General features: G+C 63.1%; 54 protein-coding genes and 1 riboswitch (2 of these 55 running past the window's edge). Of the genes, 32 read left to right on the plus strand and 22 right to left on the minus strand.

Features of this window, described 5'->3' with window-relative positions; translation table 11 throughout:
* On the plus strand, positions 1-188 hold the 3' portion of the coding sequence (locus tag NKJ40_RS08385; RefSeq protein WP_352465679.1) for an Rdx family protein. Its footprint begins 124 nt before the window's first position; 188 of the gene's 312 nt are visible here — the last part of the coding sequence; the start codon falls outside the window, past its left edge; the stop codon is at positions 186-188.
* A 26-nt stretch (positions 189-214) separates the two neighbouring features.
* Here the strand turns inward: NKJ40_RS08385 and NKJ40_RS08390 are convergent, their stop codons facing one another.
* Both NKJ40_RS08390 and NKJ40_RS08395 read right to left on the minus strand, forming a co-directional pair.
* On the minus strand, positions 215-694 hold the full coding sequence (locus NKJ40_RS08390) for an anthrone oxygenase family protein (protein WP_352465680.1): 480 nt from the start codon (positions 692-694) through the stop codon (positions 215-217).
* Between the two features lies 1 nt (position 695).
* Complete coding sequence (locus NKJ40_RS08395; RefSeq protein WP_352465681.1) at positions 696-1,529, minus strand: NAD(P)H-binding protein; 834 nt, start codon at positions 1,527-1,529, stop codon at positions 696-698.
* A 112-nt stretch (positions 1,530-1,641) separates the two neighbouring features.
* Between NKJ40_RS08395 and NKJ40_RS08400 the strand changes: the two genes are divergently transcribed.
* The gene (locus tag NKJ40_RS08400; RefSeq protein WP_352465682.1) at positions 1,642-2,283 is read left to right on the plus strand and encodes a TetR/AcrR family transcriptional regulator; all 642 of its coding nucleotides are present in this window, start codon (positions 1,642-1,644) and stop codon (positions 2,281-2,283) included.
* A gap of 4 nt (positions 2,284-2,287) precedes the next feature.
* Here NKJ40_RS08400 and NKJ40_RS08405 read toward each other — a convergent pair whose 3' ends face one another.
* Together NKJ40_RS08405 and rpmE are read right to left on the minus strand one after the other, a co-directional pair.
* Entirely contained in the window at positions 2,288-2,803 is a 516-nt protein-coding gene (locus tag NKJ40_RS08405; protein ID WP_352465683.1) for a hypothetical protein, read from the minus strand.
* A gap of 88 nt (positions 2,804-2,891) precedes the next feature.
* Positions 2,892-3,113, minus strand: a complete 222-nt coding sequence (gene rpmE, locus NKJ40_RS08410; protein WP_006327661.1) for a 50S ribosomal protein L31 — start codon at positions 3,111-3,113, stop codon at positions 2,892-2,894.
* Between the two features lie 203 nt (positions 3,114-3,316).
* On the opposite strand from rpmE, the gene NKJ40_RS08415 reads away from it, so the two are divergent.
* On the plus strand, positions 3,317-5,119 hold the full coding sequence (locus NKJ40_RS08415; protein WP_352465684.1) for an ABC transporter transmembrane domain-containing protein: 1,803 nt from the start codon (positions 3,317-3,319) through the stop codon (positions 5,117-5,119).
* Between the two features lie 25 nt (positions 5,120-5,144).
* On the opposite strand, the gene NKJ40_RS08420 is transcribed toward NKJ40_RS08415, so the two are convergent.
* From NKJ40_RS08420 to NKJ40_RS08455, 8 genes are all read right to left on the minus strand, one after another.
* Positions 5,145-7,172, minus strand: a complete 2,028-nt coding sequence (locus tag NKJ40_RS08420; RefSeq protein ID WP_352465685.1) for a DUF3857 domain-containing protein — start codon at positions 7,170-7,172, stop codon at positions 5,145-5,147.
* Between the two features lie 206 nt (positions 7,173-7,378).
* Complete coding sequence (locus tag NKJ40_RS08425; RefSeq protein ID WP_352465686.1) at positions 7,379-8,863, minus strand: carboxypeptidase M32; 1,485 nt, start codon at positions 8,861-8,863, stop codon at positions 7,379-7,381.
* Positions 8,864-9,282: 419 nt separating this feature from the next.
* Positions 9,283-10,314, minus strand: a complete 1,032-nt coding sequence (locus NKJ40_RS08430; protein WP_352465687.1) for a peptidoglycan -binding protein — start codon at positions 10,312-10,314, stop codon at positions 9,283-9,285.
* A gap of 1 nt (position 10,315) precedes the next feature.
* On the minus strand, positions 10,316-11,341 hold the full coding sequence (locus NKJ40_RS08435) for a MotA/TolQ/ExbB proton channel family protein (RefSeq protein ID WP_352465688.1): 1,026 nt from the start codon (positions 11,339-11,341) through the stop codon (positions 10,316-10,318).
* Between the two features lie 115 nt (positions 11,342-11,456).
* Positions 11,457-12,161: a PAQR family membrane homeostasis protein TrhA gene (gene trhA, locus NKJ40_RS08440; protein ID WP_352465689.1), complete on the minus strand. Its 705-nt coding sequence runs from the start codon at positions 12,159-12,161 to the stop codon at positions 11,457-11,459.
* Positions 12,162-12,260: 99 nt separating this feature from the next.
* On the minus strand, positions 12,261-13,061 hold the full coding sequence (locus tag NKJ40_RS08445; RefSeq protein ID WP_023678017.1) for an inositol monophosphatase family protein: 801 nt from the start codon (positions 13,059-13,061) through the stop codon (positions 12,261-12,263).
* An 81-nt stretch (positions 13,062-13,142) separates the two neighbouring features.
* The gene (efp, locus tag NKJ40_RS08450; protein WP_292664037.1) at positions 13,143-13,709 is read right to left on the minus strand and encodes an elongation factor P; all 567 of its coding nucleotides are present in this window, start codon (positions 13,707-13,709) and stop codon (positions 13,143-13,145) included.
* A 138-nt stretch (positions 13,710-13,847) separates the two neighbouring features.
* Positions 13,848-14,705 (minus strand): LysR family transcriptional regulator, encoded by an 858-nt coding sequence (locus NKJ40_RS08455; RefSeq protein WP_352465690.1) that lies wholly within the window; start codon positions 14,703-14,705, stop codon positions 13,848-13,850.
* A gap of 112 nt (positions 14,706-14,817) precedes the next feature.
* Here NKJ40_RS08455 and NKJ40_RS08460 point away from each other — a divergent pair, with 112 nt between their 5' ends.
* Complete coding sequence (locus tag NKJ40_RS08460; protein ID WP_352465691.1) at positions 14,818-15,834, plus strand: zinc-dependent alcohol dehydrogenase family protein; 1,017 nt, start codon at positions 14,818-14,820, stop codon at positions 15,832-15,834.
* A gap of 43 nt (positions 15,835-15,877) precedes the next feature.
* Here NKJ40_RS08460 and NKJ40_RS08465 read toward each other — a convergent pair whose 3' ends face one another.
* The 3 genes from NKJ40_RS08465 to NKJ40_RS08475 all read right to left on the minus strand — a co-directional run bounded on the left by NKJ40_RS08465 (position 15,878) and on the right by NKJ40_RS08475 (position 18,618).
* On the minus strand, positions 15,878-16,909 hold the full coding sequence (locus tag NKJ40_RS08465; RefSeq protein ID WP_352465692.1) for a tetratricopeptide repeat protein: 1,032 nt from the start codon (positions 16,907-16,909) through the stop codon (positions 15,878-15,880).
* Between the two features lies 1 nt (position 16,910).
* A complete protein-coding gene (locus NKJ40_RS08470; protein WP_352465693.1) occupies positions 16,911-17,558 on the minus strand; it encodes a thiamine phosphate synthase in 648 nt (215 codons plus the stop codon).
* A 175-nt stretch (positions 17,559-17,733) separates the two neighbouring features.
* Positions 17,734-18,618, minus strand: coding sequence for a DMT family transporter (locus NKJ40_RS08475; protein ID WP_352465694.1), 885 nt, complete (start codon positions 18,616-18,618; stop codon positions 17,734-17,736).
* 132 nt (positions 18,619-18,750) lie between these two features.
* Here NKJ40_RS08475 and NKJ40_RS08480 point away from each other — a divergent pair, with 132 nt between their 5' ends.
* Positions 18,751-19,200, plus strand: a complete 450-nt coding sequence (locus tag NKJ40_RS08480; protein WP_023678010.1) for an Lrp/AsnC family transcriptional regulator — start codon at positions 18,751-18,753, stop codon at positions 19,198-19,200.
* Between the two features lie 96 nt (positions 19,201-19,296).
* Positions 19,297-20,067, plus strand: coding sequence for a sulfite exporter TauE/SafE family protein (locus tag NKJ40_RS08485; protein ID WP_352465695.1), 771 nt, complete (start codon positions 19,297-19,299; stop codon positions 20,065-20,067).
* Positions 20,068-20,107: 40 nt separating this feature from the next.
* On the opposite strand, the gene NKJ40_RS08490 is transcribed toward NKJ40_RS08485, so the two are convergent.
* Positions 20,108-20,659: a DUF2269 family protein gene (locus NKJ40_RS08490; protein WP_352465696.1), complete on the minus strand. Its 552-nt coding sequence runs from the start codon at positions 20,657-20,659 to the stop codon at positions 20,108-20,110.
* 577 nt (positions 20,660-21,236) lie between these two features.
* On the opposite strand from NKJ40_RS08490, the gene rcdA reads away from it, so the two are divergent.
* The 15 genes from rcdA to ftsH all read left to right on the plus strand — a co-directional run bounded on the left by rcdA (position 21,237) and on the right by ftsH (position 35,095).
* Positions 21,237-21,764, plus strand: coding sequence for a protease adaptor protein RcdA (gene rcdA, locus NKJ40_RS08495; RefSeq protein ID WP_352465697.1), 528 nt, complete (start codon positions 21,237-21,239; stop codon positions 21,762-21,764).
* A gap of 86 nt (positions 21,765-21,850) precedes the next feature.
* The gene (gene ruvC, locus NKJ40_RS08500) at positions 21,851-22,363 is read left to right on the plus strand and encodes a crossover junction endodeoxyribonuclease RuvC (protein WP_352465698.1); all 513 of its coding nucleotides are present in this window, start codon (positions 21,851-21,853) and stop codon (positions 22,361-22,363) included.
* A gap of 60 nt (positions 22,364-22,423) precedes the next feature.
* A complete protein-coding gene (locus NKJ40_RS08505; protein WP_352465699.1) occupies positions 22,424-22,675 on the plus strand; it encodes an AbrB/MazE/SpoVT family DNA-binding domain-containing protein in 252 nt (83 codons plus the stop codon).
* Positions 22,676-22,677: 2 nt separating this feature from the next.
* Positions 22,678-23,091 carry a type II toxin-antitoxin system VapC family toxin gene (locus tag NKJ40_RS08510; protein WP_352465700.1) on the plus strand — a complete coding sequence of 138 codons (414 nt, stop codon included), beginning with the start codon at positions 22,678-22,680 and terminating at the stop codon, positions 23,089-23,091.
* Positions 23,092-23,102: 11 nt separating this feature from the next.
* On the plus strand, positions 23,103-23,723 hold the full coding sequence (gene ruvA / locus NKJ40_RS08515) for a Holliday junction branch migration protein RuvA (RefSeq protein ID WP_352465701.1): 621 nt from the start codon (positions 23,103-23,105) through the stop codon (positions 23,721-23,723).
* Between the two features lie 43 nt (positions 23,724-23,766).
* Positions 23,767-24,807, plus strand: a complete 1,041-nt coding sequence (gene ruvB, locus NKJ40_RS08520) for a Holliday junction branch migration DNA helicase RuvB (protein ID WP_352465702.1) — start codon at positions 23,767-23,769, stop codon at positions 24,805-24,807.
* 148 nt (positions 24,808-24,955) lie between these two features.
* Positions 24,956-25,426, plus strand: coding sequence for a tol-pal system-associated acyl-CoA thioesterase (ybgC, locus tag NKJ40_RS08525; protein ID WP_352465703.1), 471 nt, complete (start codon positions 24,956-24,958; stop codon positions 25,424-25,426).
* Between the two features lie 297 nt (positions 25,427-25,723).
* Complete coding sequence (gene tolQ / locus NKJ40_RS08530) at positions 25,724-26,434, plus strand: protein TolQ (protein WP_254816465.1); 711 nt, start codon at positions 25,724-25,726, stop codon at positions 26,432-26,434.
* A gap of 9 nt (positions 26,435-26,443) precedes the next feature.
* Entirely contained in the window at positions 26,444-26,902 is a 459-nt protein-coding gene (tolR, locus tag NKJ40_RS08535) for a protein TolR (RefSeq protein WP_352465704.1), read from the plus strand.
* Between the two features lie 7 nt (positions 26,903-26,909).
* The gene (tolA, locus tag NKJ40_RS08540) at positions 26,910-28,067 is read left to right on the plus strand and encodes a cell envelope integrity protein TolA (RefSeq protein ID WP_352465705.1); all 1,158 of its coding nucleotides are present in this window, start codon (positions 26,910-26,912) and stop codon (positions 28,065-28,067) included.
* Between the two features lie 67 nt (positions 28,068-28,134).
* The gene (tolB, locus tag NKJ40_RS08545; RefSeq protein WP_502903695.1) at positions 28,135-29,418 is read left to right on the plus strand and encodes a Tol-Pal system beta propeller repeat protein TolB; all 1,284 of its coding nucleotides are present in this window, start codon (positions 28,135-28,137) and stop codon (positions 29,416-29,418) included.
* 297 nt (positions 29,419-29,715) lie between these two features.
* Entirely contained in the window at positions 29,716-30,222 is a 507-nt protein-coding gene (pal, locus tag NKJ40_RS08550) for a peptidoglycan-associated lipoprotein Pal (RefSeq protein ID WP_352465706.1), read from the plus strand.
* A 187-nt stretch (positions 30,223-30,409) separates the two neighbouring features.
* Positions 30,410-31,516, plus strand: a complete 1,107-nt coding sequence (gene ybgF / locus NKJ40_RS08555) for a tol-pal system protein YbgF (protein ID WP_352465707.1) — start codon at positions 30,410-30,412, stop codon at positions 31,514-31,516.
* Between the two features lie 54 nt (positions 31,517-31,570).
* Complete coding sequence (tilS, locus tag NKJ40_RS08560) at positions 31,571-33,064, plus strand: tRNA lysidine(34) synthetase TilS (protein ID WP_352465708.1); 1,494 nt, start codon at positions 31,571-31,573, stop codon at positions 33,062-33,064.
* Between the two features lie 105 nt (positions 33,065-33,169).
* The gene (gene ftsH / locus NKJ40_RS08565) at positions 33,170-35,095 is read left to right on the plus strand and encodes an ATP-dependent zinc metalloprotease FtsH (protein ID WP_023677989.1); all 1,926 of its coding nucleotides are present in this window, start codon (positions 33,170-33,172) and stop codon (positions 35,093-35,095) included.
* Positions 35,096-35,679: 584 nt separating this feature from the next.
* Here ftsH and NKJ40_RS08570 read toward each other — a convergent pair.
* Positions 35,680-36,342 (minus strand): hypothetical protein, encoded by a 663-nt coding sequence (locus NKJ40_RS08570; protein WP_352621115.1) that lies wholly within the window; start codon positions 36,340-36,342, stop codon positions 35,680-35,682.
* Between the two features lie 874 nt (positions 36,343-37,216).
* On the opposite strand from NKJ40_RS08570, the gene glmM reads away from it, so the two are divergent.
* The 5 genes from glmM (at position 37,217) to serA (ending at position 43,747) form a co-directional block, all read left to right on the plus strand.
* Complete coding sequence (glmM, locus tag NKJ40_RS08575; RefSeq protein ID WP_352454889.1) at positions 37,217-38,569, plus strand: phosphoglucosamine mutase; 1,353 nt, start codon at positions 37,217-37,219, stop codon at positions 38,567-38,569.
* 226 nt (positions 38,570-38,795) lie between these two features.
* Positions 38,796-39,623, plus strand: coding sequence for an outer membrane protein (locus tag NKJ40_RS08580; RefSeq protein ID WP_352465710.1), 828 nt, complete (start codon positions 38,796-38,798; stop codon positions 39,621-39,623).
* A gap of 232 nt (positions 39,624-39,855) precedes the next feature.
* Entirely contained in the window at positions 39,856-40,605 is a 750-nt protein-coding gene (locus NKJ40_RS08585; protein WP_352450819.1) for an outer membrane protein, read from the plus strand.
* Positions 40,606-40,787: 182 nt separating this feature from the next.
* Complete coding sequence (locus NKJ40_RS08590; RefSeq protein ID WP_352465711.1) at positions 40,788-41,963, plus strand: phosphoserine transaminase; 1,176 nt, start codon at positions 40,788-40,790, stop codon at positions 41,961-41,963.
* A 185-nt stretch (positions 41,964-42,148) separates the two neighbouring features.
* Positions 42,149-43,747 (plus strand): phosphoglycerate dehydrogenase, encoded by a 1,599-nt coding sequence (serA, locus tag NKJ40_RS08595; protein WP_352465712.1) that lies wholly within the window; start codon positions 42,149-42,151, stop codon positions 43,745-43,747.
* Positions 43,748-43,806: 59 nt separating this feature from the next.
* Here the strand turns inward: serA and NKJ40_RS08600 are convergent, their stop codons facing one another.
* Complete coding sequence (locus NKJ40_RS08600) at positions 43,807-44,709, minus strand: DMT family transporter (RefSeq protein ID WP_352454884.1); 903 nt, start codon at positions 44,707-44,709, stop codon at positions 43,807-43,809.
* Between the two features lie 321 nt (positions 44,710-45,030).
* On the opposite strand from NKJ40_RS08600, the gene NKJ40_RS08605 reads away from it, so the two are divergent.
* Positions 45,031-46,329: an adenylosuccinate synthase gene (locus NKJ40_RS08605; protein ID WP_023680654.1), complete on the plus strand. Its 1,299-nt coding sequence runs from the start codon at positions 45,031-45,033 to the stop codon at positions 46,327-46,329.
* Between the two features lie 72 nt (positions 46,330-46,401).
* A complete protein-coding gene (locus tag NKJ40_RS08610) occupies positions 46,402-48,096 on the plus strand; it encodes a hypothetical protein (protein ID WP_352465713.1) in 1,695 nt (564 codons plus the stop codon).
* A gap of 31 nt (positions 48,097-48,127) precedes the next feature.
* Here the strand turns inward: NKJ40_RS08610 and NKJ40_RS08615 are convergent, their stop codons facing one another.
* The 4 genes from NKJ40_RS08615 to NKJ40_RS08630 all read right to left on the minus strand — a co-directional run bounded on the left by NKJ40_RS08615 (position 48,128) and on the right by NKJ40_RS08630 (position 51,207).
* Positions 48,128-48,427: a CcdB family protein gene (locus tag NKJ40_RS08615; protein WP_352465714.1), complete on the minus strand. Its 300-nt coding sequence runs from the start codon at positions 48,425-48,427 to the stop codon at positions 48,128-48,130.
* Positions 48,427-48,609 (minus strand): type II toxin-antitoxin system CcdA family antitoxin, encoded by a 183-nt coding sequence (locus NKJ40_RS08620; protein WP_352465715.1) that lies wholly within the window; start codon positions 48,607-48,609, stop codon positions 48,427-48,429. Before NKJ40_RS08620 ends, NKJ40_RS08615 begins: the two co-directional genes overlap by 1 nt.
* A 117-nt stretch (positions 48,610-48,726) precedes the next feature.
* Complete coding sequence (locus NKJ40_RS08625; protein ID WP_352465716.1) at positions 48,727-50,547, minus strand: ABC-F family ATP-binding cassette domain-containing protein; 1,821 nt, start codon at positions 50,545-50,547, stop codon at positions 48,727-48,729.
* 15 nt (positions 50,548-50,562) lie between these two features.
* A complete protein-coding gene (locus NKJ40_RS08630) occupies positions 50,563-51,207 on the minus strand; it encodes a thiamine diphosphokinase (RefSeq protein WP_352465717.1) in 645 nt (214 codons plus the stop codon).
* A 127-nt stretch (positions 51,208-51,334) separates the two neighbouring features.
* Positions 51,335-51,449, plus strand: a riboswitch (TPP riboswitch).
* A gap of 43 nt (positions 51,450-51,492) precedes the next feature.
* Between NKJ40_RS08630 and thiB the strand changes: the two genes are divergently transcribed.
* From thiB to NKJ40_RS08650, 4 genes are all read left to right on the plus strand, one after another.
* Positions 51,493-52,506: a thiamine ABC transporter substrate binding subunit gene (thiB, locus tag NKJ40_RS08635; RefSeq protein WP_352465718.1), complete on the plus strand. Its 1,014-nt coding sequence runs from the start codon at positions 51,493-51,495 to the stop codon at positions 52,504-52,506.
* A 251-nt stretch (positions 52,507-52,757) separates the two neighbouring features.
* Complete coding sequence (thiP, locus tag NKJ40_RS08640; RefSeq protein WP_352465719.1) at positions 52,758-54,377, plus strand: thiamine/thiamine pyrophosphate ABC transporter permease; 1,620 nt, start codon at positions 52,758-52,760, stop codon at positions 54,375-54,377.
* Positions 54,374-55,165 (plus strand): thiamine ABC transporter ATP-binding protein, encoded by a 792-nt coding sequence (thiQ, locus tag NKJ40_RS08645; RefSeq protein ID WP_352465720.1) that lies wholly within the window; start codon positions 54,374-54,376, stop codon positions 55,163-55,165. The genes thiP and thiQ overlap by 4 nt, the downstream gene beginning before the upstream one ends.
* A 254-nt stretch (positions 55,166-55,419) precedes the next feature.
* Positions 55,420-56,237: the 5' portion of a M48 family metalloprotease gene (locus NKJ40_RS08650; protein ID WP_352465721.1), read on the plus strand. 652 nt of this gene lie beyond the right edge of the window; only the first 818 of its 1,470 coding nucleotides appear in the window; its start codon is at positions 55,420-55,422; the stop codon falls past the right edge of the window.

Below are 56,237 nucleotides of genomic sequence, written 5' to 3' on the forward strand. Positions count from 1 at the left end.
CGCTGGTGCCCGGCACCGGCGGCATCTTCACCATTTCCTGCAATGACACGCTGGTCTGGGACCGCAAGCGTGACGGCGGTTTTCCCGACGCCGCAAAACTCAAGCAACTGGTTCGCGACGTCATCGATCCGGATCGCGATCTCGGCCATGCCGATCGCAACGGCCATAAGTCAAAAGACCCTGCCTGAGGCCCTTTTACACTTCCGTCCTGCATTCACCGCCATGCGAAGATGAAGCAGCCCAGCGCCACTATGGCAGTGATGGTGCGGACATGATTCCACATCACCCAATCCCTGAGATAAGTGGCCCATACCGCAGCGCCGTTGGCGCTTGCCGGATCGACTGCAGCCAGGGCGTTGTTGAGCGGCACGTTGAACATCATCGTCACGATCGGGTTGCCGACGAGGTAGATCAGGGCGCCGGCGAGGAGCCAGAATGCACCCGGTTGGCTCCAGCCGATAAGAGCGCCGGCGGCAAGGACAAGACAGACCAGCCCGGTGCCGAAAAGCGCAGTCATGAATGCCGGCGTAATCACGGTGATGTTGATCGAATTCATGGCGGCGATGCCGCCTCCGGCAGGCAAGCGGGCGAGCGCCGGCATGATAAAGTTGGAGAAGGCGAAGAAAACGCCGCCGACAACGCCTGAGCCAATGGCAGCGACGAAGGTGAGGGTGGGAAGCAGTTTCATGATCATGTCAGTTCCTCCAGATGCCTGTGGCGGCGGTTTCGGTTGCGTAGGCGGAAAAGTCTTTTGGGGCGCGGCCGAGCACGCGCTGGACGCCGTCGGTCAGCGACTCGTTGCGGCCGTCCAGCACTTCGGTGAACAGCTCGTTAAGCAGCCAGGCGAACTCGGCCGGCAATCCGTGCTCGGCTATGGCGACGGTGAACTCGGCATGTGAAATCTGCTTGAAGGGAATGTCGCGGCTGGCGGCCCTGCCGATCTCGGCGACCGCGTCGGCGAAGCTCAGCAGCCGCGGCCCGGTCAGTTCATGGAGCTCTCCGACATGGCCTGGCTCGGTCAGCGCGACGAAGGCGGCTTCGGCGATGTCGTCGGCATCGACGAACGGCTCGCCGACATTGCTGACCGGCAAGGCCACCTCGCCTTCCAGCAAGGACTCGACGAGAAAACCTTCGCTGAAATTCTGCGAGAACCAGGCGCAGCGCAGGATCGTCCAGTCAGCGCCCGAGGCTTTCAGCATCTCTTCGGCGCGCTGGGCTTCGGTCTCACCTCGGCCTGACAGCAGCACCAGCCGGGTGACACCGTTGGCCAAGGCGAGCCGGGCGAAGGCGTCGACGACTTCGGCGGCGCCCGGCACGGCAATGTCGGGGTAGTAGCTGATGTAGACGGCACTCACTCCTTGCAAGGCCGGGCCCCAGGTCGCCGGAATTTCCCAGTCGAAGCTTGGGCTGCCGGAGCGCGAACCGATCCGCACCGGCGTGCCATGCGCCGTCAGCCGCTCGGCAAGGCGGCGGCCGGTTTTTCCGGTGCCGCCGAGTATCAGAATTGGTTTCGATGTCGTGTCAGTCATTTCGGTTTCCTCTGTTTTCCAAATGTGAGTAATCCTCACATTTGCAAAACGTGATAAACCCTCGTATTTTGCGAGTCAAGCCAATTTGTTGATTGTTCGTCTGGAGACAGTGATGGAAGGCTCTGCCGTATCGGATTCACAGGACGGCCAGATCGCATCGCCGCGCCGGGCGCCGAGCCAGCAGCGCAGCCGCGAGCGGGTCGAGCGCATGTTGGCCGCTGCCTCGGCGCTGATCGCCGAGCAAGGCAGCGACGCCATGCGCATGGGCGAGGTTGCAGAGAGGGCCGGCGTGTCGATCGGCTCGCTCTACCAGTTCTTCCCGGACAAGCGAGCGATCATCTGGGCGCTGGCCGAACGCTACACTACCGAAAGCCAGGCCTGCATTGCGGCAGCGCTAGCCGGGGTCAATGACGCCGAAGATCTGCGCCGGGCATTTTCGGAACTGGTGGATATCTACTACGGAATGTTCCTGGCGGAGCCGGTGATGCGCGACATCTGGTCGGGCACGCAGGCCGACAAGGCGTTGCGCGAACTTGAGCTCGCCGACAGCCGGGCCAACGCCGAATTCCTCACTGCGGTGCTGAAGCGGTTGCGGCCGTCCGCCGATCCGGAAGCGCTGGAAACGACGACATTTCTCATCTGGCAGATGGGCGAGGCCGCAATGCGGTTGGCGATTTCGGTCGACCGGCAGGAGGGTGACAGGCTGGTTGCGGCCTACAAGCGGATGGCGCTGAGGGAGCTGGGGGACGACTAAGGGACTAGCTGCCCCAATACATCTTCAGCATCTCCTCGCGTTCGTCATCGGGGAACATCACCATCCGGGCCATACTGAGACTGCCATGATGGAATGCGACAACGGCCAATGCGTACGTCGCAGTTGTCTCGTTGGTCGTGGTTGCCAGGTCTCGCAACGCCAGACGTAGAAGTGTCTGCCAAGCCGACCTGTAGTGCGGTTCGATCCAATCCGGGATCGGCGGATTGCGCTCATCCGCCAGCCGAGCCTCTTCGATTACGGCAGCGAGGCCGTAGGTTGCCCAGTCCGCGGGGACGTGTTCAGCCGAGATGCGAACGATCTCCGGGATCGCCGCGTAGGATGCGCTACCGACATCCCCTTGATGGTGCAATTCCTCCCACAGTTCGTCCCAGATCGTTTTGTCGTCGTAGCGAACAGCCAACGCGCGCAAGGCCGGTCTCGGGTCGTAAACGACTTGGTATCCGCCCCGGAGATCAGACCACCGCTCGTCATTAAGTTCTATCACCTGTGTCCCCACCATGATCGGCTCAGCCTCCTATCGATGGGACGACATGGCAACAAAAAACCCGCCTCAAGGGCGGGTTTTTCTGATACGAAAGGCTTGGGGCTTAAAGGCCGAAACCTTCGAAACGCTTCTTGAACTTCGACAGGCGGCCACCGCGGTCGAGCAGGGTCTGCTGGCCGCCGGTCCAGGCCGGATGGGTGGTCGGGTCGATATCGAGGTTCATCGTATCGCCTTCCTTGCCCCAGGTCGAACGGGTCATGTATTCGGTGCCGTCGGTCATGACGACCTTGATGGTGTGATAGTCGGGATGGATGTCGGTCTTCATGGTTCTGTTCCTGGCTTGCCGGGTGCTGCCGACGGGCTGCGCCTGCGTCGATGCGCCCCTTTTTAAAACTCGAAGCCGCAGCTATTGAGGAGCCACGGCTTCTAAAACGGTCGGCGAGCCTATACATCAGCCGGAATTGAATCACAAGGCCGTGGCAAGCGCATATTGATGGCGCAAACCTCAAAGGGCCAAAGGAAACGGTCATGGCGAACATAAGCGGCGATGCAGACGAGCGCAGGCGCTCGCTGAGGCCGCTGCAGCGCCTGTTTCCCTACATCACCCATTACCGCAAAATGATCATCGGCGCGATCGTCTCGCTGGCCGTCGCGGCGGCGACGACGCTGGCGCTGCCGCTGGCGGTGCGGCGGATGATCGACCACGGCTTTTCGGCTTCCGATTCCAGCTTCATTGCCGAATATTTCGCCATGCTGGTGGTGATGGCCGCCGTGCTGGCGGCGGCGTCGGCCAGCCGCTACTATTTCGTCATCACGCTCGGCGAGCGCGTCGTTGCCGATATCCGCCGCGATGTCTTTGCCCACGTCACCAAACTGTCGCCCTCCTTCTTCGACACAGCCCAGTCGGGCGAGATCGTCTCGCGGCTCGCCGCCGACACGACACAGGTCAAATCCGCCGTCGGTGCCACCGCCTCCGTGGCGCTGCGCAACGTCATCCTCGGCCTCGGCGCCGTGGCGATGATGGTCTTCACCAGCCCAAAACTGTCCGGCCTGGTCATCGCGGCCATTCCGTTAATCGTGCTGCCGCTGGTCGCCTTCGGCCGCTCGGTGCGACGCAAGTCACGGCTGGCGCAGGATACGCTGGCCAATGCCACCGCCTATGCCAGCGAGCAGATCGGCGCGGTGCGCACGCTGCAGGCCTTCACCAACGAGAAGCTTGTAACCGGGTATTTTTCATCCGCCGTGGAAGCAGCGTTCGAAGCGGCGCGGGCCTCGATCTTTGCCCGCTCCTTTCTCACCTTCTTCGCCATCTTCATGATCTTTTCCTCGGTCGTGGCGGTGCTATGGTTCGGTTCGCGCGACGTGCTCGACGGCACGCTGTCGCCGGGCACTCTTGGCCAATTCCTGCTCTATTCGGTGTTCGCCGCCGGCGCGCTCGGCGCCCTGTCGGAGGTCTGGGGCGAACTGTCCCAGGCAGCGGGCGCTGCCGAACGGCTGACCGAGATCCTGGCCGAGAAACCCGCGATCCAGGCGCCCGCCGATCCGAAGCCGCTGCCGGCAAAGGCGAGAGGCGCGATCAGCTTCGACGATGTTTCCTTCTCCTATCCGGCCCGGCCCGACCGCGCCGCCGTCCATGGTCTGAGCTTTCAGGTCAAACCCGGTGAGACGCTGGCGATCGTCGGGCCATCCGGCGCCGGCAAGAGCACGGTGTTTTCGCTGCTTCTGCGCTTCTACGATCCTGAAGCCGGCAGGATCGTCATCGACGGGGTCGATCTGCGCGAGGCCGATCCGGCCGCGATCCGCGCGCGCATTGCCATCGTGCCGCAGGATGTCACCATCTTTGCCGCAAGCGCGCGCGACAATATCGGCTTTGGCCGGCCCGGCGCCGGCCAGGCCGAGATCGAGGCGGCGGCGAAGGACGCGCTTGCCGACGAGTTCATCCTGAAACTCGAAAAGGGCTATGACAGCCAGGTCGGCGAGCGTGGCGTTACGCTGTCGGGCGGCCAGCGCCAGCGCGTGGCGATCGCCCGCGCCATTTTGCGCGATGCGCCCATCCTGCTGCTCGACGAGGCGACCTCGGCGCTCGATGCCGAAAGCGAGACGCTGGTGCAGACGGCGCTGGACCGGCTGATGCAGGGCCGCACCACAATCGTCATAGCCCATCGGCTGGCAACCGTGCTGAAGGCCGATCGCATCCTGGTCATGGATGGTGGCTGCATCGTCGAGGAAGGCACGCATCAGAGCCTGGTCGCCAAGGGTGGCATCTATGCGCGGCTGGCCAAGCTGCAGTTCGATACCGGTGCGAATGCTTTCAGGGGCGCGGCCGAGTAAGTCCGCCCGCGGCCGCCGGGATTCTTCAGCTACCGAAGGCTCGGCGTTTGCCGCGTCTATAGGCGATGAACAGGGGAACGCCGACAAGCAACGACAACAAAAGCATGCTGGCGACGGTCTGTCGCTGCTCCTTTGCCGGATCGCTGAGCTGCACATCGGCAGGCGGCTCTTCATAGGTAAAATCGTACTGCCAGCGAATTTGGTCTGCGACCTCATCGACGGTTTTCAGATAATCGGCAATCGCCTTCGCCGGCACTTCAGTTGCCAGCGTCTGAAAGTTCCATTCAACTTGAAATTCGGTGGGCGTGTTGGACCAGGACGCCTTGAGAGACAGATAGGGCGTCACGACGTTTTTCATCGACTCGCCGGAAAATCTCGCCTTGAGGTTGCGCACGGTCACCTTGTGGCGGCGGTAGAACTGGGGGCCGAGGGAGACGGGCCCGGTTCGGTCGACGATTGTCGGGGTTGGAAAAGAGTTGTTGCCGAGATCGGCCGCGCGGATCGGGAAATTCTTTGCCAGATCGTTGGCCGCCAGCGCCTCCGCCGGCAAGCGATAACTTTCCTTCACGCTCACTATGTTGCCGTCGCGGCGATCCACGATTTCCGGCTTGGCGATGGTTTGGACGCCCGGATATTGCTTGTTGTAATATTTCAGGTAAGCGTCCGACACCTCGCTCAGCGACCGGCTGGCGAAATTGCCGCGCATCCAATCGGCATCGGCGTCCTCATATGTCGAGAAGACGGTCAGCACGAGGGGATCGCCCGGTTTCGGCGGAAAGTCGAATTCCTCGGCGATCTGGATCGATGGGCTGGTGAGTACAGGGCTCGGCATCTTCTCCAACCGGCCGGTGCTGGAAAGCGGCAGCGCGAAGCCGTAGTCCGGCTGTGCGAGATTGTACGCCCTGCCGCCCTGAAGATAGTTCGTGGCGTCCAGCCAATATGTCTTTGCTCCGATCCTTGCCTTGACGATGGCATGGTCGAAATCGCGAAGCGCCGGCAGATGCTGGTCCAGGGCCCGTCCCTCGTCGAGATCGGCCAAGGCGACCTCGGCAGCAATGCCAAGCCGCACAAGCGATGAAACCAGCAGCAGTGCCTTGTCCTTGCAGTCACCAAACCCGCTCAGGATGACCGTCGCCGGATCACGCGGAACGTAGGAACCGGCACCCATCGACAGGCTTACATAGCGGATCTGGTCCTGCACCAGCCGCATTGCCTCGACCATCCGGTCTTCGGGCACCGGATGCCGCAGAGCGATGTCGTCGAGCTTTGCGGCAAAAGCCGAGGGAAAAACGGTGGCTGGCTTGTAATAGGGCGCAACAGCATCGACCACACTTTGCCAATTCGCGGTAGACGCGACATCGATGGAGCCCCAGCCAGGATAGGTCACGGGCAGGTTGTCCTCGACATTGATCGGTTTCGGGTTTGGAATTTCCCATAGATAGGTGGTGTCCGGCCCAGTCGGGGAGATTGAGGGCTTGAGTCGGGTTCCCCTGGTCTTGATCTCGAGCGGCTGGCCCGAAGGCCAAATGATGCTTGTGCGGATAAGCGCTACCGGCTCTTCCCATTCGGTGGAGAAATTCTTGAAGAAAAGATCCTTGCCGACGAGCGGTGTTACTTCATAGGTCGACCCGTAATCGACGATGTCGCCGGTACGCACATCATCGATGTTGACATGTGCTGTCAGCCAGCCGTCGAAGACGCCTTTCTCGGCGTCTCTTTCCCTGCGGAAGATGTCGAATTCGACGCCTTCCAGCCGGTCCAGAACGGCGCCATCGCGGATGATGTGAAGATGGTTGAGCGTGACCTTGTGCCGGGACGGATCGAACTGCAGATCGATGCTCGCGCCACGATCCAGGCCGGGACGGTCGACGATTTTATAGACGGTGCGCGAGTACTCGACATAGCCGCCGGCGCGATGTTTGATCTGGTCGTCCGAGAGCAGCCATGAAACCCCATTCTTGATTTGATCCGATCGGGTGGGATCGGCAGGCGGAATATCAAGCTGCTTTACCCAGCTTTCTGCCGGACCCTTGAGAACCATGTCGTCGGACATGGCCGGAGAACTCAGGCCGATCAATAAGATGAAAAAAACCAAGCGGGGCCAGAAAGACTTCATCCTATGAAAACTGTAACAGACAGACATCTACGCTCGCCCAACTTGGAAGAACTCCTTTTTCAGAGGCTTTCCCACCAAAGTAAAGGCCAGTTTCGCGGATTTCTGCGGTCACCGCGGCAAGAACCGGGAATAGATGAAGCGCCTCAGTTCCCGTACCGCTTCTTCAGGTGATCAGTGAAATGAAGGGCATTGAGCTTTTCGCCGGTGGCGCGTTCGAGCAGTTCCGGCGTCGACCAGCGGGAGCCTTGCGACCAGATCCTTTTGCGGCGCCAGTCGTTGATCGCGGCGAAATCTCCCTTGGCGAGGTCTTCGTCGGCTGAAGGATGATCTCTGGTCAGCGCCGCCCATTGCTGCGCCGCCATCATGGCGCCCAGCGTGTAGGAGGGGAAATAGCCGAAGGCGGCACCCGGCCAGTGGACGTCCTGCATCGGACCATCAGCCGGATTGTCTGATGTCGACAGGCCGAGATAATCGCGCATCTTGGCATCCCAGGCCTCGGGTAGGTCGGCTGCCTCCAGCCGACCCGAGACAAGCTCCTGCTCCAGCTCGTAGCGCAGGATGACGTGCAGCGGATAGGTGACCTCGTCGGCATCGACGCGGATCAGGCCGCGCTCGACCCGGTGCACATGCGGCAGGATGTCGTCGATCGTCCAGCTCTCACCAAGGTGTCTTTCGACCACCGGCAGCGCCCAGCGCCAGAATTCTGGATTGCGGCCGATCTGCTTTTCGACGAACAGGCTCTGGCTTTCATGCACCGCCATCCCGCGTGCTCTGCCGAGCGGCCAGTGCGCCCACGCCTTCGGCAGGTTCTGCTCGTACAGCGCATGGCCGGTCTCGTGCAGCACGCCCATCAGCGCCGACAGGAAATCCGAGGTCTTGTAGCGGGTGGTGATGCGGACGTCGCTCGGCACGCCGCCGCAGAAGGGATGGTGCGAAACCGACAGCGAGCCGTGGGTGAGGTCGAAGCCGACTGCCGCCATCATGGCGAGGCCAAGCTCGCGCTGCTTGTCCAGGGGGTAGCTGCCGGAAAGCGGCTTCAGCGGATGTTTCGCCAGCCGCTCTTCCTGCACGGCCAGTGCCTCCGGTACGAAGCCTTTCAGGAAGGTCTTCAACTCGGCAAACACAGGCGTGATGTCGGCGGTGCGATTGCCCGGGTCATATTGCTCCATCAGTGCGTCGTAAGGCTCGAGCCCGAGCACCTCGGCGCGAAGTGCCGCCTCCTCGCGGACCAGCGCCACGACGCCTTCGAGCGCCGGCAGGAAGCCGGCCCAGTCGTTCTTGGCGCGCAGGTCGCGCCAGAGTTGCTCGGAGCGCATGCGCGCGGTCGTCTGGCGCTCGACGAACTCGACCGGCAGGCAGGTCAGGTTGGTGTATTGCCGGCGGAATTCCCTGACCGCGGCCTGCTGCTCTTCGTTCAGCGTCTCCTGCTCGGCCGCCGCGATCCAGTCGGCAATCTCCGGCGTAGTCGCGCGGGCATGGTGCATGCCGGCAAGCGCCGACATTGCCTCCGCGCGCTTCTCGCCGCCGCCGACCGCCATATGGGTCGCCTCGTCGGCGCCGAGGATGGCGAGGGCATGTTCCAGCGCTTCGAGCTTGTGGCCGAGGTCGTCGAGTTTTTGAAAGGACATTGTGGGTTCCGCTGATTTGACGGCGGGAAAAGATACCAATGCAAAACTGTTGGCAACCCCGAAGACCGTCTGCGACCGATGCATTGAATGCCGGCCGTAACGGCCGAAAAGCATCTTGCGGAAGCGGTGGCTTGCGTGATCAATGTCGTCCGGCGGCGGCAGACCGCGATGGGGAAGAGCGAAACATGATCGCCAATGTGCTGGTCGGGCCGCGGGCCGTCAGGTTCCGTCGCGTCGCGATGAGGGAGGCATCGCCGGCGGTTCTCGGCCCCTTGCCAACAGCTAGTGACGCGTCGTGGCAAATTGTAATTAAAAAAAGGTAATTTTTTCAGCTCTTGCCGCTGCCGCACCAGTGCCCTAAATGCCGCCGACTTGAGCCGGCTCGACCTGGCGCATGATACAAGCCAAAGGCTTGCAGATCACCGCTCGGTCAGCTTCAACTCGATGCGGCGGTTCTTGTTGCGCGCCTCTTCGGTATCGGCGGGGTCGAGCGGCTGGAATTCGCCGAAGCCAGCGGCGACCAGCCGGTTGGCCGGCACGCCGTTCTCGATCAGGAACTTGACCACCGATGTCGAGCGCGCCGTCGACAATTCCCAATTGTCGCGGTAGCGGCCGGTGCCGGAGAGCGGCTTGTTGTCGGTGTGGCCGTCGACGCGCAGCACCCAGTTGATCTCCGGCGGGATTTCCTTTTGCAATTCGATGATGGCATCGGCGAGCTTCTTCATCTCGACCTTGCCGGCATCGTTGATCACTTCGGAGCCGGTCGGGAAAAGCACTTCCGACTGGAAGACGAAGCGGTCGCCGACGATGCGGATGTTCTCGCGGTCGGCGAGAATTTCACGTAAGCGGCCGAAGAAATCGGAGCGGTAGCGGTTCAGCTCCTGCACGCGTTGCGCCAGTGCGACGTTGAGGCGGCGGCCGAGATCGGCGATCTTGGTGTTGGATTCGCGGTCGCGCGTTTCGGACACGTCGAGCGCTTGTTCGAGCGCTGCGATCTGCTTGCGCAGCGCCGAAATCTGCTGGTTGAGGATCTCGACCTGGCTTAGCGCCTGCTGGCTGATCTGGCGCTGGCTGTCGAGCTCGCCGGAAAGTGCCGTTGCGCGCTGGTTGGCGGCATCGCCGGCACCGGCGCCTTGCGCCAGCAATTGCTCGAGCCGGCTCTTTTCCGCCTCCGACGCGGACAGCGATGCCTGCAAATTGGCGAGGGTGTCTTCCTTGTCCTGCGTCGTCGAGCGCTCCAGCGCCAGAAGCTGGGTCAACTCGTTGATCTGCGAGTTGAGGCGGTTGAGCACCGTATCCTTGCCGGAGATCTCGCGGCCGAGCAGGAACTGCGCCAGCACGAAAACCGTGAGCAGGAACATGATCGCCAACAGCAGCGTCGACAGCGCATCGACGAAGCCCGGCCAGTAATCGATGCGGCGGTCGGAGCGCCGGCCTCGTGCCAACGCCACGTCAATGCACTCCAGTCTTCTTCAAGGCGTCGGCGATCTTCTCCAGCGTATTGCGCATCGCCTTCTGCTCGTCGGACTGGGCCTCGACCCAGTCGCGCATGATCTGCTGTTCCGAGCGCATGTTCTTGACCAGGCCGGAAATGCCGTCGGCGAGATTGGCCATGGCTGTGGCGACGCGCGGATTGGAGCTGCCGCCATTCTCCTGCAGCGTGCGCAGCTTTTCCGACAACAGCCGGATTTCCTCGGAGGGTTCGGTCTTGGCCGCTTCGGCAACGACGATGTCGGAGGAGAGGTCGGTGACCGAGGACAGCCAGTTTTCGAGTTCGGTATAGAAGCGCGTCTGGGCGCGGCCGGCCTGCAGGTCGAGGAAGCCGAGCACCAGCGAGCCGGAGAGGCCGAACAGCGAGGACGAGAAGGCGGTGCCCATGCCGGCCAACGGAGCGGAAAGCCCCTGCTTCAGGGATTCGAGCACGGCGGCGGCATCGCCGGTGCCGGGATCGAGCGACTCGATGGTTTCGCGGATCGAGCCGATCGTGTTGAGCAGGCCCCAGAAGGTGCCGAGCAGGCCGAGGAACACCAGCAGTCCGACAAGGTAGCGCGACGTGTCGCGGCTTTCGTCGAGGCGGGTGGCGATCGAATCCAGCATGGTGCGCATCGAACTGGTCGAGAAGGCAATCGTCGAGGAGCGGCCGATCATCGCCTTCATCGGCGCCAGCAGCACCGGTTCGGTGGTTTCGGAACCGGCACGGAACGAGTTGACCCAGCGCACCTCGCGGAACAGCCGGCCGACCTGGACGAAGGCCAGCAGAATGCCGACCGCCAGCACGCCGATGATCAGGCCGTTGAGGCCGGGATTGGTGACGAAGGCGGTCGAGATCTGGCGGGTCAGGATGGCAGCGATAAAGGCCACGATGAACAGAAAGATCACCATGGTCAGCAGAAACACCTGCGGGCTCGACAATTTGTGCGGATCGTAGATCAGAACGTCGGAGCGCCTGCCCATGCCGAAGGATCTGAGAAGAGTCATCCGTGCCCCGTTTCCGATGCCGTCGCCGCCGATCAATTTGTGTTTGCGACTCTAAACGGAATTGTGACGAAATTGAATGGCGCTTGGCAATATTGCCACTGTCCGCAACCGGAGGTCAAAGCCGGTTGATGACCAGGCAGTCGACCATGGCGGCCAGATGCAGGCCGGCGCCGGTGACGACAAAGCCATGCCACAGCGCATTGTGGAAGCGCAGGCCCTTCCAGGCGAAGAAGATCACGCCGCAGGAATAGACGATGCCGCCGGCAACGATGAGCGCGATCGATGTCGCCGGCAGCGTCCGCACGAGCGGCTCCACCAGAACGATGCCGCTCCAGCCGATGGTTAGGTAGAAGACGATCGCCAGCCGGTCGAAACGGCCGGGAAGAAAGACCTTGATGGCGATGCCGACAGCCGCGGCGATCCAGACCAGGACGATCATCGAAACGGCCAGCGGCGAGCCGCCGAGCTGGGCCAGGAACGGCGTGTAGGTCGAAGCGATCAGCAGGTAGATCGCCGCATGGTCGAAGCGCCGCAATATCCATTTTGCCGGCGACACCGGCCAGACATTATAGGCCAGCGAAACCGACAGCACGGTGAGCAGAGAGACCACATAGAAGGCGGCGGCGACATATTCGCCGGGGCCGGTTCGATAGGCGGCCAGTGCCAGCAACGTCGAGCCGGCAGCGATCGCCAGCACGATGCCCACGGCGTGGACGATGCCGTCGGCGATGATCTCGGCGCGCGAGTAATGCCAGCGCCCCATGAAGGGGATGTCGAGCTGGGATAGTTCGCTCTGGGATTGGGGCCGGCTGTTCGTCATCGATGATCCTGCGTCGCCTTATCTGGGCGGCCGCGGGACAGTATTTCAAGCTTTGGTTGCGGTTTTGCGACTGCGGCGCTTCAGCGCGGCGTGCCTCTATCAGCCGGCTGAGAGTGGCCTTTTTATAGTCTTCAACAGCGCGCGCTGGATGAGTTCGTTGCCGGCAACCAGTGAACCGGCGTTCAGCACATCCTGTCCCCCGGCGAAATCGGAGACGAAACCGCCCGCCTCGCGGATCAGCAAAATGCCGGCGGCGACATCCCAGGCCGACAGGCCGGTTTCCCAGAACCCGTCCATGCGGCCGGCGGCGACGTAGGCGAGATCGAGCGAGGCGGAGCCGAGACGGCGCACGCCAGAGACCTCGGCCATGACATTGCGCAACTCGATGAGGAAATTGCCGTGCTGGCCACGCCCGAGATGCGGCATGCCGCAGCCGATCACCGCATCGACCAGCTTGGTGCGGCCGGCGACGCGCAGCCGGCGGTCGTTCATAAAAGCGCCGCCGCCGCGCTCGGCGGTATAGAGCTCATCCATCGCCGGATTGTAGACGACGCCGGCGACGATCTGGCCCTGGCGCTCCAGCGCGATCGAAACGGCAAAGAGCGGAATGCCGTGCAGGAAATTGGTGGTGCCGTCGAGCGGGTCGACGATCCAGCGGTGCTGGCCGTCGTCGCCCTCGATCACGCCGCGTTCCTCCATCAGGAAGGCGTAGCCTGGCCGCGCCTTCGAGAGTTCGGCAAAGACGATGTCTTCGGCCTTGCGGTCGGCCTGGCTGACATAGTCGCCCGGCCCCTTCATCGAGACCTGCAGGTTCTGCACTTCGCCGAAGTCACGCGACAGCGAGCGGCCGGCCTTCATTGCGGCCTGGACCATGACATTGAGGATCGCGGAACGCGCCATTGCTGTTCTTCCTGTCGCTGCGCCTATTTGCCTTGACGCATGATCTTATCCAAAAAGTCTGCCACTCTTTGGGATCACGCCTTAGTCGGCGCGGCGTACGTAAGTGATTTCGTTGGTATCGACGATGATGCGCTCGCCCGAGCCGATGAACGGCGGCACCAGCACGCGGATGCCGTTTTCGAGTATCGCCGGCTTGTAGGACGAGGCTGCCGTTTGGCCCTTCACCACCGGGTCGGCCTCGGTGATGGTCAGCGTCACCTGGTCGGGCAACGAAATGCCGATCGGCCTTTCGTCATAGAGCTGGACCGTCACCATCATGCCGTCCTGCAGGAAGGCGGCGCGATCGCCGACGAACTCCTTTTGCAGTTCGAGCTGCTCGTAGCTTTCGGTGTCCATGAACACCAGCGCGTCGCCCTGCTCGTAGAGGAAGGAAAAATCCTTCAGATCGAGCCGGATCTGTTCGACCGTCTCGGCCGAACGGAAGCGCTCGTTGAGCTTGGTGCCGTTGATCAGGTTCTTGAGTTCGACCTGGTTGTAGGCGCCGCCCTTGCCGGGCTTGACGGTGTTGGTCCTGACCGCCACCCAAAGGCCGCCATCATGCTCGATGACGTTGCCGGGACGGATTTCGTTGCCATTGATCTTGGCCATGATGAGGTGATCCGGAAATGAGATGATCGCCGCAAAGGGCAATTTGGCGCCTCCAAGACCACAAATCGCCAGCAGAGGCAAGGAGCGCCTTCCGATGAAGCGGCAACGAAGCTGGCCCGGCAGCGCGGCGTGGCAGCCTCAGTCCGTCGTGACAGTCGCGGTGACGGCCTCGGTCACTGCGTCGGCCGCCTCTGTCAAAAGATGCAGGTGCGGCGAACGCAGGACGACAATTCGCAGCGACAGCTCGAGGCCGGGAGCGTCGACCAGGGCAATGCCCTGCGGCAGCTTTTCCCGCAGCAGCCGCGTGGGCAGCAGGCCAAGGCCTTGGCCTCGACGAACCCAGTCGATCTGCAGCGCGCTGTCCTGAATCTCGGCGCCGACGATCAATCTGTTCCCACCCTCGGCAAGGGCAGCCGCCAGCCGCCGGCGCGCGTCGCAAGGCTCAGGGCTGAGGACCCAGGGCATGGTCTTGACGTCGGCTTGTCGGACAGTGTTTTCGGCAGCGATGATGCCGAGGGGCTCGGTTCCGACAACGCCGTCGCCAGTTTTGGAATTGCTGCCGTCCAGGATGAAGGCGAGGTCGAGCTGTCCGCGCTTGTGCTGGTCGGCCAGCTCAAGGCTCCAGCCGCTCTTCAGACGAAGCGAGACCTTCGGAAACCGCGCCACGGCATCAGCAATGGCGGCGGCCACGGCTTTGTCGCAAAGCCCGTGCGCGAGGCCGAGCCGCAGCAGGCCCTCCGGCTCGCCGCCCTTGGCGAATGATCTCAGCGCGTCGACGGCGGCGAGAATGTCCTTGCCGCGTGCCAGCACCTCTACGCCGGCCGGGGTCAGTCGCGACGGCTTTAGCCGGCGGTCAAGCAATTCCGTGCCGAGCATCTCCTCCAGCCGCTGGATCTGGCGGGTGACGGCCGGCTGCGTCAACGGCAGGCGTTGCGCCACCTTCTGAATCGAACCCTCCTCGGCAAAGAGGGCCAGTGTTTTCAGTTCTTCAAGCACGACTCACCCGGACATGTCTTGGAAGCATAATTATGCTGAACATTATGAATTTGAAATCCAACGGAGGGCAAGCGATTTTCTTCCGGCAGGACCCAGTTGGAAAGGAACGACGATGAAAGCGATCGAATTGCAGAGCCCGGGCGGCCTCGAGAGCCTCAGAATGGTCGAGCGGCCGATGCCCGAGCCAGGGCGCCAGGAGATGATTGTGAAGGTGAAGGCGACGGCGCTGAACTACCGCGATGCCGAGATCGTCCGCGGCAGCTATCACACGAAGTTTGCATTGCCGCTGGTGCCGCTGTCGGACGGCGTCGGCGAAGTCGTTGCCATCGGCGCCGAGGTCAGCCGGTTCAAGATCGGCGACCGGGTCTGCGGCACGTTCTGGCAACGCTGGGTCGGCGGCAGTTTCGCGATGGCCGAGCCCTCCTATCAACGCGGCGGCCCGATCGACGGGCTGCTCAGCGAATTTGCCCGGCTTGACGAGCAGGCTGCGGTGCTGGCGCCAGTCAATCTGAGCGACCTCGAGGCGGCGACGCTGCCATGCGCCGGCGTGACGGCATGGCACGCGCTGTTTACTGAGGGCAGCGTCAAACCCGGCGACACCGTGCTTTGCCTCGGCACCGGCGGCGTTTCGCTGTTTGCGGTGCAGTTCGCCGCCGCTGCCGGGGCGCGCGTCATCGTGACGTCGAGCAGCGACGAGAAGCTTGCGCGGGCAAAGCAACTTGGCGCGCAGGATGGCGTGAACTATCGCAGCGTCCCCGATTGGGCATCGGCCGTGCTGGGATTGACGGATGGCCGCGGCGCCGACCATATCATCGAGGTTGGCGGACCGCAGAGTTTTGCACAATCGCTGAGGGCAGCGGCGCGCGGCGCCCAGATCAACGTCATCGGCTATCTCGGCGGCAGTGACGGCGCCATCAACCCGCTCGACATCTTCCGCCGGCAGGTACGGGCGCGAGGCATACCGGTGGGCTCACGCGAATCCTTCGAGGCGATGAACCGCGCCATTGTCGTCAACCGGTTGAGACCGGTGATCGACCGGGTCGTGCCATGGGGCCAGGCCGCCGAAGCCTTTCGGTACCTTGAACACGGCTCGCCCTTCGGCAAGGTCGTGCTCGATCATACGCAATGAGCCCGCCTGACGAGCCCGGGTGCAATAAGTCGCGAGATCGCAGTCAGGGAAGGCGGTTGGCCCGTTGCAGCGCCTGCTGCGTCTGCTCGTCGGTCAGGCCCTGCAGGAAATCGTCCATCTCCTGGTCGATGAGCCCGGCGCGGCGGGCGACAACATACCAGGCGCCGGCGAGGATCAGATCCGGATCGGTGCCGATACCGTTCATGTAGAGCTTGGCGAGACGGTTCTGGGCGGCGACATTGCCGCCTTCTGCGGCCTGCTTCATCCAGTTGAAGCCGGATTTCAGGTCGCGGGCGCCGCCGCGTCCCTCGATCATCCAGGTGGCGAGATCGATCTGTGCCGTGTCGTAGTTCTGCCGCGCGGCCTGTGCCAGCAGGCCGCGGGCGCGGACATCGTCGCGCGGCTTGTTGCCGGCGCCATTGGCGTAGACCTGTGCCATCGCATATTGTGCGTCGGCAAGCCCGGTCGCGGCAGCGCGCTCGTAATAGGATACGGCTTTGGCAATACCGGCATCGCCGGGCTCCTGTTCGACCATCAGCTGCGCAAAATTGAACTGCGCCAGGCGGTTGCCGGCCTCGGCGGCGGCCTGCATCAGCGCATAGGCTTCCTTCTCGTCCTTTTTGACGTAGCGGCCGTCGAGCAGCATCAGCGCATACTGGAATTGCGATTCCGGGACGCCCTGCTCGGCGGCAAGTGCATACCACTTCGCCGCCCCTGCCGCGTCGACCGGCACGCCGAGGCCGCGCGACAATATCTCGGCCACCAGCGTCTGTGCCGCCGGATCGCCGTTTCGAGCGCGGGAAAGCGCAAGGTTGTAGGCCGTCTTGTAGAGCCCGCGCTGAAAGGCGCCGTAGGCAGCATCGGACGGCTTTGCGCCGAAGCGGTCGGGGTTGATGGTGTCGGCCGACGGCAGAGGGGTGGCGGTGGCGGGCTGCGGCAATTGTGCGGCAATCGGCTTGTCGGCAGGTTCGCTGGAATCCGGCCTAGGCTGCGGCAGCGGAACGGGTTCCGCCGCTATCGCCTGCGTCACGGCCGTTGCAAGAAAGGCGCTGAAAAGGATTGTCCGCGAGCGCACGTCAGTCCTCGAAGCGCGGCGCGGTTTCGTCGAGCAGCGCGTTGGCGGCGGCAACCGCCATCTTCGGATCGACGCCGTCGGCGAAGACGGCGCTGGACAGCGCAACGAATTCGGCGCCGGTGGCGGCGACAGCTTCCACCGAGGCAAAATCGGATCCGGCCATGACGATGCAAGGGATCTGGATGACGTCCGCCCACCATTGCCCGAGCGACAGGTTGCGGGGGTGCGGGTCAGGCTTGTTGTCGTAGCCGAAGCGGCCGAAGAAAATGTAATCGGGCCTGACCTCGCCGAGTTCCAGCGCATCGTCGCGGGTCTTGGCACCGCCGGTGCCGACCATCATCCTGGCCTGGAAATGTTCGATCGTTTCGGCGAGCTCGTCCTTGCCGACCTCGACATGGATGCCGTCGGCCCGGACGCGGCCGGCGGTGCGGGTGTCGCCGGCAATGATGACGGCAATGCCGGCCGCTTGCGCCACCGGCACGATCTGTTCGGCAAAGGCCTGGAAAGAGGCCTCGTCCATACCGTTTTCCGGCAGGATGAGCGAGGCGACGTCACCGCCGTCGAAGGCCGCGGCGATGCGCGCGGCCGGCACGTTCGGCGGCGCGATCAGCACGATACGGCAGCGGTTGGGCGGCGTTGCGTCATTCATTGAATTCGATCCCGGTTATCGCCTATGCCGGGCGAAGATGGTTGCATTGCGGCATAGAGCAAAGTGCGGGGATTGAACAGGCGGCAGGGGGATCACGATTGCCGTCAACGATTCCATGGGGCTCGGCAGCATGGCTGCCGTTGGCCGAAATTCTCCTCGCCTGGTCGCTTGCGGCCTACGCAGGCACCTTCGATTTCCACAGCGACCAGCCGAGATTCATGCCGGCGGCGGCGACCAGGATGGCAGCGGCGCCGACGATCTGCGCCGGCTGCAGCCGATGGCCGAAAGCGACGACATCGACCAGGATGGCGACGACGGGGTAGATGAAGGACAGCGATCCCTGCAGATGCGTCGGCAGCTTCTGGATGGCGCCGTACATGAGGATATACATCAGACCGGTATGGACGATGCCGAGTGTCGCCAGCATGACCCAGCTCCGCGCATCGACGGGAAGGTGGGTGAGATTGGCGAAGGGTGCCAGCATGACGACACCGACGCAGACCTGGATCAGGGCGATCAGATGCGGCGGCGTGCCTTTGAGTTTCTTGGTGACGATAGCCGCAACGGCCCAGAAGAAAGCCGCGGCCAGCGCCATCGCAATGCCGGTAAAGTAATCGGTACCATGATCGCCTGCATCGGGCGCGGCCTGCACGATCAGCAGCATGCCGGCGAAGGCGATGCCGAGCCAGGTCAGCTTGGTCATCGTCAGCCGTTCGGAGAAGAAGAGCGCGCCAAAACCCACAAGCATGAAGGGCTGCGTATTGTAGACAGCCGTGGCGATCGAGATCGAGGCACGCGAAAACGCGCTGAACAGCAGCAGCCAGTTGATGACGATGGCAGCACCGCCGAGAGCCGCGATCGCGACAATGCGAAGCGACAGTCTGCCGCGCAGCAGTCCCAGCGCCGCGCAGATGATCAGCAGCGTTACCGCACCGAAGGCACAGCGCCAGAACACCACGTCCATGATGGGTTGGCCGGAAAGGACGACGAACCAGCCGATCGTGCCGAGGATCGCCATCGCCGCCGTCATTTCGATCGTGCCGCGTACCGTGTTGTCCATGGATGCTCCTGAAACCCGTTGAGATTTTATAATCCCACAGCGGATCAGGCCTTTCCATGACTTGTAGCTGGTGATATGCAGAATGAACCTAATTTAATTAGGTAAACATCGGCTTTTTATTGGAATTGTAAAATGCTGGACGAGCTCGACAGAAAGCTTCTCGATATCCTGGTCAAGGATTCACGGACCTCGCTAAAGGAACTGGCGCTGCAGGTTGGGTTGTCGTCGCCAAGCGTTTCGGAGCGGCTTCGGCGGCTTGAGGATCGCGGCGTCATTCGCGCGTTCACCATCGACATCGATCCGCAGGCGCTCGGCTACGCCTTGCAGGCGATCGTTCGCATCCGGCCATTGCCGGGCAAGCTGCACATCGTCCAGAAGCTGATCGAGGAAATCCCCGAATTCGGCGAATGCGACAAGGTGACGGGCGATGACTGCTTCGTTGCGCGGCTGTTCGTCCGCTCGATCGGCGAGCTCGATGGGATTCTCGACCGCATCGCCGACAAGGCCGAAACCAGCACCGCCATCATCAAGGCGCAGCCGATCCGGAGACGCCCGCCGCCGCTCGACATGCCAAACATGTGACGGGTTTCGGTGGCGTGGCCCACATGTTTGCGGTCGCGGTCAGATCATTTCTGGTCTATTCCAGAGTTACCTTTCCTCCAGCCTCCTTTCCCCCTCATGTCAGGCCTGCTCGTCGATCCCTGGTTCTATGCCGCGGCCATTCCGGCCGTCATCCTCGTCGGCCTGTCGAAAGGCGGCTTCGGCGGCGCCGTCGGCTTTATCGGTGTGCCATTGATGGCGCTGACCATGCCGCCGGTTCAGGCTGCCGCAATCCTTCTGCCAATTCTGTGCCTGATGGACATTGTCTCGGTGTGGACATGGTGGGGCATTTTCGACCGCAAGATGCTGGCCGACATGATGCCCGGCGCCGTGATCGGCATCGCCCTTGGCTGGCTGACGGCGGCACTCGTAACCGAAGAGATGGTGCGGCTGATCGTCGGCGCGGTTGCCTTGATCTTCGTGCTGCGCTGGCTCTATTTGCAACTCCGCCACGGTGCCGGCCACGCGGCGGAGCCCAACCGCGTCGCAGCCGGCTTCTGGGGTACTGTTGCCGGGTTCACCAGCTTCGTCGCCCATGTCGGCGGCCCGCCTTTTCAGGTCTACGCCTTGCCGATCAGGCTCGATCCGAAGGTGCTGTCGGGCACCGCGGCGATCTTCTTCGCGGTCACCAATGCGCTGAAGCTCATCCCCTATTTCGCGCTCGGCCAGTTCGACACCACCAATTTGACCGCGTCGGCGGTGCTGATGCCACTGGCGCCGCTGTCGACAATCGCCGGCGCCTGGCTGGTGCGGCGGATGCGGCCGGAACTGTTCTATCCCTTTACCTATGCGACCGTGGCGGTCGTCGCGATCAAGCTTCTGTGGGACGGCATCGCCGGCCATCTGTAAGACGGCGGCCCCTGTCGGCCGCCGCCGGATTCCTTAAACCTCAGGCGGCACTCGGCAGCAGCGGCCGCGTCCTGCCAAGCGCGAGCGCGGCGCCGGTTGCCAGCACGAACGCCATGCAGCCAAGAATGGTGATGTCGTGCAGCGTCGGCTTCAGCACCATGTCCGCGATGATCACCAGCATCACCGAATAGTCGAAGCGCGCGGCATTGAGGACGCGCTGGCCCTGGGCAAGCACTGCCGGCGTCACGCCATCCTTGGCGATCATGCCTGCCATGCGGTCGGCAGTCGGCTTGAAGACGAACATGCCGATGCAGAAGGTCGTCGCATAACCGGCAAGGCCGATCAGCACCCACAGATCGGAAAAGCCGACCCAAAAGCCGCACATGATGAGGCCGAAGAGCAATGTCAGCATCGACATCGGCGCGAAGAACCGGTTGCCGAGCTCGCCGGTGGCGCGCATCGCCTGCAACATGCCTTCGACGTTTCCAGCACGGTCGGCGCGTACCGCAAGCAGCATCAGCGTGAAGCCCCCGCCAACCCAGAGGATCGCCGAGACGATGTGCAGAAATTTAACGGCCGAGTACCAGTCCATTGTTCGCTCCTTGAGAGATTTTGATGATTGCCGGAGCGCAAGGTTTGCTCCGCCTCGTTGCGAGGAACGGGCGTTTAGCGCGGCGCCTGTTTCGGAACGATGTCGCGCGCAGTGCCGTTTTGTTTCGGTAAGCCGGTCACGATCTGGAGGAAACCATGGCGAGCGTCGCCCCCATTTTCCAGCCGGTGGTGTGAACGGCGCCGTGGCCAATCAGCTGTGCTGTTACGGCACAGATGCTGGGCGCTTGATCGAAAAATATGCCCCGCGTTAAGGCTTTGTTAAGCTTTACAGGCGTTTACTATGTCCATCCAGTGATCTGGATTCTTACCGAGTGGTTGGAGCCACTTTGTTTGACGCCTCCCTGTTAAACTCCTGAGAGCCGCCTTATCCGCGGCTCTTTTTTTGTGCGCCGGCATGGGCGTCCTTCCGGCTAAATGCGGCCGTTAACCGTTTGTTAAACATGTGCTTGCCTTCGCTGGCAGCGAAGCGCATTTTCAAGCTTCAGTCGTTTAGGCTGCCGGATATGGCGGCCAAGAGCCGAATCGGCCGGCTGTCAGGCAAGTGCAGGGGCGTAGCGATGAACGAGCCTTCGAAGGCGAGCGCGAAAACCATCAAGCTGGCGGAGCGCCGGGTTTTCTCCCAATCCTTCAAGCCGCTCTATCAGGAAGGCATGGGCCTGGTCGAGCAGGCGGCCGAATATCTCGACGGCAAGGGCCGCGCCGAGGCCAAGAAGCTGTCGAGGCTGACGGCGACGCTTTATGCGGCCGAATCGATGCGGCTGACTACCAGGCTGATGCAGGTCGCCTCGTGGCTGCTTTTGCAGCGGGCGGCGAATTCCGGCGAGATGACCCGCGATCAGGTGGCTTCCGAAAAATCCAAGGTGCGTCTCGACACCGCCTCCGCGCACGAGGAGGCGCCCGGCTGGGCCGAGCTGCCGACGGATTTCGTCGACCTCGTCAACCGCTCGCTGCGCCTTCAGGCGCTGGTGCGCCGCATGGACGAGGAGATCTATGGCGGCCTCGCCGAGGTGCCGCTGTCGAGCCGTCGCGTCAATCCGGTCTCAGACCAGATCACGCTGCTGAACACGGCTTTCGCCCGCGGCTGACAGGTTGCTCGGGGCACTGCCAGAGCCTGTTTCTGGTTTGTTCACATTTCGCTGGCATCGCTGTCCGTCGGAGGTAAACTTGGCGGATGGGGGAAGCGATTCGCATCATCGGCATCGATCCGGGGCTTAGGCGCACCGGCTGGGGCATCGTCGAAAGCCTCGGCAATTCACTGCGCTTCGTCGCTTCCGGCACCGTGCGGTCCGACGACAGAGCGGCGCTGGCGGTGCGTCTTTGCCAATTGCATGACGGGCTCGCCGAGATCCTGCATGCTGCGATGCCGCATGAGGCGGCGGTCGAGCAGACCTTCGTCAACAAGGACGCCGCTGCGACGCTGAAACTCGGCCAGGCACGCGGCATCGCCATGCTGGTGCCGGCGCGTGCCGGGCTTGTCGTTGCCGAATATGCGCCAAACGCTGTCAAAAAGGCGGTGATCGGTGTCGGCCATGGCGACAAGAAGCAGATCCACATGATGGTCAAGGTGCTGATGCCGAAGGCGACTTTCGACAGCGATGACGCCGCCGACGCGCTGGCTATCGCCATCTGTCACGCGCATCACCGGCAGAGCATCGCCTACAGGATGGCGGCACTGGCCGGATAAGTTGTTCTTGACTTGTTCTTAAGGTTGGAATATTCCTTACTTGTAAGAAAGGAGCGTTCCATGCGTGTGACGAGCAAAGGCCAGGTGACCATTCCGCGCGATCTGCGCGAGACGTTCGGGATTGATGCCAATAGCGAAGTTATTTTCGGCATTGAAGGCGGGAAGATCACGATCACGCCCAGGCACCACAGAGGACGGCTGGCCGATCGCGAAAGGCTCGATCGTTTTCTCGCTGCGCTCGATCGGCTTGAGGGTAGCGGCGATCAGTCAATGAATGCGGATGACGTCATGGCTTTGACACGGGACCGCTGATCTTGGCGACGCTTGTCGACACCAATGTGCTTATCGATGTCGCCGTTCGCGATCCCGTCTGGTTGAAATGGTCGCGGTCGAAAATGGGGGCTGCGCTTAAGCGAGGCAGCCTGATCATTAATCAGATTATTTATGCCGAGTTTTCGATGCGCTATGAGTCGATCGACGACGTCGATGGCGTCTTGCCCGAAAACGAGTTCCGGCGCGAAGGGCTCCCGTTCGAAGCGGCCTTTGCGGCGTCGAGAGCATTTTCGATCTATCGCCGGCTGGGCGGGCCACGAGAGAAGGTCATGCCCGACTTCCTGATAGGAGCTCACGCCGCCATCCGAGGCTATCCTATCCTTACTCGCGATCCGGCAGGTTTCAGAAAGTACTTTCGCGACGTCGAGCTCATCGCGCCCGATACTCACCCGTAAGAAGCTCTGGCATGATTGGCAAACTCAGGGGCACGCTGGACGAGATCGACGAGGATTTCTGCATCGTCGACGTGCATGGCGTCGGCTATGTCGCCTATTGTTCGGCGCGCACGCTTGCGGCATTGCCGCAGCCGGGCGAGGCGGTGGTGCTGTTCATCGAGACCTATGTGCGCGAGGACATGCTGCGGCTCTATGGATTCCAGTCGGTGCTGGAACGCGAGTGGTTCCGGCTGTTGATGAACAATGTGCAGGGCGTAGGTGCCAAGGTGGCGCTGGCCATCCTGTCGACGCTGGCACCGGCCGATCTCGCCAATGCGATTGCGCTGCGCGATATCGCCATGGTCAGCCGCGCGCCTGGCGTCGGCAAGAAAGTCGCCGAGCGCATCGTCACCGAATTGAAGAACAAGGCGCCGGCCTATGCGGGCACTGCCTCGGGCACCATCGGCCTGAAGCAGGAACTCGGCGAAGGCGTTGCTTCGGCGCCGATCACCGACGCCGTCTCGGCGCTGGTCAATCTCGGCTATTCGCGCGACACGGCCGCCAATGCGGTGGCGGCGGCGCTGAAGACGGCAGGCGAAGAGGCGGACGCCTCGAAGCTGATCCGCTTCGGGCTGAAGGAGCTGGCACGGTGAGACCTCGCTTGTCCGGTCCCTTGCCATATGCAAGGAAGGCGGCATGAGCCTTTCGCCACGCCTCATTGCTCCCGACAAACGCGGCGAGGACGCCGAGCAGAGCTTGCGGCCGCAGACGCTCGGCGACTTCGTCGGCCAGGCTGCGGTGCGGGCCAATCTCAAAGTGTTCATCGAAGCCGCCAAGGGGCGCAGCGAAGCGCTCGACCATGTGCTGTTCGTCGGGCCGCCCGGCCTCGGCAAGACGACGCTGGCGCAGATCATGGCGCGCGAGCTCGGCGTCAATTTCCGCTCGACCTCGGGTCCGGTCATCGCCAAGGCCGGCGATCTCGCGGCGCTGCTGACCAACCTCGAAGACCGCGACGTGCTGTTCATCGACGAGATCCACCGGCTCAACCCGGCGGTCGAGGAAATCCTCTATCCGGCGATGGAGGATTTCCAGCTCGACCTGATCATCGGCGAGGGGCCAGCGGCGCGCTCGGTCAAGATCGACCTGGCCCGCTTCACCCTCGTCGCCGCCACCACCCGGCTCGGCCTGTTGACCAACCCGCTGCGCGACCGCTTTGGCATTCCGGTGCGGCTCAATTTCTATTCCGTCGAGGAACTCGAGCAGATCGTGCGGCGCGGCGCCCGCATCCTTGCCATGCCGCTCGGCGACGACGGTGCTTTGGAGATCGCCCGGCGGGCGCGCGGCACGCCGCGCATCGCCGGCCGGCTGTTGCGCCGGGTGCGCGACTTTGCCAGCGTTGCCGGCGACGGCCATGTCGACCGCAAGATCGCCGACGAGGCGCTGACGCGGCTGGAGGTCGACGGGCTCGGCCTCGACGCGCTCGACCGCCGCTATCTGTCGATGATCGCCCGGAATTTCGGCGGCGGGCCGGTCGGCATCGAGACAATCGCTGCCGGGCTTTCCGAGCCACGCGACGCCATCGAGGACATCATCGAGCCCTTTCTGATCCAGCAAGGCTTCATCATGCGCACCCCGCGCGGCCGCGTGCTGGCGGCCAATGCCTGGCGGCATCTCGGCCTCGACGCGCCGAAGGACCTGGCGCAGCAGCAGATCAGCCTGTTCCAGGAAGAGCCGTAGCGCTTGCGGCTTCGGTGCCGGCAGTTCCAGGAAACAGCAAAGCCGCCACCGAAAACAGCCTTGTCCTCCAGGTCTTGATCATCGCCGGTCTATGCGCAAAACAGGTGGTGGCAAAACAGATGCTCGTCGGGACCAAAAGGACAGCGCAATGGACGATCATGGTGAATCGGCATTGTCCGCCGGGCTTTCCGGCGCGCTGACGGAATTCGGCCATCGATTGATGGCGCGGGTCTATTATGCCGATACCGATTTTTCCGGCGTCGTCTACCACGCCCGCTATCTCGAGTTCTTCGAGCGCGGCCGTTCCGATTATCTGCGGCTCACCGGCGTCCACCACACCGAGCTTGCCGACGGCAAGCATGGCGAGAAAATAGTCTGGGTGGTGCGGCGCATGGAGATCAATTTCCGCGGTTCGGCCCGCATGGACGACATCCTGACCATCGATACGCGCACCGACGAGATTTCCGGCGCGCGCATCGTCATGGCGCAGCAGTTGAAACGCGGCAGCGAGGTGCTGGTCGAGGCGCGGGTCGAAGCGGCGATCGTTGGCGAGAACGGCCGGCCGCGGCGCTTTCCCAAGGATTGGGTGGCAGCCTTCATGCCCAGAACGCGCAAATAAGGGTTCAGAGGCGGACGATCCCGGAGCTCCCGGTTAGGGGCTACGATCGCCGGGCGGCTCGTCCGGGCGCGGCAATGCGCCGCGCTGTACGTCCTAACCCATCCTTAACCATAACGGTCCATGAAGGGATTGGTTAAGATTGGGAGAATCCAAGCGCCTTCCTTTCACCAATATTTGCCCCGAAAAGGCCGCCAACGGTGCATTTGGGGTTATTCCGCAAGCCTAACGCGAACGGACCACAAGGGATGCCCATGGGCCAGCCGCCAGCCACGCCCGGAAAATCTTTAAGGACGTAACATGGAAAACATCGCTCTCGCCGAACCGGGCGCGCATTTATCGATTTGGGCCTTGTTCATGCAGGCCGGTTGGGTGGTCAAGCTGGTCATGATCGGGTTGCTCTGCGCCTCGATCTGGACCTGGGCGATCATCGTCGACAAGCTCGTCGCCTATGCCCGCATGCGGCTGGCGCTCAACCGCTTCGAACAGGTGTTCTGGTCGGGACAGTCGCTGGAAGAACTTTACCGCACGCTCGCCGACCGCAAGACGACCGGCATGAGCGCGATCTTCGTCGCCGCCATGCGCGAATGGAAGAAAAGCTTCGAGAAGGGCGCGAAATCGCCGCTCGGCCTGCAGACCCGCATCGACAAGGCGATGGACCTGGCGTTGACCCGCGAAATGGAAAAGCTGGAAGGGCGGCTCGGCTTCCTCGCCACCACCGGCTCGGCGGCGCCCTTCATCGGCCTGTTCGGCACGGTTATCGGCATCATGACCTCGTTCCAGGCGATCGCCGCCTCGAAGAATACCAGCCTGTCGGTGGTCGCGCCCGGCATCGCCGAAGCGCTGCTGGCGACGGCCATCGGCCTGCTCGCCGCCATCCCGGCCGTCATCGCCTATAACAAGCTGTCGTCGGACGCGAGCAAGATCGCGGTGCGCATGGAAGGCTTCGCGGATGAGTTCTCCGCCATACTCTCGCGCCAAATCGATGAAAAAGTCGCGCAGAAGGCCTGAGGAACGATCATGGGAATGTCCGTAAGCGCAGGTGGCGGAGGACGTGGCGGGCGCGGCCACAGGCGGCGCGGCCGCCATCACGCCTTGATATCGGAGATCAACGTCACGCCGATGGTCGACGTGATGCTGGTGCTGTTGATCATCTTCATGGTCGCGGCGCCGTTGCTGACGGTCGGCGTGCCGATCGACCTGCCGGATACCCAGGCCAAAGCGATGAACGCCGATACGCAGCCTATAACCGTGTCCATCAACCCGGCCGGTCAGATCTACCTGCAGGAAACCGAGATCCCGATCGAGGAGTTGGTGGCAAAGCTGCAGGCGATCTCGAAGACCGGCTATGACGAGCGCATTTTCATCAGGGGTGACAAGTCCACCGACTATGGCACTGCCATGAAGGTGATGGCCCGCATCTCGGCTGCTGGCTACAAGAATATCGGCCTGGTTTCACTGCAGGAACAGGATCAGTAGACGCAAGATGAGGACCGGCCTCACCACATCGGTGATCTTGCATACGGTGGCGATTGCCTTCGGGCTGTTCACGTTGTCCTCGCCGCCCGCGATGCCTGCGTCCGATGCGGAATCGGTGTCGGTCGAGATCGTGCCGATGGAAGCGACGGCGCAGGTCCTGCAAGGCGACAAGAAGTCTGTGATGCACGACAAGCCGGCGCCGCTGCCGACGCAGCGTCCCGACATCGTTCCCGATGCCCAGAAAGTCGGCGATAACAGCGTCGACACCGACAAGCCCCCGACACCTGAGCCCAAGCCCCAGCCAGTCGATATGACGGCGGCTCCGCCACCCGCGCCGACGCCGGTCGAAAAGCCCAAGCCCGAGGACGTGCCGAAGCCGAAGGAAGAGCCGAAGCCTATTCCCGCTACGGAGGTAGCGCCGGTGCCGCAGCCGAAGGAAGAGGTCAAGCCCGAGCCTGTCAAGCAGACCGAGCCCAAGCCGACGCCGGCCAAGGAGCCGACGCCCACGCCGCCGCAGGACAAGACTGCCGCGATCGATCCACAGCCCGAGGTCAAGCCGGATGCCGTCGCCGAGGCGATTGCCGAGCAACCGCCAACCGAAGAGGCGCAGCTTCCGGACTCGGCGCCAGCACCCGAGGCTCGGCCGAAGCCGCAGCCGGCCCAGGCCGAAAGCGCCAAGGCGCCGGAGCGCAAGGACGCCGACAAGCCGGTCAAGGAAGCCTCGTCCAGGCCGAAATCGGACGACAAGCAATTCAACGCCGACGAGATCTCGGCTCTGCTCGACAAGCGGAAGCCGGCCGGTGGCGGCGCCAAGCGCTCGACCCAACAGTCATCGCTCGGCGGCGAGAAGGATCAGGGCCAGAAGCTTTCGAAATCGGAGCAGGGGGCATTGGAGGCCCAGCTTGGTGGTTGCTGGACGCTTCCGGCAGGGCTCGAGGGTTCGGAGAATTTCGTCGTCGTGGTCCGGTTTAATCTCGACGCCTCCGGCAAGTTGGATGGCCGGCCGAGTATTGAAAAGTCGAGCGGAAACCGCCCGTTTGACGAAAGTGCAGTGCGCGCGGTTCAGAAATGCGATGTGGCCGGCTTGCAGGTTCCCGCGGGCAAGCAAGACATCTGGTCCGACGTTCGGGTCACTTTCGACCCCAGGGAGATGCTCGGCCTTTAGGCCCTGCGCCCACAGAGTCAGCGAAGAGAAGCGAGAAGACATGAAATCCATCCTCAAGCCGCTCCTGATGATCGTAGCGATGGCGCTGGGCATGACTGCCGCCGCCACCTTGCCGGCGCGGGCGCTCGTTGAGCTCAACGTCAACAAGGGCAATGTCGAGCCGTTGCCGATCGCCATCACGGACTTCCAGGGCGGCGATGCGCTCGGCGCCGAGATTTCCGGCATCGTCAGCGCCGACCTGAAACGCTCCGGCTTGTTCGCGCCGATCGACAAAAGCGCTTTCATCGAAAAGATCTCGAACCCGGATGCCACGCCGCGCTTCGAAGACTGGAAGGTGATCAATGCGCAGGCGCTGGTCACCGGCAGTGTCGGCAAGGAGGCTGACGGCCGTGTCCGCGCCCAGTACCGGCTGTGGGACACGTTTGCCGGCCAGCAGATGTCGGGGGAACAGTTCTTCGCCAACGACGCCAATACCAGGCGCGTCGCCCATATCATCGCCGACGCCATCTACGAGCGGCTGACCGGCGAGAAGGGCTATTTCGACACGCGCGTCGTCTTCATCGACGAGTCCGGCGCCAAGAATGCGCGCAAGAAACGGCTTGCCATCATGGACCAGGACGGCGCCAACGTCCGCTATCTCTCGAACGGCAAATCGATCGTGCTGACACCGCGCTTCTCGCCGAACCGGCAGGAAATCACCTACATGTCCTATGAGAGCGGTCAGCCGCGGGTGTACCTTTTGCAGATCGAGACTGGGCAGCGCGAGCTGGTCGGCAATTTCCCCGGCATGACGTTTGCGCCGCGCTTTTCGCCGGACGGCCAGAAGGTGATCATGAGCCTGCTACGCGACGACGGCAATTCCAACATCTTCGCCATGGATCTGAGAAGCCGCTCGACGACCAGGCTTACCAATTCGGCCGCCATCGACACCTCACCGTCCTACTCGCCTGACGGCAGCAAGGTGGTGTTCACCTCGGACCGCGGCGGCCGCGCGCAGATTTATGTGATGGGCGCCGACGGCTCGGGCCAGACCCGCATCTCCTTCGGCGACGGCGTCTATTCGACGCCGGTGTGGTCGCCGCGGGGCGACCTCATCGCCTTCACCAAGCAGACCGGCGGCGAATTCCAGATCGGCGTCATGCGCACCGACGGTTCGGGTGAGCGCATCCTGTCCACCGGCTTTCAGCAGGAAGGGCCGACCTGGGCGCCCAACGGCAGGGTGCTGATGTTCTTCCGCGATTCCAATGGTGGACCAAAACTTGTTTCGGTCGATCTCACCGGCCGCAACGAACAATCTATCCCGACGGCGAACTTCGCCTCGGATCCGGCCTGGTCGCCGTTGCTGGAATAGTTCCGGGCAAGGATGTTCAATTCGAGCATCCTTTGCTCCCAGTTGCACGTCGGCAACGGTGGCCGAAAAGCGCCGTTTCCGGCCTTGTTTTCACCCGATGGTCGCGTTTTGGCCGCATTTCCGCCTACGGTCCGCGCTCATTGTGTAGCCTTGGATGACCCTCGGGGCGCCCCCTGCAACGAAGGCTGCGGACGGCAGCCGAAACCAAATTTTAACCGTGTTTCTTGAGCGTCGGTTAACCCAAACGTGGTTACTGGACGATCAATGAAATCACTCGAATTGCGAAGGAGAGGCGGCATGGGCCGTATCGCAGCACTTACCACAAACCCGCTCATGATCGCGCTGGTCGCGATGCTCGCGATTACCGGTTGCGCCTCGAAGAAGACGCCGAACAGCGCCGCCGATCTCGGCCTCAACGGCGCCGGTGCGGCAACGCCCGGGTCGGCCCAGGACTTCACCGTCAACATCGGCGACCGCATCTTCTTCGACACCGATTCATCCTCGATCCGCGCCGATGCGCAGACGACGCTGTCGCGCCAGGCGCAGTGGCTGAACCAGTACAAGCAGTACGCCATCGTCATCGAAGGCCATGCCGACGAGCGCGGCACGCGCGAATACAATCTGGCGCTCGGCGCCCGCCGTGCTGCCGCCACCCGCGACTTCCTGGTCGCCAAGGGCGTTTCGGCGCAGCGCCTGAAGACCATTTCCTACGGCAAGGAGCGTCCGGTCGCGGTTTGCGACGACATCTCCTGCTGGTCGCAGAACCGCCGTGCCGTTACCACGCTGGGCGGCGCCGGTTCTTGATCGGCATAAATGCAACACTTGGTGCGAAAGGCGGCCAAAGGGCCGCCTTTTTCATATCTGCTCGCTCCAAACAAAATTTGGCCGAAGTCTCACGTCCTGTTAAGAGCCGAGAGCGTCTGGCTAGTCCCAGTTGGCTGGTCTACTTCGAGTGAGAGGCGCGCAACAATGGTTTCACGGCGAGAGGCACATGCATTTCAGATCGGTCTTGAGCGGCACGCTTGCGCTGCTGCTCGTATCAAGTATCGCGGCACTTGCTGACGGGGCAAACGGCACCGGGCAGTCATCGGAAAGCGGTTTTTCCTTCCATCTGCCGACGATCAAACTGCCCGGCATTTTCGGCGAAAAGAAAAAGCCGGATCAGGTTCAATTCGCGCAACAGGATGGCACCGGCACTCCGGCGCTGGAGGAACAGCTCCGGCAGATGAACGGCAAGATCGAGGAACTCAATTTCCAGGTCCTGCAGATGCAGGAGCAGATCCGCAAGCAGCAGGAAGACAACGAATTCCGCTTCCAGCAGCTGGAAGGCGGTCAAGGCGCGCAGCAGCCGGCCGAGCAGAAGAAGTCCGACGCCGGACCCAGCAGCGAAACCCCCGACAGCGACAGTAACATGGCGGAGGCGCCGGCAACGCCGGCTCCGGCCGATGCGGGCAAGGCAGCAGACGGCGGCAAAAGCGTCGAGGACGTCATCGTCGAATCGCCCAACGGCGATCCCGGCAAGCTGATCCCCGGCGCGCCGCCCAAGACGTTCGGTACCATCACCGTCGACAAAAACGGCAATGTCGTCGAAGCCGACGGCAATGCGCAGGCGAACGCGCCGGAGCAGAATACGGCTCCAGCCAACGGCGCCAGCGCAGCCGGCAACAAGGCCGGTAAATCCGACGACACGGTGGTCGCGGCACTCCCCTCGACCAACGACCCGGAGGAGCTTTACCGCAACTCTTACCAGTTCATCCTGTCGGGCGACTACAGCACCGCCGAACAGGGATTCCGCGATCACATCGCCCGTTTTCCCCGGGACGCCAAGGCGGCGGACGCGCATTACTGGCTTGGTGAATCGCTGCTCGGCCAGCAGAAATACCGCGATGCGGCCGAGATTTTCCTCGCTGCCAGCAAGGACTATCCCAAGGCCAAGAAGGCGCCCGACATGCTGCTGAAGCTCGGCGTTTCACTGGTCGGGCTGAAACAGCGCGACGTGGCCTGTGCCACTTTCAGCGAGATCGGCAAGCGCTACCCCGATATTTCCGGCGCGCTCAAGGAGCGGGTCAAGCAGGAAAGGGCACTCGCGGCGTGCTAGTTTTTCCGCTGCGTGTCGTTGCCCCAAAAACGGGCCTGCTTTTAGGCGACATGCATGACGCTCGACACCGAGCCTGACCTTTCGGATTTTTCGCGGATCGACTTTTCCAACGGCGCTGTTGCGGCCGTGTCCGGCGGCAGCGACTCGACCGCCCTTCTCCTCCTCCTCAAAGCCCATCTCGACCGTACCGCGCCGGCAACGAAATTGCTGGCGGTGACGATCGATCACCAATTGCGGCCGCAAGCGGCAGCGGAAGCGCAAGCCGTGGCCAGGCTGTGCGCAGCACGCGGCATTGCCCATCGCGTCCTCGCCTGGTCGGAGCACAAACCATCGACTGGCCTGCCCGCCGCCGCGCGCGAGGCGCGATACCGGCTGCTCGCCGAGGCCGCCGAAGCGGCAGGCATTGGCCTGATCCTGACCGGCCACACCGCCGACGACCAGGCCGAGACCGTGCTGATGCGGCAAGCGCGTGAAGAGTGGGCGCGTGACGAACGGGCAAGTGATGGGGGGCCAAGTGATGGAGGGCCAAGTGATGAAGGGCAAAGCGACGACGGGCCGCGCGACGAAGGGCGGGGCCTTGCCGGCATGGCGCCGGCAACCCTCTACGAGTGGCGGCACTGGATCGTGCGGCCGCTGCTCGGCGTAAGGCGTGCGGCGCTGCGCGAATTCCTGCGGCGTGAACAGGTTGCCTGGATCGAAGATCCGACCAATGCCGACATCGCTTTCGAGCGGCCGCGCGTCCGCGCAGCACTTGCCGAAGGCGATGGTGCGCCTCGCGTGGCTGAAGCGATGGCGCTGGCCAGAAAGGCGGCGGTCGAGCGTGAGCAGTTAGGACATCGCGCGGCCATGCTGATCCGCAGCTTGGCCTCCAGGCCGGCCGCCGGGCTCGTCCGCATCGATCGGGATTTTGCGACGGCGGCCGACAGCCGGGCGGCTATTTATGCGCTGCGCATCTTGCTGGCGGCGACCGGCGGCACCGCCTTCCTTCCCGACCAGGCCCGCAGCGAAGCCCTTTTTGACCGGCTCCGCACCGGGCCGCTTTGTGCCACATTGTCGCGGACCGTGATCGATGCCCGGCGTACCGGCATCTTTCTGCATCGCGAATTGCGCGATCTGCCGCCCGCTGTTGCGGTTTCCGACAATGCCCTTTGGGACGGCCGCAGACGGATCACATTGGGCGACAGTTCAGGTGCATTGTTGATCGCACCGCTGTTGGTGGCACCGCTCGGGGCGGCTCTTGCCGCAAAGCGGGCAATTGCCGGGCGTGGCACGCCGGCAAGCCTTGTACGTGCCGCCTTGGCCGCTGAGCCGGCGCTATGGCGGGATGGCGAATGCCTTGGTCTGCCTGGGGAAGGTCCGGGTTTGCCTGGCGAAGGCCCGATGCCGGCGGCTGTCGCCGCATATCCGGCAGTCGCGCCCTTCGCCCGTTTCCTTCTGTCCTTCGATCTGGCGCCGGCCGATGCCGTCGCCGTCTTGCTTGGCGCGACGCCGGTTCCAGCCGCGCCATTTGGCGGCCACAGTGCCGGCCTACCACGGGCGAAAGCTTAACCGAGACCTGCTGTTATGCTTGGCAAGGGGAGACGCTCTCCCTATGTTAGGGCCAAGTTTCCTCTCACGACGCGTGTCCGCCCAGCGGCGCCAACGGGACAATTGATGAATCCGAATTATCGCAACCTCGCGCTCTGGGCGATCATAGCGGTCCTGCTCATCGCTCTCTTCAATCTTTTCCAGACGCCGCAGACGCGTGGAGCCTCGAGCGATGTCCCCTATTCGCAGTTCCTGCAGGAAGTCGCGGCGGGACGGATCAAGTCGGTGACCATTGCCGGCGCCCGTATCTCCGGCAACTACACGGACAGTTCCAACGGCTTCCAGACCTATTCGCCTGGGGACCCGTCGCTGGTTTCGCGGCTGCAGGACAAGAACGTCACCATCAATGCGCGTCCTGAATCCGACGGCTCCAATTCGCTGTTCGGCACCCTGATCTCCTGGCTGCCGATGATCCTCATCCTCGGCGTCTGGATATTCTTCATGCGCCAGATGCAGTCCGGTTCCGGCCGCGCCATGGGCTTCGGCAAGTCGAAGGCCAAGCTTTTGACCGAAGCGCACGGCCGCGTCACCTTCCAGGACGTCGCCGGCGTGGACGAAGCCAAGGAAGATCTGGAAGAGATCGTCGAGTTCCTGCGCGACCCGCAGAAATTCCAGCGGCTCGGCGGCAAGATCCCGCGCGGCGTGCTGCTCGTCGGTCCTCCCGGAACCGGCAAGACGCTGCTCGCCCGCTCGGTCGCCGGTGAAGCCAACGTGCCGTTCTTCACCATTTCGGGTTCGGACTTCGTCGAGATGTTCGTCGGCGTCGGCGCAAGCCGCGTCCGCGACATGTTCGACCAGGCCAAGAAGAACGCGCCTTGCATCATCTTCATCGACGAAATCGACGCGGTCGGCCGCCATCGCGGTGCCGGCCTCGGCGGCGGCAATGACGAGCGCGAGCAGACGCTGAACCAGCTGCTGGTCGAGATGGATGGCTTCGAATCCAACGAAAGCATCATCCTGATCGCCGCCACCAATCGGCCCGACGTGCTCGATCCGGCGCTGCTGAGGCCGGGCCGCTTCGATCGCCAGGTGGTGGTGCCGAACCCCGACATCGTCGGCCGCGAGAAGATCCTGAAGGTGCATGTGCGCAACGTACCGCTGGCGCCCAATGTCGACCTCAAGGTGATCGCGCGCGGCACGCCGGGCTTTTCCGGCGCCGACCTGATGAACCTGGTCAACGAGTCCGCCCTGATGGCGGCGCGGCGCAACAAGCGCCTCGTCACCATGGCCGAATTCGAAGACGCCAAGGACAAGATCATGATGGGCGCCGAGCGCCGCTCGTCCGCGATGACGCAGGCCGAGAAGGAGCTGACCGCCTATCACGAGGCCGGCCACGCCATCCTGGCGCTCAACGTGCCGTCGGCCGATCCGCTGCACAAGGCGACCATCATCCCGCGCGGCCGGGCACTCGGCATGGTCATGCAGCTGCCGGAAGGCGACCGCTATTCGATGAGCTACAAATACATGATCTCGCGTCTCGCCATCATGATGGGTGGCCGTGTCGCCGAGGAGTTCAAATTCGGCAAGGAGAACATCACCTCCGGCGCCTCCTCCGATATCGAGCAGGCGACCAAGCTGGCGCGTGCCATGGTGACGCGCTGGGGCTTCTCCGACAAGCTCGGCCATGTCGCCTATGGCGACAACCAGGAGGAGGTGTTCCTCGGCCATTCGGTGGCGCGCACGCAGAACATCTCGGAAGAGACGGCGCAGATCATCGACGCCGAAGTGCGCCGGCTGATCGACGAGGCCTATTCGACGGCAAGGTCCATCCTGACCAAGAAAAAGAAGGAATGGATCGCGCTGGCGCAGGGCCTGCTCGAATACGAGACGCTGTCCGGCGAGGAGATCAAGCAGCTGATCGCCGGCAATAAGCCCGCGCGCGACCTTGGCGACGACACGCCGCCGAGCCGCGGCTCGGCCGTGCCGAAGTCCGGCCGCCGCAAGAAGGGCCCCGAGCCCGAAGGCGGCATGGAACCCCAGCCATCAAGCTAGGCTCCGGCCCAGGACAGATCGACTTCGAAACGCCGCGGCTCTAACCGCGGCGTTTTCTCTTGGGGAATGCGACCCTTCCTGCATCGCTGGAAATTGGCGAAAGTGACGATAACGGCCAATCTCCCCCCTCGTGGGGGAGATGTCCGGCAGGACAGAGAGGGGCGCGAAGGAACGGGGCCTTCTATCCTCCTCGTTGACGATTTCGGGAAGATCGACAAAGCGCGCCGGAGAATGAAGCTCGCATTTTTTGCCGGCGGCGCCACATTTTGTTCTTGCTTTGTGCCGGCAGCTATGCTACTAATTTAGGTATGGTGCCAATTGGCGCTGATGACCCGCCCGCCGAGGCGGGTTTTTTATTTCAGGCTCCTTTTCGACCAAGCGTCGCGCGTGCTGGCGACCATCGATGTCGGCGGGACAGGGCCCTGGACAGTGCCCCTCTGTCCTGCCGGACATCTCCCCCACGAGGGGCAGATTGGCAGCGGCGCCGCTTGCGCGCGGATGGCGCTCCTCGCACGTGTTCGGCAGCAAAAAAAGCCCGCGAACCTTGCGGCTCGCGGGCTCATGTCGTCGGATGGTGGCGCCGGTCAGCTCTTCAGCTTGGCGTTGCAGAGGCTGTAGAAGCCGCCGCCTTTCTGGATCCACCTGAGGCCGCCCAGCGTGTTGGCGTCCTTGTTGGCGTAGTAGAGGTCGAGGCAGGTGTGCATGCGGCCCTTGGCCGGGGTCTCGGTTGCATACTTCTTGGAGATCGCCGTCGGGAATTTCACGCCCTGGGGGGCGGTGATGGTCGGCGGTTGCGGATCGCCGGTGTACTTGGCATCGGGAGCCGGCAGGGTGTCGTCGTCGGCTGCGCCGGCGCCGCATTGGCTCTTGCGGAAGTCGTTCCACTTCATGCCATTCAGCGTGTTGCCGGCCTTGGCAGCCTGATATTTGGCGCTGCAATCCGCCATGCTGAGGCCTTTGCCGGTATCGGTCGCGGCGGCTGTCGTCGCCTTGGCAGGTGCCGCGGCAGGCTGTGCGGCTGCAGTTGCGCCGGCGGCGCATTCACTCTTGCGGAAGTCGTTCCATTTCATGCCGTTGAGCGTGCCGGCAGCCTTGGCGGCCTGGTATTTGGTGCTGCATTCCTTGGCCGTCAGCCCAGGCGCCGCGTCATCGCTGCTGGCCGCCGCTGCTTTGGTCGTGGCGGCGGGTTGTGCGGCTGCCGTCGCGCCGGCGGCGCACTGGGTCTTGCGGAAATCGTTCCATTTCATGCCGTTGAGCGTGCCGGCAGCCTTGGCGGCCTGGTATTTGGTGCTGCACTCCTTCGCCGTCAGGCCCGGCGCCGCATCGTCGGCGGCGGCTGCCTTGGTCGTGTCGGCGGCCTTGGCCGTGGCTTTGGCTGGCGCGGGTTCGGTTGTAGCGGCGGTGGCATCGGTGCCGCATTGGGCCTTGCGGAACTGGTTCCAGTTCTGCCCGCCAAGCGTTCCCGCATCCTTGGCCGCGTTATACTTGGTGCTGCACTCGGCCATGGTCAGCGCGTTGGCAGGCGCCGCCAGGAATAAGGTCGCGACGGCAAGACCCGTCAAAGTGGCAAGTCGGTGGATGAGCATGCGTTTTCTCCCTACGGCGGTTCATGATATGTCCCAGTGCAGCAATAGCGCTCAACGGCTGGTTGCGCCAGATGCTAAGTAGCGTAGAGACAAATTTAGAAGTGCATTCTTTTCTTTAAGGTGATGAATTCGTTGCCGGGACCGTCTCCCGGCCAAGTTCGTCCGGGTGCATTGCACGGAGAGCGCGCATATGGCTGGTTCCCAGCGAGGACACTGCGTCGCATGACAGCCAGTCAAATCGGCGGGTGCGGCGGACCTGAGCCTACCACTGTCTGGAGCAGCACGATGCGGATTCGGGTTCAAGGCCACACTGCCACAGACCAAAGGATCCAGATGAGGTTTGAGTTGACGTTTCTGATGCTGCTGCCGCAACAAGGGCTCGGAACTTGAAAATCAACACACTAGCGTGACGCAAAACACACAAAACAATAATTTTCTAAGGATTGGTCGTCCATAATCATACAATGTGATGACGGGGCTTGGGCCATTTTATGGCATGAGATGCCCGGAAAGAACCATCGGGAAGCTGGCGAACATGGCAGGACATTATTTCGGTACGGACGGCATTCGTGGGCGCGCCAACAAGTTTCCAATGACGGCGGAGGTCGCCATGCGGGTCGGCATGGCCGCCGGCCTCTCCTTCCAGCGCGGCAGCCACCGCCACCGCGTCGTGCTCGGCAAGGATACCAGGCTTTCCGGCTACATGATCGAGAACGCGATGGTATCCGGCCTGTGCGCCGCCGGCATGGATGTCTTCCTGCTCGGCCCGATTCCGACGCCGGCTGTTGCCATGCTGGTGCGCTCGCTGCGCGCCGATATCGGGGTGATGATCTCTGCCTCGCACAATCCCTATTACGACAACGGCATCAAGCTGTTCGGTCCCGATGGCTATAAGCTGTCCGATGAGATCGAGGAGCGTATCGAGGGGATGCTCGACAAGGATATCGAACTGGCGCTCGCCGATTCCGATGGGCTCGGCCGCGCCAAACGCGTCGACGGCGTGCATGACCGCTATATCGAATTCGCCAAGCGCACGCTGCCGCGCTCGATGTCGCTGTCGGGCCTGCGCATCGTCGTCGATTGCGCCAATGGCGCCGCCTACAAGGTGGCGCCCGACGCGCTGTGGGAACTCGGCGCCGAGGTCGTTGCCATCAATGTCGAGCCCAACGGCTTCAACATCAACAAGGAATGCGGCTCGACTCATCCGGCCGGCCTGCAAAAGAAGGTGCACGAGGTGCGCGCCGATATCGGCATTGCGCTCGACGGCGATGCCGACCGCGTCGTCATCGTCGATGAAAACGGCGCGATCGTCGATGGCGACCAGATCATGGCACTGATCGCCGAATCCTGGCACCAGAACGGACGGCTGGCCGGCGGCGGCGTCGTCTCGACGGTGATGTCCAATCTCGGCCTCGAACGCTTCCTCGGCGACATGAACCTGCAGTTGCATCGCACCAAGGTCGGTGACCGCTATGTCGTCGAGCACATGCGTGCCCATGGACTCAATGTCGGCGGCGAACAGTCGGGCCACATCGTGCTGTCCGATTTCTCGACTACCGGCGACGGCCTCGTCTCGGCGCTCCAGGTGCTCGCCTGCATCAAGCGGCATAACCGGCCGGTCAGCGAACTGTCGAAGAAATTCGAGCCGGTGCCGCAGCTTTTGAAGAATGTGCATATTTCCGGCGGCAAGCCGCTGGAGGAGGCGCCAGTCAAGGCGGCGATCGAAGATGCGCGCAATCGCCTCGGCAAGGCCGGGCGCCTGGTCATCCGGCCATCCGGCACGGAGCCGCTCATCCGCGTCATGGCGGAGGGCGACGACCCGCAGCTTGTCGAGTCCGTGGTCAACGACATCGTCGAGGTCATTTCGGAAACGCGCAGCGCCGCCTGATCTCCCTCCAACATCGGTTCAAAAGCCCGCCTTGCCGGCGGGCTTTTTTATTGGGTCGCGGCCAGCTCCGCCTGCAGCAACGGCCGCCAGATTGCTCCACTTTTAGAGATTCGTGGTTAATCAATACGGTTAAACGCCTTTTAACCTTTCCGATTCATTATCCACAACTGAAGTCAATCACATTTCGGGCGCGTTCGCCGTTCGAGGGTTCTCAGGGGTGATAAGCATGTTCAACACAGCAAGAATGGCTCTCCTGGCCGCGCTGTTTGCCGGCGCCGGGCCGGCATTCGCCGCCGATTTCGTCGAGCCGCCCGTCGTCGAGGAGGCGCCGCCACCGGTTGCCTACGAGCAGCCGGCCGACTTTGGCGGCTGGTATATCCGTGGCGACATCGACTATCACTGGTCGAAGTTTCGTGGTGGCGACTACATCACCTACGGACCGCCTCCCGGAACCGGCACTTTTGACAGCGGCAAGCTGAAGAGTGCTTTCTCGGCCGGTGCCGGCGTTGGCTATCAAATCGACCGGCACTTCCGCACCGACTTGACCGCGGACTGGATGAGCAAATCCACCTTCCGCGGCTCGACCAGCGGCATCTGCCTTGATGGAGATCCTTGTACTTCGGTCGACACCTCGTCCTATACCGCGCTGCTGCTGCTCGCCAACGCCTATGTCGATATCGGCACATGGCACGGTATCACGCCCTATGTCGGCGCCGGCATCGGCGGCGCCTGGGTTAAGTGGGATACACTCCACAACAGCGATGAAGACGGTGAATTCTTCCACCGCGGCGGCAAGGGCTGGCGTTTTGCCTATGCTGCCATGGTTGGCGCATCCTACTGTTTGACCGATCGCGTCAAACTCGACGTCGGCTACCGCTACAGCCATATAAACGGTGGGAAGATGTTCGACTTCGGCAGCGGCGTCGGCCCCGGCTATGACAATGGCATCAATGTTCATGAGGTGCGCGGCGGCCTGCGCTACCAGTTCGGCAGATCGGACTGCGTTGAACCGGAACCTTATGTTCCGGAACCCGAGCCCGTCTACACCAAGTAGTCGCTTCGAAATCGAGGAATTCGTTGACCGCCCGGCTGATGCCGGGCGGCTTCGTTTGGCTGCCTAAACATGCTGCGGCGCTCTGTAACACCGTCCGGCTCGAGGAGCGAAGGCGGATCAAATCAATTGCTAACGCCTTGTTATCCTTAACCCGCACTTAACCACTATGGTTAACAATGCTGTCTGAAACGGCGCGCGATCGCGAATGCGCCAAGTTCGGGAGCCGAGGACCATGACATTCAAATCGCCTGTAGCACTGGCGCTTGCAGCAGTCGTCCTGGTGCCGCTGACGCCGGCGCTTGGCGCCGATTACGAACCGCCGGTCTATGTCGACCAGGCGCCCGACTATGTACCGGTCGAGGTTGGCTCGGGATGGTATCTGCGTGGCGATGTCTCCTATCTGGTGCAGAAGAGCTTCAAGGATGAGCATTTCGCCTTTACACCCGCGAGCTTCGACGAAAAGGAAGATCCCATCTTCGCCAGCATCGGCTTCGGCTACCATTTCAACGACTATCTGCGCGCCGATCTCAATGTGGGCTATCTTCCCGGCAACAAGATCGACGTCGGCTATAACGACGGAACGACCGTGGCATCGGCGACCCTGAAGAACTATGCCTTCTCAGGCATACTCAATGGCTATGTCGATCTTGGGACCTATGTCGGAATCACACCTTATCTCGGCGCTGGTGTCGGTATCCTGCAGAGCAAGCGTCGCCTGTCGGCGAGCTACTTCACCGACAACGCCGACCCCACCGACGATTTCGTCCTGCGTGACAACAAGACCCAATACTCCTTCGCCTACACGCTGAATGCCGGCCTTGCCTACCAAGTGTCCAAGAACGTCTCAGTCGATCTGGGCTATCAGTATTTTTCCGCGCCAGACGCCGAATATGTGACTGCCGAGAGCCTGACTTCCTTTCCGATCCGCAAAGGAATCAACAATCATCAAGTCAAAGTCGGACTACGCTACGATCTCTGGTAGGCTCGATCGAAGCCGAGGCGTTGACAATGGCGGGTCGTAGGCCCGCCGTTTACGTTTCGTCGCCGGCAATATCCCGGCAGCGACAAAAACTTTCCCCTTGACGCCGAAAGCCTGAACGCATATCGCCGTCCGTGGGCCACCCCTCCCCAACGAGGGGCCACTATCTGGAAGGATAGACCACGATGACGACGCATACGAAGCCCGGATTCCGTCCGGCAAATCCCAATTTTTCCTCAGGTCCCTGTGCAAAACGCCCCGGCTGGTCGGTCGAGGCGCTCAAAAATGCCGCGCTCGGGCGCTCGCACCGTGCCAAGATCGGCAAGACCAAGCTCGAACAAGCGATCGAGCTGACACGGGAAATCCTCCAGGTTCCGGCGGATTACCGCATCGGCATCGTGCCGGCCTCGGATACCGGCGCGGTCGAAATGGCGCTGTGGTCGCTGCTCGGCGAGCGCGGCGTCGACATGGTGGCCTGGGAGAGCTTCGGCTCCGGCTGGGTCACCGATGTGGTCAAGCAGCTGAGGCTCGCCGATGTGCGCAGGTTAGAGGCTGACTACGGCGCACTGCCCGACCTGACCAAAATCGACTTCGACCGCGACGTGGTCTTCACCTGGAACGGCACGACGTCGGGCGTGCGCGTGCCGAACGGCGACTTCATCCCGGCCACACGCAAGGGCCTGACCATCTGCGACACCACTTCGGCGGCCTTTGCGCAAAAGCTCGATTTTCAGAAGCTCGACGTCGTCACCTTCTCCTGGCAGAAGGTCTTGGGCGGTGAGGGCGCGCACGGAATGCTGATCCTCAGCCCGCGCGCCGTGGAACGCCTGGAAAGCTACAAACCGGCCTGGCCGCTGCCGAAGATCTTCCGTCTCACCTCGGGGGGCAAGCTGATCGAAGGCATCTTCAAGGGCGAGACGATCAACACGCCGTCGATGCTGTGCGTCGAGGACTATCTCGACGCGCTGCGTTGGGCGAAGTCGATCGGCGGCCTCGACGCGCTGGTCACCAGAGCGGATGCCAATGCCGCTGTTCTCGATCGCTTTGTCGGAAAATCTTCCTGGCTCGGCCATCTTGCCGTAGACCCGGCGACGCGTTCGAACACGTCGGTCTGCCTTTCCTTCACCGATCCGGATGTCGCTGCACTCGACGCCGACGGACAGGCTGCATTCGCCAAGGCAATTGTCTCGGTGCTCGACAAGGAAGGCGTCGCCTACGACATCGGCGCCTACCGCGATGCACCGCCCGGCCTGCGCATCTGGTGCGGGGCGACAGTCGAGACCTCCGATCTCGAAGCGCTGCTGCCCTGGCTCGACTGGGCCTTTGCCGCGCAAAAGGCGTCGCTCAAAGCGGCGGCCTGATCCCTCCCCCTTCGAGGGGAGGGTGGCCCGAAGGGCCGGGTGGGGTCGCCTCCACCCGCTCAACGATCCGCCATCCAGAAAGAAAAAGATTTTCGGCCGCGCCCGGCCGCAACGACCCCACCCCGGCGCTTCGCGCCGACCCTCCCGTCAAGGGGGAGGGACGCCAATCGCAAAGGACCAAGCCAATGCCCCGCGTTCTCGTCTCAGACAAACTTTCCACCACCGCCGTGCAGATCTTCAGGGATCGCGGCATCGAGGTCGACTATTTGCCGGATCTCGGCAAGGACAAGGAAAAACTGCTCGAAGTGATCGGCCAGTATGATGGGCTGGCCATCCGCTCGGCGACAAAGGTCACGGAGAAGCTGATCAACGCCGCGACCAGGCTGAAGGTCGTGGGCCGCGCCGGCATCGGCGTCGACAATGTCGACATCCCGGCGGCGAGCCGCAAGGGCATCATCGTGATGAACACGCCCTTCGGCAATTCGATCACCACCGCCGAGCATGCCGTCGCCATGATCTTCGCGCTGGCCCGCCAGATACCGGAGGCCAACGCCTCGACCCACGCCGGCAAATGGGAAAAGAACCGCTTCATGGGTGTCGAGATCACCGGCAAGACGCTGGGCATCATCGGCTGCGGCAATATCGGTTCGATCGTCGCTGCGCGCGGCGTCGGCCTGAAGATGCATGTCATCGCCTTCGATCCATTCCTGTCGGACAGCCGCGCCGAGGAGCTCGGCGTCGAAAAGGTCGAGCTCGACGAGCTGTTCGCCCGCGCCGACTTCATCACGCTGCACACGCCGCTTACCGACAAGACGCGCAACATCATCGACACCGCGGCGATCGCGAAGATGAAGACCGGCGTGCGTATCATCAACTGCGCCCGTGGCGGGCTGATCGTCGAGGCCGACCTGATCGCGGCGCTGAAGAGCGGCAAGGTGGCCGGCGCCGGCATCGACGTGTTCGAGGTCGAACCGGCGGACAACAACGCACTGTTCGGCATGGAGAATGTCGTGGCGACGCCGCATCTCGGCGCGTCGACCACCGAAGCGCAGGAGAATGTCGCCCTGCATGTCGCCGAGCAGATGTCCGACTATTTGATCAAGGGCGCCGTTTCCAACGCCATCAACATGCCGTCGATCACCGCCGAAGAGGCGCCGCGGCTGAAACCTTTCGTCAAGCTTGCCGAAGTGCTCGGCGCCTTTGTCGGACAGGTCACCGAGGATCCGATCAAGGAGGTCGAGATACTGTTCGACGGCTCGACCGCGACGATGAACACGCGCGCGCTGATCAGTGCCACCCTTGCCGGGTTGATCCGGCCGCAGGTCTCCGACGTCAACATGGTGTCGGCGCCGATCATGGTGAAGGAGCGCGGCATCATCGTCGCCGAGGTCAAGCGTGACAAGTCGGGCGTGTTCGACGGCTATATCAAGCTGACGGTCAAGACCGAGCACAGGACGCGCTCGATCGCCGGCACCTGTTTCTCGGACGGCAAGCCGCGCTTCATCCAGATCAAGGGCATCAATCTCGACGCAGAGGTCGGCCAGCACATGCTCTACACGACCAATGCCGACGCGCCCGGCATCATCGGTCTGCTCGGCACGGTGTGCGGCGAGAACGGCGTCAACATCGCCAACTTCCAGCTCGGCCGCAACCGGCCGGGCGGCGATGCCATCGCATTGCTCTATCTCGATGCGCCGTTCCCGGAAAACGTGTTGGCGCAGGTGCGCTCGCACAAGTCGATCGACTCCGCCAAGCGGCTGCATTTCGATGTGGGGATAGCCTGAAATTCGATCGCCCCGTGTGCAGCAGCACGCGGGGCGGTGGAACGTCGCGGCAAGCGACTTCATTCAGCAGCGGATGCCGCCATCTTCCGTCCGCTGTATTCGGCGAGGCTGATGCCACCGAGCACCAGCGCGAGAGCCAGCGCCTGATAGAGCTGGAATGTCTCACCGACAATCAGCACCGATAGCAGCGTACCGAAGATCGGCACCAGATTGATGAACAGGCCGGCCCGGTTGGCGCCGATCAGCTCGTTGCCCCTGATATAGAAGATCTGCGAGATGACCGAAGCACCGATGGCGGTATAGAACGCGACCGCCCAGCCGCGGGCATCGGGGACGATGACCTTGCCGGCGGCAATCTCCCACAGGAAGAAAGGCAGCGATGTGACGAGTGCGGCAACCGACAGCGCCAGCATCAGGCTCTGCCAGCGGATGACCGGCTTCAGCCGCAACCCCACCGAATAGAAGGAGTAGCAAAGCACGGCGACCAGCATGATCGCGTCGCCAAAGTTGAGATCCAGCTTGAGAAGCTGGCGCAGGTCGCCATGGCTCGCCGTCACCGCGACGCCAATGATGGTCAGCACGACGCCAGCTATCTGCACCCGGTTCACCCGCAGGCGAAACAGCACGAAATTGGCGATGATGATCACGATCGGTATCGCCGCCTGCTCGATCGAGACGTTGATCGCCGTCGTGTAGTTGAGCGCCGTGTAGAAGATCGCATTGAAAAAGGCGAAGCCGCAAGCGCCGAGCCCGCCAAGCAGCAACCAGTGCCTGCGCACCACCGGCCAGTCTTGGCGTAGCGTTCCCCAGCCGATCGGCAGCAGGATCAGAACCGCCAGCAGCCAACGTAGGAAGACCAGCGTCATCGGCGAGATATGACCGACCGCCAGCTTTCCCGCCACGGAATTGCCGCCCCACAGCAAGGTGGTGAACAGCAGGAACAGATAGGCGGCTCGATGCATCGTGAACTCCCGGCCAGGCAGAGGGAAATTGACGGTCGGTGTGGGCCTATTGCGACCGCCAGCCCAAGTAAATGATGTCAAAGGCGAAAATTGTTGTGCCTCGGAGCGTTTTGGGCGGCAAAGAGTGGTCGCGCTCGCCGGGTCTTGACGCTATAGAGCGACGTGCGTGCAATTGGACGCTACAAAGTACGCGTCGGAAGGCTTTAATCTCGCGTCGTGCTTTTCCGAAAATCGATTCCGATTTTGGGGGCCGATGCGATAGAGGCCTATCGTTTCGAATTGTTTCAAGCTGCTCGTGCGGCGTCTCAAGGGAAAAGAAATATGGCCAATGTGGTGGTCGTCGGCTCGCAATGGGGCGATGAGGGCAAAGGCAAGATCGTAGACTGGCTGTCGGAGCGCGCCGATGTTGTCGTGCGCTTCCAGGGCGGCCACAATGCCGGCCACACGCTGGTCGTCGACGGCAAGGTCTACAAGCTGTCGCTGCTGCCGTCCGGCGTGGTGCGGCAAGGCAAGCTTTCCATCATCGGCAACGGCGTCGTCTTCGATCCGCACGCTTTCGTCGCGGAGGTTGCGAAATTGAAGGCGCAGGGCGTCGAGGTGACGCCAGACCGCCTGAAAATAGCCGAAAACACCGCGCTTATCCTGTCCTTGCACCGGGAACTGGACGGATTTCGCGAGGACGCCGCTTCCAATTCCGGAACGAAGATCGGCACGACCCGTCGCGGCATCGGTCCCGCCTATGAAGACAAGGTGGGCCGGCGCGCGGTCAGGGTGATGGATTTGGCGGATTTGGAAACGCTGCCCTTGAAGGTCGACAGGCTGCTGACGCACCACAATGCGCTGCGGCGCGGGCTCGGCCATGCCGAGGTCACGCATGAGGCGATCATGAGCGAGCTGATCTCGGTGGCCGACGAGATCCTGCCCTATATGGACCGCGTCTGGAAAATCCTCGACGACAAGCGCCGCGCCGGCGAGCGCATCCTGTTCGAGGGCGCGCAAGGCACGTTGCTCGACATCGACCACGGCACCTATCCGTTCGTCACCTCGTCCAATACGGTTGCCGGTCAGGCCGCCGCCGGGTCGGGTGTTGGGCCGGGCGCCATCGGCTATGTGCTCGGCATCACCAAGGCCTATACGACGCGCGTCGGCGAAGGCCCGTTTCCAACCGAACAGAAGAACGAGATCGGCGAGTTCCTGGGCACGCGCGGCCATGAATTCGGCGTCGTCACCGGCCGCAAGCGGCGCTGCGGCTGGTTCGATGCCGTGCTGGTCCGCCAGGCCGTCGCCGTCAACGGCATCAAGGGCATTGCGCTGACCAAGCTCGATGTGCTCGATGGGCTGGACGAGATCAAGGTCTGTACCGGCTACCGACTCGACGGCGAGGCGATCGATTACCTGCCGGCCAGCCAGGGTGCGCAGGCCCGCGTCGAACCGGTCTACGAGACGCTGGAGGGGTGGAAAGGCACCACTGCCGGCGCGCGCAGCTGGAACGACCTGCCGGCCCAGGCAGTGAAGTACGTCCGCTACATCGAAGAGCTGATCGGCGCGCCGGTCGCACTCCTTTCCACCAGCCCTGAACGGGACGACACGATACTTGTGACCGATCCGTTTCAAGACTAGTTTCTCAGCCTTCCGGGCATTGCGGCTGATTTGCGGGGGCCGGCCCAGAAACAAATGCAGGTCGACTGACGTATGGTAGATTTTGTTCCTATTCTGAAAAAGGCGCTCGATAAACTCGGTGAGCCGTCGGCGGAAGTGCGCGCCAGGGTCTATGACAGGGCCCGTTCGTCAATCGCGAAACAACTCGCAGAGAAGGCCACGATGACGCCTTCCGATGTCGACCGGCAGATGCGTGCACTGGAAGACGCCATCGCCAAAGTCGAGCGGGACTATGCCAAGCCTGCGCCGCCACCCGACCCGCTGGCGGAACTGGAGGACATCTTCTCCTCCATCGACCGCAACAAGAACCAGTCCAGCCATATCCGACAGCCAGCAAAGACGGAGCCGGCATGGCAGCCGGCCAAGACCGAGCCGGCAAAGACGGAGCCAGCAAAGACTGGGCCGGCCTGGCAGCCCACGGCCGCCAAGGCGGCGCCGAACTGGCAAAAGCCGCAGCCCGTCGCTCTTTCTCAGGAGCGCGCTGGTCCGCCGCCGTCCGATATGGATCTTCCGACGGCTGACGGCCAAGACGGCGTTTTTCGGGGCGACGACTTTTCCAACGACGGCGGCCCCGCGGAGGACAGGTTCCAGCGGCTCCATCCTGCCGAGCGCAGGCGCAGCTATGGCGGTGTGATCGCCGCCGCCATTGCCTTGCTCGTCATTGCCGGTGGTGGCTATGGCATCTGGCTGAACAAGGATGCGTTCGGCAGCATGCTCGGCCTCGACTCGACCAAAGCCGTTGCCACCGAACCGCTGGTAAAACCAGCCCCGGCCAAGCCGGAGGCCGATGCGGCGGTACCGGCCGCCGCGCCTCCGACGGAGGCCGGCGAGGGCGCGAAGTTCACGCAGCGCCGGACGCCCGAGGGCCACGAAGTCGATCCCGGCCCCGCGGGCGGGCAGGCGGGCATCGGCGAAGGCGAATCCGTCGCCGCACTGACCACGCCGCCATCGGCCGCACAAGCGCCGACCACCCCGGCACCCGCCGCGCCGGCACCGGCCGCACCCGCCGACAAGCAAGCCACCGCCAATGCTCCAGCAGTCGATGGGTCCGCTGCACCAACTCCCGCGACGCCGCCCGCCAACGGGGCAGCAGCGCCGGCCGATGCTGCAGCGGCCGCCCCGCCGCCCGCGCCGGCAGCGGCCCCGACGGCAGTTCCGCCGCAAGCCGCATTGGCCGTCGGCCAGAAGGCGATCTTCTACGAGGAGCGCACCAGCACCGCTCAAGGCTCGGCCGAGCCCGGCAACATCGTCTGGTCACTGGTGCAGGAATCGCCCGGCGGCGACTTGCCACCCGAGCCGGCGATCCGCGCCGAGGCCACCATTCCAGGCAAGGATATCCAGTTGCGCATGACGATCCGTCGCAACACCGACCAGACGCTGCCGGCCAGCCATATTATCGAGATGATCTTCCTGACGCCTGACGGCTTCGAGGGCGGCGGCGTCGACAACATCCTGCGTGTCGCCATGAAGGGCTCCGAGCAGGATGCCGGAAGCCCGCTGATCGGCATCCCGGCCAAGATCGCCGACGGTTTCTTCCTGGTTGCGCTCAACGATACCAAGGCGGATGAAGACGCCAATCTGACCTTGCTCAGAGGCCAGGACTGGATCGACGTGCCGGTCGTCTACAAGACCGGGCGGCGGGCGCTGCTCACCATGGAAAAGGGCATTCCAGGCGAGAAGGTGTTCGACGAGGCGCTAAAGGCCTGGCAGACAAAGACGGCGGGGTGAGGCCGGCTCACCAGCCCAACGCCTCTCTGGCTCAGAAGCCTTGGAACAGCATGTCGAGCGCGCTCACGATGTCGTCGTGATGGCGAGAAAGATTTCCTTCGGCAACGAGCAATTCAGAGGTCATCAAGGCTGACATGAATTGAGTGACCATGACATGGTCCTTACCGTTGATGGTGAAGATAGGGTTTAGCCGGCGGCCCGGCACTGGGGCCTTATTGGCTGGCATCAGCGGGACGATGACCTTCGTGTCGAGCCGTCCCAGAAGGTCGGATTGGACATCGAGAAGGTAACCGTCGCCTTCGGCACTCTGGTAGAAATCATAACGTGCCATCAAAACAGCCGGTGCTTGGCCAGAGGCAAGCCGTTGCGCCTGACATAGTCATTCGAACTGTCGATCGCTTGCTTGTTTTCCTCCTGCCACCGGCGGTTTTTTTCGGCCGAAATCGCCTTGGCGATGCCCTCTTCCGCAGCGCGGGATATATTGATGCCCAACGCCTTGGCATCCTCGATCAATCGGGATTCGATCGATGTATTAACCGACTTTCTTTGGGTTTTTGGATTCGATTGAAGCATACAGCCGCTCCCATTTATGCGCATAATGTAGGCGCATATGAGCGTGCATGCAACCTCTCATCCCTCCATCTCTTCCCTTAGCATCTCGAGTTCCAGCCATTCCTCCTCGAGCGCTGCCAGTGTGACGCGCTCCTTGTCGAGCGCGGCAATCGTCTTCTGGAACGAGGCCGGGTCGCGCTCGTAATAGGCCGGATCGGCGATGTTGTTCTCCAGCCGCGAGATCGAGGCCGACACCGCCTCGATCTTCTTGGGTAAGGTTTCCAGCGCGAATTTCTGCTTGAACGACAGTTTCTTCGCCGGGCCCTTCGGTGCGGCCGCTTCGTTCCTGCTTGCCGCCGTCGCTTCACCGGCTTCTGCTTTTGGCCGCGCCCTGCGGTCGTCCAGCCTGGTGCCGCCGCGCTGCGCCAGCATGTCGGAATAGCCGCCGGCATATTCGATCCAGCGGCCGTCACCATCCGGCGCGATGATGCTGGTCACGGTGCGGTCGAGGAAATCGCGATCGTGGCTGACCAGGATCACCGTGCCGGCAAAACCGGCGACCAATTCCTGCAGCAGCTCCAGCGTCTCCATGTCGAGGTCGTTGGTCGGCTCGTCGAGCACAAGCAGGTTTGCCGGCCGCGCCAAAACGCGTGCGAGAATCAGCCGTGCCCGCTCGCCGCCCGAAAGCTCGCGCACCGGCGTGCGCGCCTGTTCCGGCTTGAACAGGAAGTCTTTCATGTAAGAGACGACGTGGCGCTGCTCGCCATTGATGACGAGGTTCTCGCCGCGCCCGTCGGTGAGATACTGCGCCAATGTCTCCTGCGGGTCGACGGCTTCGCGCTTCTGGTCGAGCGTGGCGATCTCCAGATTTGTGCCGAGCCGCACCGTGCCCGCGTCCGGCTTCAATTCGCCGGTCAGCATCTTCAACAGCGTCGTCTTGCCGGCGCCGTTCGGCCCGACCAGGCCGACGCGATCGCCGCGCTGGATGCGGGTCGAAAATCCCTTGACCACGGTCAGATCGCCAAAGCTCTTCTCGATGTTCTTGGCTTCGATCACCAGTTTGCCGGATTCGGCGGCGTCGCTGGCTGTCATCGTCGCCGCACCCTCGGCGCCGCGGTGGCCGCGAAAGCGCTGGCGCATGGTCTGCAACTCACCGAGCCGGCGCATGTTGCGCTTGCGCCTTGCCGTCACGCCATAGCGCAGCCAGTGCTCCTCGCGCACGATCTGGCGACCGAGCTTGTGCTGCTCGCGCTCTTCCTCTTCCAGCACCGTGTCGCGCCATTCCTCGAAATAGCCAAAGCCCTTGTCGAGACGGCGGGTCTGGCCGCGGTCGAGCCAGATTGTGGCGCGTGACACGCGCTCGAGAAAACGACGGTCATGCGAGATGACGACCAGTGCCGAGGAGGTGCGGGCAAGCTCCTCCTCCAGCCATTCGATGACCGAAAGGTCAAGATGATTGGTCGGCTCATCGAGGAGGAGAATGTCGGGCTCGGGCGCCATGACGCGGGCGAGGGCGGCGCGCCGCGCCTCGCCGCCGGAGAGATCGTTCGGCCGTTCCTCGCCGGTCAGGCCGAGATGCTCCATCAGATAGGTGGCGCGGTAGGGATCGTCGGCCGGCCCGAGCCCCGCCTCGACATAGGCGCGGACAGTCGCAAAGCCGTCCATGTCGGGCATTTGCGGCAAGTAGCGCACGGTCGCCGAAGGCTGGCGGAAGACTTCGCCGTCCTGCGGTTCGATCAGCCCGGCGGCTATCTTGAGGAGCGTCGACTTGCCAGAGCCGTTGCGGCCGACCAGGGCGATCTTGTCACCAACTGAGGCCGTCAGGGCGGCACCGTCGAGCAGCGGCGTGCCGCCAAATGTCAGCTTTATCCCGTCGAGATTGAGAAGCGGCGGCGCCATGTCAGCTTTCTGGGCTCAGCTTTCCGGAAGAGGGTAGGGATGCGCGAGCAGCAGCGCGCGGCCGCTGGCCAGCGCGATTTCCAACCGGCCCCTGACCTCGTTGGAAATGGTCAGCGACGAGCCGAACGCAACCTCGACATGGTCGAGCGGCCATTTGGCACCGGTGACGCTCAGGCCGGCGAGATCGGAGAAGCCGAGCACCGAAAACAGCGTGCCGTCGGCATAGTCGAAGCCAGTCTTTCCCGGCAGCAAGGGAATGCCTTCCTGTGCGCCGCTGGTCAAAAGCACTTCCGTCCCGCCTTCCGCCAGCCGGACGCTCAGCGCCAGATGCAGGAAGATGTGGTCGGTACGTTTGCCGCCGAAGGCGCCTGCGAGCACAAGGCTGGTCGCACCACGTTCGAGTGCGGCGGCGATAGCGAGTTCACCGTCGGTCTTGTCTTTTTCGGCGGGAAACACCTGCCGTGGCACGGCGGCCAGATCCTCCGGCAACTCGGCAGGCACCGAATCGAAGTCGCCGACCCAAAGTTCCGGCCTCAGGCCCAGCATGCGGGCATGGCCGATGCCGGCATCGGCAGCGATGACGCGGGAGCCTTCGACCTGGCGGTCGAGCAGCGGCGTGCGGATGAGATCGCCGCCAAGCAGGATGGTGAATGTGCTCATATCTCGTGGCCCTTACCAGCCCTGCCCCGGAAACGGAAGATGAAACGGCAGACGAAACGGAAGGCTGGGCTTTGGATGCCCGGCAAACTTCCGCTTGCGCAGCACTTCGGCCGGGCCTATGTGTCGCAACGCTCTAACGGGGTGCCGGACGCGATTTTCGCGGACCGGCTGAGAGGCAAGACTGCCAACCCGCTGAACCTGATCCGGTTTGTACCGGCGGAGGGATTAGACGTTTCGGACAGCCCGACGCCTCAATTCCTTTCAACGCGAACGAAGGAGGCGCCGATGCGCAGTTTTTTCCACTCTCTTGTCTCAATTGTCCTGCTTGCGGCATCCGCGCTCGCCCTGCCAGGGCAGGCATCGGCACAGGATAGACTGACGGTCTATACCTATGAAAGCTTCACCGCCGATTGGGGTCCGGGACCGGCGGTGAAGAAGGCCTTCGAGGCCGAATGCAGTTGCGTCGTCGAATTCGTCTCGGTCGCCGACGGCGTGGCGCTGCTCAACCGTGTGAAGCTGGAAGGCGCCGCGACCAAGGCCGATATCGTACTTGGCCTCGATACCAATTTGACGGCGGATGCCAAGGCAACCGGCCTGTTTTCGCCGCACGGCGCCGTGTCGGGCGTCAGTGTGCCGGGCGGCTGGAGCGACGATATTTTCGTGCCGTTCGACTATGGCTATTTCGCCGTCGTCTACGATACCGAAAAACTGAAGAGCCCGCCGAAGAGCCTCAGGGAATTGGTCGAGGGCGATGCCGGAGAGAAGATCGTCATCCAGGATCCGCGCACCTCGACGCCGGGCCTTGGCCTGCTGCTGTGGGTCAAGTCGGTCTATGGCGACAAGGCGCCGGAAGCCTGGGCCAAACTCAAGGCGAAGGTGCTGACGGTAACGCCGGGCTGGAGCGAGGCCTACGGCCTGTTCACCAAGGGCGAGGCGCCGATGGTGCTGTCCTACACCACCTCGCCGGCCTACCACATGGTCGCCGAAAACACCGAGCGCTACCAGGCGGCGTCCTTCGAGGAGGGCGAATATCTGCAGATCGAGGTTGCGGGGATCACCACCAAGGGTGCGAAGAACCCGCTGGCAGAAAAGTTCATTGCCTTCATGACCGGACCGAAATTTCAGGATGTCATTCCCGAAACCAACTGGATGTTCCCGGCCGGCAAAACCGACAAGCCGCTCAACCCGGCGTTCGACAAGCTGGTCAAGCCGACCAAGACCTTGCTGTTCAGCCCGGAAGACGTCGCGGCCAACCGCAAGGCCTGGGTCGATGAGTGGCTTGCGGCGATGAGCAAGTAGGGCTCAAGCCTCGTCGGATGTTTGCGCCAAGCCACCCCCCTCTGGCCTGCCGGCCATCTCCCCCTCAAGGGGGGAGATCGGCAGCTTTGTCGCCTCTCCTCGTCCTGCCACTTGTGAGATTGGCGAAGGCGGCTGAGTGCGCAATCTCCCCCCTTGAGGGGGAGATGGCCGGCAGGCCAGAGAGGGGTGGGCTCGGCCATTGCCAGGTATTTCCTTCGATCAACACCTGTCGTAGTGTCGGGTAGCGCGACATGCATACGCGTCATCCGGCCGATCCCCGCGTCACTGCCGGCATCGTCGCGCTCGCCGCCATCGCGCTGCTGATCGGCGGTGCATTCGCCGGGCTCGTCGTCGAAGCCACACGCGACCTGTCCGGCGCCGCCTCCGCTTTCGATTCCTATCTCTTGCGCGTCGTCCGTTTCACGCTCTGGCAGGCTCTGCTGTCGACCCTGCTCTCCGTCGCACCGGCGCTGTTCGTCGCGCGTGCCCTGTCGCGGCATCCGCGTTTTTTCGGGCGAGGCTTCATCCTCCAGCTTTTCGCCGTGCCGCTGGCGCTGCCGGCCATTGTTGCCGCACTCGGTGTCTTGGCACTCTATGGCCGCGCCGGGTATTTCGCCGGCACGCTCGGCGCGATTGGCGGCCAGAGCTGGCCCGGCATCTATGGCCTGTCGGGCATACTCGTCGCCCATGTCTTCTTCAACCTGCCGCTGGCGACGCGGCTGTTCCTGGAGGCGTTGCAGACCGTGCCGGCCGACCAATGGCGGCTGGCGAGCCAGCTTGGCATGGGTGCTGCGCCGGCCTTCCGGCTGATCGAATGGCCGCCGCTGCGTGCGGCCTTGCCGGGCGTTGCCGGGCTCGTTTTCATGCTGTGCATCACCTCCTTCACCATCGTGCTTACGCTCGGCGGCGGACCCAGCGCGACGACGCTGGAGGTTGCCATCTACCAGGCGCTGCGTTTCGACTTCGACCCGGCGCGGGCTGTGACGCTGACCCTGCTGCAGATTGCCCTGACCTTCGTCGTCGTGCTGGCCTTGACGCGGCTCGGCGCCAATATGGTAGGGGATGCCAATCTGCCGGTGGCGCCGCGCCGGTATTTTTCAGCCGGTGCGGCCGAGACCGTGCTGAACGCATTGGCGATCGGGCTGGCACTGCTGTTTGTCGCCGGGCCGATGGCGGCCACGTTGGCAGCCGGGCTTGGCGCCGATCTCGGCCGCCTGGCCGGCGAGAGCGCGGTGCGGCAAGCGACGGCGACCAGTGCCGTGCTCTCCCTCCTATCGGCGCTGCTCTCTGTGGCGTTGTCGCTGTCGCTGGTCATGGCGCGCCGGGCGCTGGCGCTCACCCGGCGGCAGGGCCGGCGGACACTGCTCGAACATCTGGCCGACACCGGTGCGGGGTTCGTCCTGGTGGTGCCGCCTATCGTCATCGGCGCCGGCTGGTTCCTGCTCTTGCGCACCGTCAGCGATGTCTTTGCGATCGCCCCTGTCATGGTCGTTGCGGTCAATGCGGTGATGGCGATGCCGTTCGCCATCCGCGCCATCCGCCCTGCCTATGACGCGTCGAGCGAACGCCACGAACGGCTCTGCGCACAGCTTGGTATCTCGGGCTGGAACCGGTTGCGGCTGGTCGACTGGCCGTCGCTGCGGCGGCCGCTCGCCACCGGCTTCGCTTTCGCCATGGCGCTGTCGCTTGGCGATCTCGGCGTCATTGCGCTGTTCGGCAGCGATTCCGTGCAGACCTTGCCCTATCTGCTGCTGGCGCGCATGGGCAGTTACCGCACTGAGGATGCCGCCGGCCTGGCGCTGCTGCTCGGCCTTGTCTGCCTGGCGCTGGTGTTGGCCGCGGACTGGCTGGGAAGGGGCGAGAAATCATGATGCCGACCAGCCCGGAACGGTCCATTTCGGTGGAAAAAGGCGCGGCCGTACGACTCGATAATGTCTCGTTCAGCTATGGTGAAACGCCGCTTGTATTCGATGTCGATTTCCCGGCGTCGGAAATCACCGCCATCATGGGGCCGAGCGGTTCGGGAAAGTCGACGCTGCTCAATCTGGTGGCCGGTTTCGAGACGCCGCGGTCGGGCCGCGTGCTGATCGGCGGCGCCGACGTCAGCACTGCGCCGCCATCAGCGCGGCCGGTATCGATGGTGTTCCAGGAAAACAACCTGTTTGCCCATCTTTCCCTCGAGCAGAATGTCGGGCTCGGCCGCTCGCCTTCGCTCAGGCTGAGCGAGGCTGACCGCGCCGCAATCGCCGCAGCGCTGAAGCGCGTCGGCCTTGCCGGCAAGGAAAGCCGGCTGCCGCGCGAACTCTCCGGCGGCGAGCGGCAGCGCGTCGCGCTCGCCCGGGTCCTGGTGCGCGACCGGCCGGTATTGTTGCTCGACGAGCCGTTCGCTTCGCTCGGACCGGCACTGCGCGACGACATGCTCGACCTGGTGGCCGACGTCCATTCGGAGCAGCGCATGACGGTGCTATTCGTCACGCACCAGCCGGAAGATGCGCGCCGTATCGGCCAAAACATGGTTTTCCTGGATGGTGGCACAGTTGCCGCGACGGGCACCGCCGCTGATTTTTTCGTCGGGGCTGGACCGGAGGCATTCCGACGCTATATCGGCTCGGGTCCGTTTGCGGCTGGATCACGAGATGTTGCCCGGAAGCGGACATAATTTATGGTCAAACCGGCAGAAGGCGAAGCGGCGCTTGCTTGCCATGGTCGAGGTAGTGTGGCTAGGTCCGCCAGGAGCTGGTCCGGCTTAGACCGTGATTTGCCCTTGCTGCCTCGTATCTGTCGGACGCACGAAGGACGCCTTAGCACTTGATTTTGCGCGTGATGCTTTCCGGAAATCGCGCCCGATTTTCGCGGTCACGTCCCAGGACTTGAAAGGAAGCCGATCTGCCGACCGGCATCGACAATCGGAGGGTGAAACCGCTGGCGCGCTTTCTGGCGCTGGCCGGTCTTGCCGTGGCGCTGGCAAGCTGCCAGATGTTCACGCCTCCCGACGTGCAGGAATCGGGCTTCCAGCCCTCAGACAAGCCGATCACGGTCGACAATGTCGCCGCCAACAGCAAGCTCGCCCAACTGGCGAAGGCGCAGCACCCGCGCATCCTTGCCACCTATGGCGGTGAGTATTCCGACCCCAAGCTCGAGCGCATGGTGGCCAAGGTCGTCGGCAGACTGACCGTGGTGTCGGCCAACCCGACCCAGACCTACCGCATCACCATCCTCAACTCGCCCAACGTCAATGCCTTCGCGCTGCCGGGCGGCTATCTCTACATCACCCGCGGCCTGCTGGCATTGGCCAACGATTCGGCCGAGCTTGCCGCCGTCATTGCGCATGAGATGGGCCACGTTACGGCCAATCATGGTCTGCAGCGCCAGCAGCTGGAAGCGGAAGAGGGGTTGGCGACCAAGGTCGTTTCGGATGTGCTCGGCGACAACCCGACGGCCAAGGCGGCGCTGGTCCGCGGCAAGCTTAGGCTGGCGCAGTTCTCGCGCAATCAGGAGCTGGAGGCCGATGCCATCGGCATCAAGTCGATCGGCGAGGCCGGTTTCGATCCCTACGCCGCCGGCCGCTTCTTGCAGTCGATGTCGGCCTATACCGATTTCCGTTCCATCAGCGGCGCCACCGACGCCAGCCTCGACTTCCTGGCGACGCACCCCAACACGCCGCAGCGTATCGATCTCGCGCAGCGCCACGCCCGCCAGTTCGGCGCGCCCGGTGTCGGGTCGCGCGACCG

It is taken from the genome of Mesorhizobium sp. M0119 (assembly GCF_040322615.1).
GTDB lineage: Bacteria > Pseudomonadota > Alphaproteobacteria > Rhizobiales > Rhizobiaceae > Mesorhizobium.

Excerpts from the sequence above, each read along its gene's own strand:
- NKJ40_RS08420 (WP_352465685.1), bottom strand. The coding sequence starts at position 7,172 with ATGTCCGACGACATGGTTCTCAAGGGTCCGGCAGAAAGCTGGGTAAAG.
- NKJ40_RS08590 (WP_352465711.1), top strand. The coding sequence starts at position 40,788 with ATGACGACGCATACGAAGCCCGGATTCCGTCCGGCAAATCCCAATTTT.
- rcdA (WP_352465697.1), top strand. The coding sequence starts at position 21,237 with ATGAACGAGCCTTCGAAGGCGAGCGCGAAAACCATCAAGCTGGCGGAG.
- NKJ40_RS08615 (WP_352465714.1), bottom strand. The coding sequence starts at position 48,427 with ATGGCACGTTATGATTTCTACCAGAGTGCCGAAGGCGACGGTTACCTT.
- NKJ40_RS08390 (WP_352465680.1), bottom strand. The coding sequence starts at position 694 with ATGATCATGAAACTGCTTCCCACCCTCACCTTCGTCGCTGCCATTGGC.
- NKJ40_RS08475 (WP_352465694.1), bottom strand. The coding sequence starts at position 18,618 with ATGGACAACACGGTACGCGGCACGATCGAAATGACGGCGGCGATGGCG.
- rpmE (WP_006327661.1), bottom strand. The coding sequence starts at position 3,113 with ATGAAGACCGACATCCATCCCGACTATCACACCATCAAGGTCGTCATG.
- NKJ40_RS08610 (WP_352465713.1), top strand. The coding sequence starts at position 46,402 with ATGGTAGATTTTGTTCCTATTCTGAAAAAGGCGCTCGATAAACTCGGT.
- ruvB (WP_352465702.1), top strand. The coding sequence starts at position 23,767 with ATGAGCCTTTCGCCACGCCTCATTGCTCCCGACAAACGCGGCGAGGAC.
- NKJ40_RS08605 (WP_023680654.1), top strand. The coding sequence starts at position 45,031 with ATGGCCAATGTGGTGGTCGTCGGCTCGCAATGGGGCGATGAGGGCAAA.
- ybgF (WP_352465707.1), top strand. The coding sequence starts at position 30,410 with ATGCATTTCAGATCGGTCTTGAGCGGCACGCTTGCGCTGCTGCTCGTA.
- NKJ40_RS08480 (WP_023678010.1), top strand. The coding sequence starts at position 18,751 with ATGCTGGACGAGCTCGACAGAAAGCTTCTCGATATCCTGGTCAAGGAT.
- tolR (WP_352465704.1), top strand. The coding sequence starts at position 26,444 with ATGGGAATGTCCGTAAGCGCAGGTGGCGGAGGACGTGGCGGGCGCGGC.
- thiQ (WP_352465720.1), top strand. The coding sequence starts at position 54,374 with ATGATGCCGACCAGCCCGGAACGGTCCATTTCGGTGGAAAAAGGCGCG.
- efp (WP_292664037.1), bottom strand. The coding sequence starts at position 13,709 with ATGGCCAAGATCAATGGCAACGAAATCCGTCCCGGCAACGTCATCGAG.
- NKJ40_RS08470 (WP_352465693.1), bottom strand. The coding sequence starts at position 17,558 with ATGAATGACGCAACGCCGCCCAACCGCTGCCGTATCGTGCTGATCGCG.
- glmM (WP_352454889.1), top strand. The coding sequence starts at position 37,217 with ATGGCAGGACATTATTTCGGTACGGACGGCATTCGTGGGCGCGCCAAC.
- thiB (WP_352465718.1), top strand. The coding sequence starts at position 51,493 with ATGCGCAGTTTTTTCCACTCTCTTGTCTCAATTGTCCTGCTTGCGGCA.
- trhA (WP_352465689.1), bottom strand. The coding sequence starts at position 12,161 with ATGACGAACAGCCGGCCCCAATCCCAGAGCGAACTATCCCAGCTCGAC.
- tolA (WP_352465705.1), top strand. The coding sequence starts at position 26,910 with ATGAGGACCGGCCTCACCACATCGGTGATCTTGCATACGGTGGCGATT.
- NKJ40_RS08445 (WP_023678017.1), bottom strand. The coding sequence starts at position 13,061 with ATGGCGCGTTCCGCGATCCTCAATGTCATGGTCCAGGCCGCAATGAAG.
- NKJ40_RS08585 (WP_352450819.1), top strand. The coding sequence starts at position 39,856 with ATGACATTCAAATCGCCTGTAGCACTGGCGCTTGCAGCAGTCGTCCTG.
- ybgC (WP_352465703.1), top strand. The coding sequence starts at position 24,956 with ATGGACGATCATGGTGAATCGGCATTGTCCGCCGGGCTTTCCGGCGCG.
- NKJ40_RS08490 (WP_352465696.1), bottom strand. The coding sequence starts at position 20,659 with ATGGACTGGTACTCGGCCGTTAAATTTCTGCACATCGTCTCGGCGATC.
- ftsH (WP_023677989.1), top strand. The coding sequence starts at position 33,170 with ATGAATCCGAATTATCGCAACCTCGCGCTCTGGGCGATCATAGCGGTC.
- NKJ40_RS08405 (WP_352465683.1), bottom strand. The coding sequence starts at position 2,803 with ATGGTGGGGACACAGGTGATAGAACTTAATGACGAGCGGTGGTCTGAT.
- thiP (WP_352465719.1), top strand. The coding sequence starts at position 52,758 with ATGCATACGCGTCATCCGGCCGATCCCCGCGTCACTGCCGGCATCGTC.
- tolB (WP_502903695.1), top strand. The coding sequence starts at position 28,135 with ATGATCGTAGCGATGGCGCTGGGCATGACTGCCGCCGCCACCTTGCCG.
- ruvC (WP_352465698.1), top strand. The coding sequence starts at position 21,851 with ATGGGGGAAGCGATTCGCATCATCGGCATCGATCCGGGGCTTAGGCGC.
- NKJ40_RS08485 (WP_352465695.1), top strand. The coding sequence starts at position 19,297 with ATGTCAGGCCTGCTCGTCGATCCCTGGTTCTATGCCGCGGCCATTCCG.
- NKJ40_RS08580 (WP_352465710.1), top strand. The coding sequence starts at position 38,796 with ATGTTCAACACAGCAAGAATGGCTCTCCTGGCCGCGCTGTTTGCCGGC.
- NKJ40_RS08425 (WP_352465686.1), bottom strand. The coding sequence starts at position 8,863 with ATGTCCTTTCAAAAACTCGACGACCTCGGCCACAAGCTCGAAGCGCTG.
- serA (WP_352465712.1), top strand. The coding sequence starts at position 42,149 with ATGCCCCGCGTTCTCGTCTCAGACAAACTTTCCACCACCGCCGTGCAG.
- tilS (WP_352465708.1), top strand. The coding sequence starts at position 31,571 with ATGACGCTCGACACCGAGCCTGACCTTTCGGATTTTTCGCGGATCGAC.
- NKJ40_RS08435 (WP_352465688.1), bottom strand. The coding sequence starts at position 11,341 with ATGACTCTTCTCAGATCCTTCGGCATGGGCAGGCGCTCCGACGTTCTG.
- pal (WP_352465706.1), top strand. The coding sequence starts at position 29,716 with ATGGGCCGTATCGCAGCACTTACCACAAACCCGCTCATGATCGCGCTG.
- NKJ40_RS08630 (WP_352465717.1), bottom strand. The coding sequence starts at position 51,207 with ATGAGCACATTCACCATCCTGCTTGGCGGCGATCTCATCCGCACGCCG.
- NKJ40_RS08570 (WP_352621115.1), bottom strand. The coding sequence starts at position 36,342 with ATGAAATGGAACGATTTCCGCAAGACCCAGTGCGCCGCCGGCGCGACG.
- NKJ40_RS08600 (WP_352454884.1), bottom strand. The coding sequence starts at position 44,709 with ATGCATCGAGCCGCCTATCTGTTCCTGCTGTTCACCACCTTGCTGTGG.
- NKJ40_RS08505 (WP_352465699.1), top strand. The coding sequence starts at position 22,424 with ATGCGTGTGACGAGCAAAGGCCAGGTGACCATTCCGCGCGATCTGCGC.
- NKJ40_RS08395 (WP_352465681.1), bottom strand. The coding sequence starts at position 1,529 with ATGACTGACACGACATCGAAACCAATTCTGATACTCGGCGGCACCGGA.
- NKJ40_RS08415 (WP_352465684.1), top strand. The coding sequence starts at position 3,317 with ATGGCGAACATAAGCGGCGATGCAGACGAGCGCAGGCGCTCGCTGAGG.
- NKJ40_RS08400 (WP_352465682.1), top strand. The coding sequence starts at position 1,642 with ATGGAAGGCTCTGCCGTATCGGATTCACAGGACGGCCAGATCGCATCG.
- NKJ40_RS08460 (WP_352465691.1), top strand. The coding sequence starts at position 14,818 with ATGAAAGCGATCGAATTGCAGAGCCCGGGCGGCCTCGAGAGCCTCAGA.
- tolQ (WP_254816465.1), top strand. The coding sequence starts at position 25,724 with ATGGAAAACATCGCTCTCGCCGAACCGGGCGCGCATTTATCGATTTGG.
- NKJ40_RS08625 (WP_352465716.1), bottom strand. The coding sequence starts at position 50,547 with ATGGCGCCGCCGCTTCTCAATCTCGACGGGATAAAGCTGACATTTGGC.
- ruvA (WP_352465701.1), top strand. The coding sequence starts at position 23,103 with ATGATTGGCAAACTCAGGGGCACGCTGGACGAGATCGACGAGGATTTC.